Below are 44,841 nucleotides of genomic sequence, written 5' to 3' on the forward strand. Positions count from 1 at the left end.
AATCAGCTTTATCTTTTTTTGAAAGGGCTGACGCAATTGTAACTGCAATTGGTAATTCAACTTGCGATTCTACTGTCAGTTGATACTCAAAATTAACAAAACTGTCGGTAATTTGTGTTGCTTTTGCAACGACAACTTCCTCCGACTGTTTTACTAATTCAACCTTGTCACCAACTGCTAAACGCATGACCTTAGTGGCATGATGGAAATCCTCATCCGTCAAAACCAACTCATTAGATTTCAAAAAATATCTTTGCATCCTTAATCCCTAACCTTCCGAGTCCATTTTAACTGCAATGATTGAAAACCAATCACCCATATTTAATATTTGTTGTATTTCAAACCCACCATTTATCAGTGATGATTTAATTAAATTAACCTTATCCGTAATGATACCAGAAGTTACGAAATAACCCCCAGAATTTAAACTATTTTTAGCTTGTGGAATTAGAGGCACAATAATTTCGGACAGAATGTTAGCAACAATTAAATCAACTTTTTTCTCGATTCCGTTCAGCAAGTCATTTGCTGCAACGTGAACATCGCTCGCTACCGGATTTAAGTCAAAATTCAACACCGCAGCTTCAACTGCAATATCATCCAGATCATAAGCATCAATCTGTCCCACGCCAAGATGCTTAGCAGCGATACTTAAAACCCCTGAGCCGGTTCCAACATCTATCATCGTCTCACCGCCACGAATGACTTGTTCTAATGCAACTAAGGCCAGTCGAGTTGTTGGGTGTGTCCCTGTTCCAAACGCCTTTCCTGGATCTAACCGAATCACTTTTTCGTCCAACTGGCTGGGTTCGTATTTCTCCCAACTTGGTACAATGGTTAAGAAACGTGTCACTCTAACAGGATGGTAGTATTGTTGCCATTCTAATCCCCATCCCTGATCATCAACTTCGGTCGATTCAATTAATCCCTGTCCTATATTAAGACCAAAATCTACCAACTGATTAACCTTACTTTGGATAACGGGTAATATTTCGGGAATAAATACTATTTCCGGAAAAAAAGCGGACACTTTAGCACCTTCAATTTGATGCTCAACTAATCCAAAATCATACCCAGATAAATTATCCTGCATTAATTTTTCAAAGTCCTTTGAGTCATCAATTTGAACGCCCTCGGCACCACTTTCAATTAAAATATTTGAAACGGCTTCAACAGCTTCACTACTAGTTAAGACACTTAATTCGGTCCACTTCAAAATGACGTCCTCCTAAAATTTTGGGTATACCAAACGCATACTTTTTTGTGTACTTTGTGCTTTTTGAATCTTTTCAAAATCACTAGCCGACCAACCTAGTTCGAAAAATTCAGCGTCATCATCGTTCAAGAAATCTAGCAAATCACTTTGACCGTTATCTAACACCACTTGTAAATAGTTAATAAATGCGGCACCTTCTGAGTGTTCCCATCCAGCTTTGCCATCAAATGGTAACGTAACTAAATAATCTTTTTCAACTTCTTTTGGATCAAAACGCTCTACATCATATAATAATATGGCATCTCCAAATGATATGATTGGTAACTCAGAGTTAATACCCTCGATATCTAAAATTGCTTGTTGCGATTTATTTTCTGCATAAAATGTTAAATCTACAGTAAAAGTGTGATCCTTTTTTTGCCACTCTAACTCGATATCGCCATCAAAATCTATTTTTGGCAATTCTTTCTTTAAGTAATCTAATAATGTTTCTTGTGCCATGCCGTCACCTCATATTTAACTATATTTTAAATACACTAACTATTGTTTAGTTCTCAATTTTTATTATAAAGCATTGTTGCCATTCATGCATTAAATATAGGGGGAAACGATAACAATTTGTCGTTTTTTTTGGTAAACTGAAGTTATAAAATATTGAGGAGGTTTTATTATGGGAAGAAAAAAAATGATTTTAGATTTAGATACCGGAATTGACGACGCAATGGCAATTGCTTATGCGCTTGCTAGTGAGGAAATTGACTTAATTGGTATCGTGGGATCTTATGGTAACTTGCAGATGCTAGATGGTGTTCAAAACAGTTTGAACTTACTTTCACTATTAGGTCAACCCAATATTCCAGTTTATCTTGGCGAAAAGCACTCAATGACAACGCAAACCTTTAACACTATGCAAATTAGCCAAGAAATCCATGGTATGAACGGTATAGGCGATATTACTATTCCAAAATCTGACCAATCACCTCATCCAGGATCTGGTATTGATTTCATAATTGACTCTGCAAAAAAATTCCAGTCAGATTTAATTATCGTCCCAACTGGACCATTAACAAACTTAGCGTTAGCCATTAAGCAATCACCTGAAATTGAAACGTTAATTGGTAAAGTCGTTTTAATGGGAGGCGCCTTAACAATTCCCGGAAACGTCACACCCGTGGCTGAAGCAAATATTAATCAAGATCCTGAAGCTGCAAATGAGGTTTTTCAAAGCAAGTTAACAATTACAATGGTTGGTCTAGATGTGACACTTAAAACACTTTTGACAAAAAAAGAAACACAAGAATGGCGACAACTCAATAGTACTTCGAGTCGTGCCTTTGCTGATATCGTTGATTATTATATTGAAGCCTACGCAAATCTAAAAACTAATTTGGGTGGTTGCGCACTTCATGACCCACTTGCCGTCGCAGTTGCGATAGATCCCTCTTTAGTCACAACATTACCAATTAATATGAAAGTTGACACAAAATCACCTTTCAGTGGGCGAACAATTGGTGATGAAAGACGCTTGAATTCAAATGAAGCCACAACGGATGTAGCAGTAGCCGTTGAAACGGAACGTTTCTTATCCATATTCATGACAAAATTATCAACTTTATTTTCAAAAAATTAATTTAATGAGGTTCATTTATGCAATATCTAGGTCCGTTTCTTATCTTGGTTTGGTTTATCATGACAACCATGATTTATATGTCTACAAAAACAAAACGTCGCAAATTTTCGTATAAGTCTCTATTTTTTGGTTCGTTAGCCTGGGAAAAAAATAGTCGCAATTGGCTTTTAATATTAGGCTTATTTTTACTTGTTAGTTTGAACTCAATCACGGATACCTTTGTTTTTCTGATATTACTTGGTTGTTACATCATTGTTCTCGCAGGCTCAGGTTTATTGTTGCATCGCGGTAACCATCATCAACATATCCAAGCGCTCTTTTTTTCAATCTTTTTAATTGGCTTAGCTTGTTACCCACTCCTATCAAATCTTAGGTAAAGGTTAATTAGTTGCTTTATAATTCTCTAAAGAAGATAATGTAAGCGTTAACCAACTAATTCTTTAAAAAACATCGCCCACAATACTATTTAATTAAGGAGATTTCTACTATGCCATACATGATTGGTGTCGATATCGGAACAACTAGTACGAAAGCAGTTTTATATGATCTTAAAGGTAGCGTAATTGAATACGCAAACATCAGCTACCCCCTTTATCAAGAAGAAGATGGAATGGCTGAGCAAGATCCTGAAGAAATTTACGCTGCCGTAACTGAGGCAATTACTCAGGTCAACAAAAAAGCAAATCTAAGTTCTACCGATTTAAAAGGTGTCGCGTTCTCCGCTGCGATGCATAGCTTAATATTACTCGATAAAAATCACAAACCTCTTACACGATCAATCACTTGGGCTGACAATAGAGCTAGCAAATGGAGTGACGATTTAAATGAGTCAGGGATTGGTCATGAAATTTATCTCAAAACCGGAACACCTATCCATCCAATGTCGCCATTGTCGAAATTAATTTGGTTAAAAAATGAAAAACCAGATTTGTTTAATCAAGCTTCCTACTTTGTTGGTATTAAAGATTATATTTTATATCAATTATTTGATCGACTTGTTATTGATCATTCGCTAGCATCGGCAACAGGTTTGTTTAATATCTTTAATTTAGATTGGGATGAACAAGCACTATCAGTAGCCGGAGTTACGCCTGAGAAGTTACCAGAATTAGTCGAGACAACTTACCAATTAACGGGACTCGATAAAGAATTTTCTAAAAAAACGGGTATTAGTCGTAAAGTACCATTTATTATTGGCGCAAGTGATGGTGTCCTTTCAAACCTTGGTGTCGACGCTATTGATCCAGGCGTTGCAGCCGTTACAATTGGCACAAGTGGCGCAGTCAGAATGGTTATTGATCATCCCGTTACGGATCCTAAAGGACGTTTATTCTGTTACGCGCTCGCAAAAGATAAATGGGTTATTGGCGGGCCAGTTAATAATGGAGGGATTGTCTTCCGTTGGTTGAGAGATGAAATATTCACACCCGAAAAAATTACTGCTGAACAGATGCAGATTGATCCATATGAAATCATCACTCAGATTGCTGAAAAAGTCCCTGCTGGATCCGATGGACTACTCTTCCATCCTTATCTTGGTGGCGAACGTGCACCTCTTTGGGATGCAAATGCCAGAGGTTCATTCTTCGGATTAACACGACAGCACACACGTGCACATATGGCACGTGCCGTACTCGAAGGAATTGTCTTTAATTTGGATATGGTTATGTTAGCGTTAACCGAAGTTTCTGGAAGTCCAACTAGAATTCAAGCAACAGGCGGATTTGCCCAGTCTTCATTATGGCGTCAACTATTGGCCGATATTTTTGAGCAAGAAGTCACAATTCCTGAAAGTTTTGAAAGTTCTTGTCTTGGTGCGGCCGTTTTAGGTATGGAAAGTTTGCACTTAATTGCTGATTTGTCAGCCGTTGAAAATATGATTGGTTCGACGCATGTTCATCAACCACAAAAAGAAAATTTTGAAGTCTATCGTGAATTGTTACCTATTTTTGTTCGCTTAAGTCGATCATTAAGTTCTGAATATAAAAACATTTCTGATTTCCAACGTAAGCATTATCATCAAATCTAGTACTACTGGGGGAAAGTTATTATGCCACTTTTAATCGTTTTTATTGGGATTTTATTTTTACTTTTATTAATTATTAAGTTTAAGTTAAATACATTTGTTTCATTAATTATTACATCATTTGTTGTTGCCATTGGCTTGGGGATGCCGTTAGATAAAATTACAACTTCCATTGAAAATGGAATTGGTAGTCAGTTAGGCCATTTATCATTAGTCTTCGGATTTGGTGCTATGCTTGGTAAATTAGTAGCAGATTCGGGTGGTGCTTACCGAATTGCGACTACCTTAATTAATCGTTTCGGTCGAAAATGGATTCAACTCGCTGTTGTATTAGCGTCATTTATTATTGGTATCGCCTTATTCTTCGAGGTGGGTATTGTTTTATTAATTCCAATTATTTTCGCAATCGCAACAGAATTGGGTATTTCAATCTTATACCTTGGGATTCCCATGGCAGCTGCACTTTCAGTTACTCACGGATTCTTACCTCCTCATCCGGCGCCAACGGCCATTGCATCGGCTCTAAATGCTAATGTAGGGATGGTTCTTATTTATGGCTTAATATTAGCCATTCCTGTGACATTAATTGCGGGACCACTCTTTGCGGTCGTTGCCCAAAAATATATTCCTTCAGCATTTAAACAAAAAGGTAATTTGAGCGCATTGGGGACACAAAAGGAATTTAAACTTGAAGACACACCTAGTTTTGGAATGAGTACGTTAACATCATTATTCCCCGTTATCATTATGGCTATTTCAACAATCTACGATATGGTCGTTAATAAAGGAATACGGCCAAAAAATCCAAACTCAGTAGATTCATTCTTTATGTTTATCGGTGCTCCTGGCGTGGCTATGCTTCTCTCACTGTTGTTTGCTATTTACTCAATGGGATTCGCACGCAAAATACCCGTTAAAGATATTATGTCATCTCTTGAAGTAGCCGTTAAACAAATTGCAATGTTACTATTAATTATTGGTGGTGGTGGCGCATTTAAACAAGTACTTGTCGACGGTGGCGTTGCAAATGTTATCTCAAAAATGTTTGAATCATCTTCATTATCACCACTTTTCTTAGGCTGGTTAATTGCTGCGCTACTGAGAGTTTCTCTTGGCTCCGCGACGGTTGCTGCATTGACTGCAGCTGGTCTTGTTAGTGGATTAATGGCAGGTACAGGTGTTGATCCAGCATTAATGGTAATTGCAATTGGTTCTGGTAGTTTAATTGCCTCACACGTTAATGATGCCGGTTTCTGGATGATTAAAGAATACTTTGATTTAACTGTTAAAGAAACGCTTGCAACATGGACGGTTCTGGAAACAGTCGTTTCCGTCTCCGGACTTGGTGGTGTCATGATTATTAATTTGTTCGTATAATAAATGAAAGGACTAAGTTATTTTCAGATAACTTAGTCCTTTTTATATGTCGTTAAATCCCGACATGTGTTAATATAGAGTCCATTCTAAAAGAAGTTGTCGGAGGATTTAATTATGAGTTCCTTATCTATTATTTTATTACTACTTGGTGGCGTAGTTATCGCAAACGTATTTGCCATTAAATTTCCTAGAATCCCACAGGCCTTTTACCAAATCAGTATTGGTTTAGGATTGTCATTATTACCACTTTTTCAACATTTCGAACTAAAACCAGAATTATTTTTTATGATGATTGTTGCGCCCATTATTTTTAATGAAGCACAAAATACGTCTAGGCGTGCATTGGCTAAAAATATTTTAGCAACACTTTCACTGGCCATCGTGCTAGTTGGGCTGACCATTGTTGTCACGGGATTTCTAGCTCACACCTTCTTGCCAGAACTTTCTCTTGCTCTAGCATTTGCGTTAGCCGCAATTGTTACACCCACGGATACGGTTGCCGTTTCTTCAGTGACAAAAAATTTACCGATTCCTGAATCAATGATGAATATGCTAGAAAATGAATCATTGTTCAATGACGCATCCGGTATTGTTGGCCTTAATTTAGCCTTAACGGCTTTTGCCTCCGGTACATTTTCTATAAATGAAGGTCTAAACGCTTTTAACGCATCATTTTTCGGTGGTCTTTTAATTGGTGGTTTTCTGGGCCTCATATTCGTTAGAATACGATTGACTTTGTTAAGTTGGCATATTGAAGACACTGCCGTTATGATTCCCATTGAAATCATAACGCCTTTTCTCATTTATTTTATCTCTGAAGAATTTGGTTTTTCAGGTATTTTAGCTGTCGTAGCCGCAGGGTTAATTCACGGCGTTCAAAAAGACCGTTTAAGGTTATCTTCAACTAAGCTACAGTTTGTCTCAAGTAGTCTCTGGAAGGTGTTAACAGATGCCTTAAATGGCTTTGTCTTTGTTGTTCTAGGTTTAACATTACCAACAGTCACATTAGATCTATTCAAAGGTTCGGGGTTCAATTCATTAATTTTATTCGCCATCAGTTTAGGTATTTACGCCGTTATGACGTTAATGCGCTTCTTATGGGCCCGTTTCGCATTAAATATGTCATCAATAAAAGATAATTTAACATTCGCCTTGAGCGGTATTCATGGAACAATTACACTATCAATGGCCTACTCATTACCCTTAATAACAATTTCAGGTGCCCCATTTCCGATGAGAAACGAAATTATTTTTATGGCCGCACTCGTTATTTTAATTAGCATGATTGTTCCAACGCTTTTGTTACCACGTCTGATTCCTAAAAAGAATGAACTCGCTATTCCAGAAAATACGAGTCATGTTCGTTCTAAAATGGTTGTTTATACAGTCGAACAGCTTAATATGACGACGGTTCCCAGCCCAGAACGTCAAATAGTCATTGAAACATTATATAATCAACAGAATTTTTTAAAACGACCCAAAAAAAATGATTTTTATGAACTATTAGAAAAAACACAAGAAATTGAAGAAAATATTTTACGCGAACTACTATCGAGTGGTCAGGTTTCAGAAAAAATGGTTACATGGTACGAGAAATTTTTAGTTACCACCTATCAATCAACACGTGGATTTTCATTAAAAAATTTATTCATGCATTTAAAATTTTATTTACTACGCTTATTTAAAAAACTTGCAATCAAAAAAGGAAAGAGAGCTTTATCTCAAGTTACAGAAGATCAGAAATCTGCCTTTAAAAAATATTACAGTAGCACCAAAGACGAATTTATTTTAATGGAAGAATCTGGCTACCAGGCCGCAATCACCTACTTAACATCCATTACAACTGTTGAAAATTCTATGACTGTCACCATGGTCAGACAATTTTTATCAGTCCGTCACAGACGTTCATTTTCAAATGAAACTGAACTTATTTCACAAAATAATATCTTCATAAGTGCCTTCCAATTAGAATACAATTTTGTCCAACTTCAATTGGAACAAAATCTAATATCACGAGAAACAGCTAATTCACTTCGAGAACAAATTTCATACGACGAGATGGTTTACATGCAAAATACGGACTCATTCTCATCATAAAAAAATGGTAACTAGATTACAGTTTAATCTAGTTACCATTTTTTATTCATTTAATACGTTGTCCTGAACCATTCCGCCAGCTTTCATGAACATATACATAACAATCGGCCCAACATATGTAAAGCCGTGTTTCTTCATATCCACAGCAACCGCTTTTGATAATTCACTACTTGTCGGTACTTCGTCGCGTTCAGTATATTCATTTACCAAAGGCTTATCATTAACAAATTTCCATAAATAATTTGAAAAACTACCATATTCTTTTTGAATGGATAAAACCGCTTGAGCATCATTAATCGTTGCGTTAATTTTCCGTTCATTCTTAATCATGTCACTATCTTTCAACATAACTTCTATTTCGTCAGGTAATATCGCGGCCACTCGTTCTACGTCGTAATCATAAAAATATTTTGCAAAAACGTCTCGTTTTCCGGCAATCATCTTCCAATTCAAACCTACTTGAAAAATACCAATAGTCAATAATTGAAATAGCTTGGAATCATCATACGTCGGTTTCCCCCATTGTTCATGATACCAATTCCAACTTTTATCTGTCTCCATCATAGTCACTCCCCTTTAATGACTTTAGTGTACAAAAAAAAGATGAATACAACAAGCAAGTTGTACTCATCCTGGTATTTTAAGTATTATTCTCCGATAATTAAATAACCTTAACCATGTTAAACCACTCTGCTCCACCATGCTTAGATAAAGCCATTCCTTCATTTTTAAAGCCATGTCTTTCATAGAATCCAATAAGTTCGCGTAAACACGTCAGAGTAACCGCTTGTCGCTTATTAGATAACGCATTTCCTTCCATAGCTTTAAGTAGCTGACCCGATATTCCCTGATGCTGATACTTTGCAGAAACAGCTAAACTTAAAATACTCTGGAATCCTCCGTTCGCAGGGTTTACGGTCGTTTTTATAAATAAATCATCTGTTAAATATCGTTGATTAACGACTGGCCCATTAATAAAACCTATGACCTTATTATCTTCGTTGCGAGCAACAAAAAATGTATCCGTAATATGCTCGATTCTTTCGTTGCCGCCTGTCCTGGAACAAATCCAGCTTCTTCAATTTTGAATATATCTAATAAGTCATCCGGTTTTACATTAGTTATTTTAATAGTCAACTAAAAAAATCCTCCAGTACATTTATTCGTTAAAATACAAAAAGACTGAATTGAGGTGAACCCACAATAAAACCCAGTCTTTTATATACTAATATTTAATTTAAAAAATCTATTTTTTCTTAGTTTCTTCCTCTTCGTCAATCTTCAAGACAGCCATAAATGCTTCTTGAGGAATCTCAACGTTACCAACTTGCTTCATTCGTTTCTTACCAGCTTTTTGTTTTTCTAAAAGTTTCATACGGCGTGTACGATCACCACCATAAAGCTTAGCCGTAACATCTTTACGATAAGCTTTAATATTGGTTCTCGCAATAATTTTTTGCCCAGCCGCAGCTTGGACTGGAATTTCAAACATTTGACGGGGAATTAATGTCCGTAGTTTGTTGACAATTCCCTTACCGCGTTCAAACGAGAAATCCCGATGGACAATAAAGCTTAAAGCATCAACTGCTTCACCATTTAATAAGATATCAACCTTAATTAAATCACTTGGACGATAACCTTCTTCTTCGTAATCAAGAGAGGCATATCCACGCGTATTTGATTTTAACTTATCGAAGAAATCAAAAATAATTTCCGATAAAGGCATATGATAAATAATGTTGACACGGAATTCATCTAAATAGTCCATGGTATCAAAAACGCCACGTTTTTTCTGGCAAAGTTCCATAACCGCACCAACGTATTCATTAGGTACCATGATACTTGCCTTCACATATGGCTCATTAATTTGTTTAATTGATGATGGTTCCGGCATTTCAGAGGGATTAGAGACAATTAACTTCTCACCATCAGTTAAATCAACATGATAAATAACGGATGGTGCCGTCGTTATCAAATCTAGCCCAGATTCACGTTCTAAGCGTTCTTGAACAACATCCATGTGCAACAACCCTAAGAACCCACAACGGAACCCAAATCCCAAAGCTTGAGACGTTTCTGGTTCAAACTGCAGAGCAGCATCATTCAACTGTAATCTTTCAAGCGCTTCACGTAATTCATTATATTTTGAATTATCAACAGGATAGAGTCCACAGTAAACCATCGGATTAATTGCACGATAACCGTCTAATGGCTCAGTAGCAGGATTATCTGCCGATGTTACGGTATCACCGACTCGCGTGTCACGAATATCTTTAATTGCCGCTGTAATATAACCAACGTCACCAGCCATTAAAAACTCGCGGTCAACAGCCTTGGGTGACATAACGCCAACTTCCGTAACTTCATATTTCTTCTTACTGTTCATTAATTCAATCATATCACCAGGTTTTACGACGCCATCAACTACTCGGATACTTAAAACAACACCACGATAGCTATCATAAATTGAATCAAAAATTAATGCCTTAAGTGGTTTCTTTAAATCACCACTTGGTGCAGGAATTTTTGTAACAATTTGTTCAAGCATCTCTTCAATACCAATGCCATTTTTTGCACTCGCTAAAACGGCATCAGAAGCATCTAATCCAATAACATCTTCAATTTCTTTTTTCACCATTTCAATATTAGCAGATGGTAAATCAATTTTATTAATGACTGGTAAAATTTCAAGATCATCATCGATTGCTAAATAAACGTTTGCAAGAGTTTGTGCTTCAACCCCCTGAGCAGCATCAACAACAAGCACAGCTCCCTCACAAGCAGCTAAACTTCTTGAAACTTCATAAGTGAAATCGACATGTCCTGGTGTATCGATTAAATGGAAGATATATGTTTCACCATCTTTAGCAAGATAATGTAACTCAACCGCATTTAATTTTATTGTAATACCACGTTCTCGTTCAAGATCCATTGAATCCAATAATTGATTCTTCATCTCACGTTTCGTAACTGTATCAGTCATCTCAAGGATACGATCCGCAAGCGTTGATTTTCCGTGATCAATATGTGCCACAATCGAAAAATTACGAATATGTTTTTGTCTGTCTTGCATTTCTTCAAAATCCATTAATTGCGTCCTACTTTCTTGTCTCTATCTTTTTCAAGTATAACAATCAACACGGGTAAACACAATTACAGTTCTTGTACAAAAAAATAGAATCATCTCATTAAGACGATCCTATCTTCCGATTTATTTTTTACCTTTAAATTGATCTTTTAACTTATCAAACAAGTTACCTTCACCAACAACATTTTTGCCGCTAGCTGTAGCAAACTCTTTTAAAGCTTCTTTTTGTTCTTTTTTCAAGTTACGAGGCGTTTCGATATTAACCGTCACTTGTTGGTCACCGTTACCTTTACCATGTAACTTAGGTGCACCCTTATCACGTAATCTAAATGTTGTTCCTGTCTGAGTTCCAGCTGGAATTTTCATTTTAACGTCACCGTGTACCGTTTCAACCGTCACTTCGTCACCCAAAGCAGCTTGAACGAAACTTATCGGAACATCAATATAAATCTCAGATCCTTCGCGATCAAAAGTTCCACTAGCTTGGACTCTAAAGATAATGTACAAATCTCCATAAGGCCCGCTATTCTCGCCCGCTTCACCTTGTCCTTGTAGACGCATTTGTTGACCATCTTCAACGCCGGCAGGAACGGTTACTTTAACTTCATGTCTTTCGTCAGTATGACCTGAACCATGACAAGTTTCACATTTTTCTTCAATTTCTTTACCTGAACCATGACAAACGTCACATTCTTGTTCAGTCATCATATTGCCAAGTGGTGTCCGACGCTCAACTTGAATTGTGCCTCGTCCGCCACACTTGCGACATGTAATTGGAGATGTTCCAGGTTTTGCACCAGAACCGCCACAAGTGGCACAAAGACTTTTACGATTGTATTTGATTGTTGATTCCTTACCAAAAACACCTTCGTTAAATGTCAATGTCATCTCGTATTGTAAATCACGTCCTGCACGCGGAGCAGTTGGGTCTTGAGTAGCACCGCCACCGAAAAATGAACTGAAAATATCTTCAAATCCACCGCCGCCAAATCCACCTTGTTGGCCTTGACCACCAAAACCTCGGTAGCCACCACCTTGTGATCCAGCTGAACCATATTGGTCATATTCAGCCTTCTTTTGTGGGTCCCCAACAGTCTCATAAGCTTCAGTAATTTCTTTGAATTTATCTTCCGCACCAGCATCTTTATTAATATCTGGATGATATTGTTTAGATAACTTACGGTACGCTTTTTTTATTTCCTCAGGTGATGATTCCTTAGTCACACCAAGTACATCATATGGATCTCTGTTCTCTGCCATTCCGTACCTCCGAATAACCTTTTTGGTTTTTATTGCTCTAAATAGGATAACATGCCTAACATGAAATAAAAAGTCAAAGTCCCAAAGGCCTTTGACTTTCTATCATGCTTAGAATTTGGTAAAAATTATTTCTTGTCTTCAGGTTTAACTTCTTCGAAGTCACCATCGACCGTTTCATCTTTAGGGTCTTTAGCTGCGCCTTCGGCACCAGCTTCACCTTGAGCATCTTGTGCTTGTTGATATAATTTAACAGTTAGGTCTTGAACGATTTTATTCAATTCGTCTTTCTTAACTTTCATATCTTCAACATTGTTATCTTCTTGAGCTTTCTTCAAAGCATCACGAGCATCTTCTGCAGATTTAATTTCTTCTTCAGTTACTTTACCTTTTAATTCTTCTAAAGTTTTATCAACTGAGAATAATAATTGGTCAACTTCATTTTTCAAGTCAACTTCTTCTTTACGTGCTTTATCAGCTTCTTCATTTTCTTTAGCTTCGTTAACCATGCGTTCGATTTCGTCTTCTGCAAGACCACCTGAACTCTTGATTGTAATTTTTTGTTCTTTGTTTGTGCCTAAATCTTTAGCAGAAACATTAACAATCCCATTTTTATCAATATCAAATTTAACTTCGATTTGAGGGATGCCACGAGGTGCAGCAGGAATATCATTTAATTGGAAGCGACCCAATGTTTTGTTATCTGTAGCCATTGGACGTTCACCTTGTAAGACATGGATATCAACGGCTGGTTGATTATCTGCGGCTGTTGAGAATGTTTGTGACTTACTTGTTGGAATTGTTGTGTTACGGTCAATTAACTTAGTGAAGACACTACCCATTGTTTCAATACCCAATGAAAGTGGTGTTACATCAAGTAAAACGACATCCTTAACATCACCAGTAATCACACCACCTTGAATTGCAGCACCAAGTGCAACAGCTTCATCAGGGTTAACTGATTGGTTAGGTTTATGGTCTGTTTCTTTTTCAACTAATGCTTGAACTGCTGGAATACGTGTTGATCCACCAACCAAGATAACTTGATCAATATCAGCATTTATTAAACCAGCATCCTTCAAAGCATTTTGAACTGGAATACGTGTACGTTCAACTAATTCTTGTGTTAAGTTATCGAATTGTGCACGTGATAATGTTGCTTCTAAATGTAAAGGTCCAGCAGCACCGGCTGTGATAAATGGTAAGCTAATTTGTGCACTAGTAACACCAGAAACATCTTTTTTAGCTTTTTCAGCAGCATCTTTAAGACGTTGCATTGCCATTTTGTCTTTTGATAAATCAATACCATTTTCTTTTTTGAAAGTATCAACTAACCAGTCCATGATTTTTTGATCAAAATCATCGCCACCAAGTTTAGTATCACCATTTGTTGATAATACTTCAAAGACACCGTCGCCTAATTCAAGGATAGAAACATCAAATGTACCACCACCTAAATCAAAGACAAGGATTTTTTCATCTTTTTCAGTATTTTCAAGACCATATGCCAAAGCTGCTGCAGTTGGTTCGTTAACAATACGTTCAACTTCTAAACCAGCAATTTTACCAGCATCTTTTGTAGCTTGACGTTGTGAATCATTGAAGTAAGCAGGAACTGTAATAACAGCTTGTGTTACTGATTCGCCTAAGTATGCTTCAGAATATTCTTTAATGTATTGTAAAATCATTGCTGAAACTTCTTGTGGTGTATATGATTTACCTTGAATATCAACTTTATAGCCTTCTTCACCCATGTGACGTTTAATTGATGCCACAGTATCTGGATTTGTGATTGCTTGACGTTTTGCAACTTCACCGACTTGTGTTTCGCCATCTTTAAATGAAACAACTGATGGTGTTGTACGGTTTCCTTCTGGATTTGTAATAATTTTTGCTTCTTTACCTTCTAAAACAGCAACAGCTGAGTTAGTTGTTCCTAAATCAATTCCTATAATCTTTGCCATAATTTATCTACCTCTTCTTATATTATTATTGAGCGACAACGACCATTGCTGGACGTAACACTCTATCTTTTAATTTGTATCCTTTTTGAAGGACTTGAACAATTGTATCTGCCTTCTGATCATCAGAAGCAGGAACAGTTTGAACTGCTTGATGAATAGTTGGATCGAACATAACGCCATCAGTTGCAATTTCAATCACGTCATTATTAGTTAACGCTTTTTGTGCATCTTTGTAAACTAATTCGATACCTTTTTTTAGTTGCTCGCCATTTTCAGTATCGACCTCAATTGACAACGCTCTTTCTAAATTATCGATAACAGGTAAAACGTCTTTAGCTAATGACTGTCCACTATACTTCAAGAGTTGTTCTTGTTCTTTCTTAAAGCGAGTATTCATATTTGCCATCTCGGCTTCTGCCCGTAAATATTTATCTTCCATTGCATCTAGATTGACTTGTAATTCAGCCAACTTATCCGCATCAGAAGGTTTTTTACTAAATTTTTCTTTTACTTTATCAGTAACAGAACTTTTTTTCTCATTTTGATCAGTTGTTTCATTAGCTTGATGTTGCTCTTGTGCAACATCTTCCTCAACTAAATCTTCTTTGGCATCCTTAACCACACACAACACCCCTTTTCTTATTTATCAAATTGTTGATAATAATCTAATAATTTTTTTGCAAGCTCATCACTGAATGCATCGAGTAAACCAATCATCTTTGAATATGGCATATTTGTTGGACCCAATAACGCAATAACACCCTGACCATGGTCGCTAACATCATAACTAGCTGATATTAGACTATAGTTATCAAGTAATTGATTCGTTAATTCCTCACCAATCTTAATTTGAATGGGTTTACCTTGAATGCCAATCAAATCACCAATATTCTTATTATTCGATGTATCTACTAAATCGTACAGCGATTTTAGTTCATCCACGTTACTGTCAGTTGCAAAATCTAAAATATTAGATTTACCACCAACAAAAACCTGTTCACGTGCTGCCTGCTTTAAAATATTACCAAAAACATCTAAAATGCCATCCGGCCTACGCATATAATCAACCAACATAACCGGTATACTTGTCCTTAGCTTCATAGAAATTTCGGCTAACGACAACCCAATTAATTGGTCGTTCAACAACCTCGTTACAGCTTCCAAATCTGAACCATTAATTGATTTAGGAATACTAAACGTTTGATTTTCAACAACACCACTACTCATAACAAGAATAGCCATAATTCGGTGATTTCCTAGTGGAACTAATCGGAACCCTTCGAGTCGACTCTCCGTTGTTTCAGGTCGTAGTGAAATTGCCGTATAATTCGTCAAATCTGAAAGAATCTTAGTTGATTCCGCAAATATTTCATCAATCTTTTGAAAATGAACACCAAGAGAATTTTGAATATTCACCAGTTCTGCCGCCGGAACAACCCCGGGTTGAACAATATGGTCTACGTAATAACGATATCCTAAAAACGAAGGGATGCGTCCTGAAGAAGAATGCGTTTTTTTAATTAACCCTTTATTCTCCAAGGCAACCATTTCATTTCTTATCGTTGCCGAACTAACATGCATTGGCAAAAAGTCGACGACCGATTTAGAACCAACCGGTTGTCCAACTTCCGTATAAACTCTGACAATTGCTTCTAACACTAACATTTGTCTTTCCGTTAGCATGATCAATCACCTCTTTTTAGCACTTAGCACAATAGAGTGCTAAGACAACTATTAATATACTAAATGTTTAGATTGTTGTCAAGGAATGCACTCGTTTTTTTAAAGAAAATGACTGACTAAATATCTCTATTTAGTCAGTCATTTATGATTTATTTAGATTAATTAATTAAAATAAGCAATTGTCATTTTTTTATCTTGATTTAACTGTGAGATTAATCCATCAATCCCATCAAATTTAATTTCACTTCTCAAATATGACAGCCATTCGACCGTTACCTGTTGACCATAGATCATTTCATTAAAATCAAACAAATTAATTTCAACGGTTAATTCACGATCTTGCCCAAATGTGACATTATATCCGATAGATGCCATTCCACGATACCAGACACCAGATACCTGGACCCTTGTCACATAGATTCCAGGTCCCGGAATTCGAATATGCTCGTTAAACTCTAGATTCAACGTCGGAAACCCAAGTTCTCTACCCCTGGCTTCGCCATGAACAACCTCACCAATCGTTTGATACTCATACCCTAACAATCTATTCACATCGTTTATCTGCCCTTTATCGATAGCAGCCCTAATTCTAGTTGAACTTATCTTTTGATCTTCAGATATCAATTCAGGTACAGTTACAACCTCAAATTGTTGATGAGCATACTTGGCCAATGTATCCATATTAGCAATATCTTTTTTACCATAAGTATAATCAAACCCAGCAACAACAACTTGTGCATGCAGATCAATCATATACTTGGTAACAAAATCCTGTGGTGTTAAACTTGCCAAATCATTGTTTAACGTTAGGATATAAAAAATATCAACACCTAGTCCCTCCATTAATGAAATTTTCTTTTCCATTGAGGTTAAGTATTTAATACTTCGTTCAGGTTTCTTTTGAAATTGAACCGAAGGATGCTTATCAAACGTCATCACCGCAAGTTTAATTTTCTTTTCGTTGGCTTTTTGTTTAGCCTTTAGTATTACTTTTTGATGTCCTAAATGAACGCCATCAAAAAATCCCATAGCTAGCGAGATTGCCTCGTCATCAATTTCTTTAGGATCGTATGGCTCAGTTAAATAAATAACTTTCATATCACAATAACTTCCTTTACCCTAAATCAAACATTGTTTCAGATTGATAACGGTCTTTTTCACTGTTCAATCTATACAAACATCTAATTTTATTTTCATAAACTAATGCAACCATCTGTTCATCATTAAAAGAATCAATAGCCAAGAAACCACCATTTTTAACAATCGCCCATTGTTCATCAGTTAATTCATACTTTTTAAATGACGTTAATGCGGCGTCAATTGGATATAATAATGATTCCAATGTTCCATTAGCCTTGGCTTCATTAAGTTGATCAAGCGTGAAAGCTTTATCAATTCTAAAACCGCCACTTTCCAATCTGGTCAAGTCCGACATAACGGCAGGCACACCCAATTTTTTTCCAAGATCAACAGCCAACGTTCTGACATAAGTCCCTTTACCACAGGCAACTTCAAAATAAATTTTTTGTCTTTTATTTTCGGCGTCGTATTCTGCGGGCTTTGTTTGAACAAACGAAGTCACAGTAATTTCTCGTTCTGGTCGTTCAACCGTCTCACCTTTACGTGCATAATCGTACAACCGACGTCCATTAACTTTAACGGCAGAAAACATTGGTGGTATTTGAATCATTGTTCCCGTCATTTGTTTCATAACAGCATCAATTTCATTTGCTTCAAATGGTTTCAAAATATCTTTTTCTTCAATTGTCTCACCATCTAAATCTTCAGTTTCAGTAGAGAATCCAAGCGTAATTTCACCCTTATACACTTTACCAGAATTCATTAAATAGTTTACGGTCTTTGTTGCTTTACCAATACAAATTGGTAAAACACCGTCAACGTTTGGATCTAAAGTACCAGAGTGGCCAACCTTTTTAGTTTGAAAAATACCACGACATTTAAAAACACAATCGTGACTAGTCATACCACGTTCTTTGAGTAGTGGAATAATTCCGTCCATCTTCTTACCTCCGTTATTATACTTTTAATAGTATAGCATAGTCATCAAACTGAAGGATATCGTTTGTACTTTAGTATAAAAATTTAAAATAAAAAGTCTTAAAACACTATTAAATAATGTTTTAAGACTTTTAAATTAATATTCAGAATCTATTTTTTTAAGCAGTTGATCAATTTTGTCGCCATATTGAACCGACTCATCTCTCACAAAAGCTAATTCTGGTGTTTTATAAATCGAGAGTCTTGATCCAAGTTCACCACGAATTAATCCAGAAGCTTTTTCTAAACCACGTTGTGTTTTTTGTGCATCTGATGCCATATTTGACAAAATACTGTAGTAAATTGTCGCCTGTTGCAAGTCACCAGTCACATTTACACCCGTAATTGTAACACCTTCAACGCGAGGATCTCTCACGCGTTTTAAAAGAATGTCATTAACTTCTTTTTGGATTTCTTGTGATAAACGACCCACACGATAATGTTGTGTCATTGTATATCCTCCTAATAGTTGTTATGAATTATTTAACTGGAACTTCTTCCATAACGTAGGCTTCAATTTGGTCGCCTTCTCTAATGTCATTGTATTTTTCAATCATGACACCACATTCGAAACCTTGTTTAACGATCTTAACGTCATCTTTAAAGCGTTTCAAACTTGCTAATTTACCTTCGTAAATCACAATTCCGTCACGGATTAAACGAACGCCACTATCTCTTTCGATGTAACCTTCAGTGACATAAGCACCACCGATTGTTCCAACTTTTGTAACTTTGTATGTTTCACGAATTTCAACTTGGCCCGTAATTTTTTCTTCATAAACGGGTTCAAGCATCCCTTTCATGGCAGTTTCAATTTCTTCAATCGCGTTATAAATAACACGATGTAAGCGAATATCCACTTCATCAGATTGTGCTTGAAGTTTAGCTTGAGGCGTTGGACGCACATTGAAACCAATGATGATAGCGTTACTTGCTTCTGCTAAGGTAACATCACTTTCAGTGATTGCACCAGCAGCTTGATGAATAATGTTAACGCGAACGCCTTCAACATCAATCTTCTTCAAACTACCTGCAAGAGCTTCAACTGATCCCTGTACATCGGCTTTAATAATAACAGCAACTTCTTTTAATTCGCCTTCTTTAAGAGAATCAAACAAGTTATCAAGCGTTACATGAGTCACGTTTCCACGTTCCTTCGTTAAGGCACGTTTAGCACGTTCTTCACCAGCTGCGCGAGCCGTTTTTTCGTCATCGAAGACAACGAAACGATCGCCGGCACCCGGAACATCATTCAAACCAGTAATTTCAACTGGTGTTGCAGGTTTAGCTTTATTGACTTGACGACCTTTATCATTTGTCATAGTACGAACACGTCCGAAACTATTCCCAACAACAATTGGATCACCAACTTTTAAAGTTCCTTGTTGAACAAGTAATGAAGCAACCGTTCCACGGCCTTTATCAAGACGTGCTTCAATAACTGAACCAATACCTTTTTGTTTTGGATTTGCTTTTAATTCAAGAACTTCAGCTTCAAGTAAAATCATTTCTAATAACTCATCAAGGTTGTCACCAGTCTTCGCTGAAATTTCAACGAAAATTGTGTCGCCACCCCAACTTTCAGGAATTAATTCATATTCAGCTAATTGTTCTGTAACATGGGCGGGATTTGCACCAGGTTTATCAATCTTATTAACCGCAACAATAATTGGAACGTTTGCAGCTTTTGAATGATTAATTGCTTCGATTGTTTGAGGCATAACCCCATCATCAGCAGCAACAACTAATACTGTAATATCAGTAATATCTGCACCACGGGCACGCATATTTGTAAATGCAGCATGTCCAGGTGTATCCAAGAAAGTAATCGTTTTGTTATCATGTTTTACTTGGTAAGCACCAATATGTTGCGTAATACCGCCGGCTTCACCGTCAGTAACATGAGTATGGCGTAATTTATCAAGTAAGGTTGTCTTACCGTGATCAACATGTCCCATGATTGTAACAACTGGTGGTCTTGAAACAAGATTATCTTCATTTTTAACTTCAGCATCAAACAACTTGTCAATATCGGCAACATCAACATCAATTTTAGCTTCTGATTTGATTCCATATTCAGATGCTAAAATTTCAATTGTATCCGTATCAAGTGTTTGATTTTGGTTAACCATTACGCCCAGCATAAATAATTTTTTGATGATTTCTGCTGGTTCGCGATGAATCTTTTTAGCAATTTCTGCAACGTTTGTTGCTTCATTGTAAAATAAGATTTCTGGTAATGGTTTATCTTTTCTAGGTGATACTGGTGGTTTTGGCGTCGTTGAGCGACGGTTTTTCTTATTTCTGTTACGTTTGTTATAAGGATTATTCCCATAACGATTATTGTTATTAAATCTCGAACGTCCTTGCTGATTAGCGTTACCGTTATTAGCAGTTCTAGCACTTGATTGCGTACTATTTTGAGGACGACTTGCAGGTTTGTCACTTGTTGCTTTAGTTGTTGCACTCGCCGTAGTAGTAGCTGGTTTAGCTGCTACCGGATTTGTTTTTTGAGCGGCAGGTTTACTGCTCGTTGTTTTTGAAACAGGTTGTGCCGGTTTCTTAGCAGCTGGCTTATTCGTTGCAGCTTTGGGTGCAACCTTTGCAGCGGGTTTCTTTACGGCTGCAGGTTTAGCAGTCCCTTTTTTAAAGTTATCGCGGATTTGACGTTCTTCATTGTCACCAATAGTTGACATATGATTTTTAACATCAAATCCTTTTGTTGTTGCAAAATCGATAACATCTTTAGTATTCAAATCTAGCTCTTTAGCTAATTCATAAATTCTTTTTTTTCCCATATTTGCATGCTCCTTCTATATATCCATTAAGTCACACATCCTTCTGCTAAAACCCTTATCGGTAATAGCATAAACCGTGCGCTGTTGTCCAACGGCTTCGCTTAAAATGGCTTTTGAAAAGCCAACATATAATTTCACATTATAACTGTTACACTTATCTGTTACTTTTTTTAAAGTCGCTTGTCCACAATCTTCAGAGAGAATAACCAATTTCGCTTTATTCTTTCTGACAGCATTTAACACTAATCCTTCACCAGTCACTAACATTCCTGCGCGTCTGGTCAAACCTAGCATTTGTAAGAATTTTTGACTATTTTCCATCTTTAAACAATTCTCGTCTAGCTACCTGATGATCAACGTATTCAACAAGTTCTTCATAAAATGAATCGTCAATTTTGATACCAAACGCTTTATTAAACGTTCTTTCTTTTTGTGCCTTCTTAGCCACGTCTACATCAAGAAAAATATAAGCGCCACGGCCTGGCTTTTTACCAGTTGGATCCAAAGATACTTCATTTTCTTTATTTTTCACAACACGAACAAGCTCTTTTTTGGGTTTCATTTCACCCGTAACGATATCTTTCCGCATTGGAATTTTACGATTAATCATTTTAATTTGCCTCCAAATCAATTACCGATCAATTTTGGTCGGCTTATTCGTTTGTTTCAGAAACTGATTTTTCTTTACTACTATTAACCATATCAGATTCAGATTTAATATCAATTTTAAATGTTGTTAATTTTGCGGCTAATCGTGCATTTTGACCTTTTTTACCAATTGCCAATGATAATTGATGATCTGGTACCACAACTGTACATGCATGATCGTTTTCTGGATTGAAAATGACATCAACGACTTCTGCGGGGTTTAATGCATTCGCAATGTATTTTGCGGGATCTTCATTCCATTCCACAATATCCATATTTTCGCCTTTTAATTCGTTAACAATTGTTTGGACGCGTTGACCCTTAGGACCAACACAAGTACCAACAGCGTCAATATCTGGGTTGTTTGAACGAACAGCAACCTTAGCACGATCGCCAGCTTCACGTGCAATTGAAACAATTTCAACTGTTCCATCATAAATTTCAGGAACTTCTTGTTCAAATAATCGTTTTAATAAATCAGGATGTGAACGGCTAACAAAAACTTGAGGTCCCTTAGCAGCATTCTCAACTTTTGTAATATAAACTTTTATACGATCATGCGGATTAAAGCTTTCGCCAGGAATTTGGTCGATTTTAGCCAATACGGCTTCCACCTTACCTAAATTCACATAAATATAGCGATTATCATGGCGTTCTACCTCACCACTAACAATTTCATTTTCGTATTGAATATATTGGTCGTAAACAATACTGCGTTCCGCTTCACGTACACGTTGCATAATAACTTGTTTAGCCGTTTGTGCGGCAATTCGACCGAAATCTTTAGGCGTTACTTCAAAGCGGATTGAATCTCCAACTTCATAGGCTTTATTGATATCTAAAGCATCCGTCAAACTAACTTCAAGACGTGAATCAAAAACTTCTTCAACAACTTCTTTAACGGCATAAACTGAAATATTGCCTTTTTTTGAATCAAACTCGACTTCAACATTTTGTGCTTGATTATAATGACGTTTGTATGCTGAAACAAGTGCTGCCTCAATAGCGTCAATAATTACTTCTTTTTTGATACCCTTTTCTTCTTCTAGCACTGTTAGTGCGCTTAATAATTCTTTACTCATCTTTAGTTTACTCCTTTATAAAAAAATGTTTAAAATTTAATAGCTAGACGTGCTTTAGCTATCTTTTGACGAGGAATAACAATTGTTCGCTTACGCGTTTTATCCATGTAATCAATTGTTAATTCATCCGTTGTTAAATTAGTCAATGTTCCCTGAAAAATCTTGGCATTATTCATTGGCTCATATAACGATACGTTAACATATTGATTCACGGCTCTTTCAAAATCTTTTTCTTTTTTCAAAGGTCTTTCAGCACCAGGTGATGAAACCTCTAAAAAGTATGCTTGTGGGATTGGATCCGGATTAATCTCATCTAATTTTTCGCTTAAAACATCGCTGACAGCGACACATTCTTCAATTTTAATGCCTTCAGGCTTATCAATGTAAACTCTTAAAAACCAACTTGGGCCTTCTTTAACGAATTCAATGTCAACCAATTCAATATTTTGTTCATCGACAATTGGTTGAACTAGCTCTGTGACAGTCTCTATAACAGTACTCACACGGTACCCTCCTTACATTTTTCCAATAAAAAGAGTGAGCATCGCTGCTCACTCAAACAAGATATCAAAATACTTTCTTTAATATAGCATAATTTTCTGAAAACATCAACAAACTGCCTAGTTATCACTTTTTCAATTTTCAGAAAAACGCTTCATCAAAAATTGATAATTGATTTTCATCAGGCAATGCCTTTAAAACATTATTTTCAGTCATATACTCAATTAAAGACTTAGAAACCTTACCACGCTTAGCTAAATCTTCTTTAGATAAAAATGGACGTTCTTCACGAGCAGCAATAATTTGTTTGGCAACGTTATTACCAAGGCCCGGTACAGCTCTAAATGGCGCAATTAATTTATTACCATCGATTAACCAGTTCGAATCATCTGATTTATCTAAGTCAATCATCCCAAATTCAAATCCACGTTCGAGCATTTCATTACCTAATTCAAGGACGGTCAACAAGTTTTTTTCTTTTGTCGATGCGTCCATTCCCTTATCAGTAATTTCTTTCATAGATTTTTTCACAGCTTCTTTGCCATGCGACATAGCAACTAAGTCAAAATCATCTGCCCTAACACTAAAGTAAGCACAATAATATAACATTGGAAAATAAACCTTATAATAGGCAATCCGTAATGCCATCAAAATATAGGCAGCCGCATGCGCTTTAGGGAACATATACTTAATTTTCAAACAGGCGCCAATGTACCAATTAGGAATTTTTGCTTCTTTCATCTCGGCCTGATAATCATCAGAAATACCCTTGCCTTTTCGAACCCCTTCCATGATATTGAACGCACTACCGGCTTCCATTCCCATGTGAATAAGGCCCATCATAATATCATCACGACAACCAATAACTTCTGACATCGTAATTGTTCCATCTGATATCAGTTCTTCGGCATTACCTAACCAAACATCCGTTCCATGTGATAAACCAGATATTTTTAATAGCTCGGCAAAGGTTTTTGGTTTCGTTTCTTCAAGCATTCCACGCACAAATCGCGTTCCAAATTCTGGAATACCTAATGTTCCCGTTTTAGAGAATATCTCGTCACTAGTTACCCCAAGTACTTCAGGCCCTTGGAATATCTGCATAACACCTTTATCGTCGGTAGGAATCGTTTTAGGGTCAACCCCCGATAAATCTTGCAGCATTCTAATCATGGTTGGATCATCATGACCAAGAATATCTAATTTCAAGATATTATCATGAATCGAATGAAAATCAAAATGAGTTGTTTTCCATTCCGAAGTTGCATCATCCGCCGGGTATTGAATGGGGGAAAAATCATAGACATCCATATAGTTCGGTACAACTAAGATACCACCAGGATGTTGACCGGTCGTCCGTTTAACGCCGGTTGATCCCTTAGCTAGCCGATCTATTTCTGCATTTCTAAATGTGGCCCCAGTATCACGTTCATACCCTTTGACATACCCGTAAGCTGTCTTATCAGCAACAGTTCCAATTGTTCCAGCTCGGAAAACGTAATCCTCGCCAAATAGTACTTTTGTATAATTATGCGCAATAGCTTGATAATCACCTGAGAAGTTCAAATCAATATCGGGAACTTTATCTCCATAAAATCCAAGGAAAGTTTCAAATGGAATATCATGCCCATCTTTATCTAAAGGCGTGTCACACTTAGGACAATTTTGATCCGGTAAATCAAACCCAGATCCGAATTCACCTTTTTCATAAAAGTGTGAATATTTACACTTTGGACAGCGGTAATGTGGAGGTAATGGATTTATTTCAGTTATCCCTGTCATTGTTGCAACAAAACTTGACCCAACTGACCCACGAGAACCTACCAAATAACCATCTTTATTGGATTTATGAACTAATTTTTGTGAAATTAGATAAATAACTGAAAATTCATTATCGATAATACTAGTTAATTCCTTATCAATTCGTTTAACAACTGTCTCAGGCAGTTCTTCACCATAAAGTTCATGGGCACGATTGTAAGTTAGTTGTTTGATTTCTTCTTCAGAACCGTCAATCTTTGGTGCATATAATCGGTCTTTTACTGGTGAAATATCATCGTCAATCAAATCGGCGATTAAATTTGTATTAGTAACCACAATTTCTTTTGCAACATCTGCACCCAGGAAGTTAAGTCCTTCTAACATTTCGCCCGTTGTTCTGAAATGTGCATCCGGTAGAATAGAACGGTTTAACGGATTGGCACCACCCATTGAATTAACAAGAATTTTACGATAAATGCTATCTTCGGGATTAAGATAATGGACATCTCCTGTTGCAACAACGGGTTTATCCATTTCATGTCCTAAATCAACAATATTTTGTAAAATTTCTTCCAGATTCTGATTATCTTTAATGAGCTCTTGATGTATCAATGGTTCGTATAAAGGTTTAGGCTGAATTTCTAAATAATCGTAAAATTTCGCCTTCTCTTTAGCTTCTTCCATTCCTTTTTGCATCATTGCCGTGAATACTTCACCGGAATCACAAGCGGATCCGACGATAATCCCCTCACGATATTTATTCAACTCACTTCGAGGAATACGTGGCATCCGGTAGAAATAATCAATCATAGAGGTTGAAACCAATTTAAACATATTTTTGAGACCTTCTTGAGTCGTTGCAAGTAGCGTAACGTGAAAAGGTCGTGCTTGTTTATAAGCATCGTGCTCACCCATATGGTCATTCAATTGAATATGTGATTGGATATCAAATCGTTCTCTGGCATCTTTGAGGAATAGGTGACACAAAAGACCAGTTGTCTCAGCATCATATATGGCCCGATGATGATGTTCCAAATTAACGTTGAATTTTTTAGCAAGCGTATTCAATCTAAATCCTTTAAGTTCAGGATGTAAAAATCTTGCTAACGTTAACGTATCGATAATAGGGTTTTGCATTGGTTCCATACCATGGCGCTCGTAACCAGTATTCATAAAGCCAATATCAAAGCTTGCATTATGAGCAACTAAAATACTGTCTTCTGAGAATTCTCTAAATAATTTAAAAACTTCCTCTTCAGACTTAGATCCATGAACCATTTCATCTGTAATTGATGTTAAGTTAGTCGTCGTTTCCGATAAATGATGACCTGGATCAATAAATTCATCAAATTCTTCAATCACATTACCTTTACTCATTTTAACCGCGGCCAATTCGATAACTTTATCAAATCGCGCAGATAAACCAGTTGTTTCCGTATCAAAGGTTACATATGTTGCCTCTTCTAAATTGATGTCTTTATCATTAAATGCGATAGGAATTCCGTCATCAACGACATTTGCCTCAACACCATATAAAATTTTAACATTATTTTTCTTTCCTGCCGCATGTGCCTCGGGAAATCCTTGTAATCCAGAATGATCGGTAATTGCAATGGCTTTTTGTCCCCATTTACTGGCCTGTTTGACGTAGTCCGTAATTGAATTTGTTGCATCCATTTGACTCATGTTTGAGTGTAAATGTAATTCAACACGACGTTCATCATCCGGCGCAGTTTCTTGACGACTTTGATGGTCAACTTGGTTAATATCGTAGGCGTTCACAACCAAATCTCGCATAAAGTTATCTTCTTGAACAGCACCCCGAACTCTGACCCATTCTTTTTCTTGGATAGCCGCGAACATTGCTTCGTCCTGTTCATCGCGAGAGAATTTTTTTACGGTCATAGACGAACTATAATCTGTCATTTTGATAATCATTAATTGTCGTTCAGATTTAAGTGTTCGAATTTCTTTAGAGAAAATATACCCTTCAATAATAACCGAACGTTCTTCTTCAACAATTTCTACCATGCGTTTTGCGGGCTCTTTTGTACTAATTTTTTTACCCATTTGAACTGGTCCATTAATGATTGTTTGAGAATCAACTTTTTTCTTTTCATTTTGTTTTTGAATTGTTTCAGTTGCCTTCTGCATCATAATGACATCTTGTGCTTCTTTTCGTTGTTTAATCTCTTCAATTTTTTCTTGGGATTTTGATTCATCCAATAACGTATTAATACTCATCTGTGGAAATCCAATCATTTGGTAGGCCAATTCAATTGGTCCTAATGCTTGACTAGTTAAGAACGTTTTAACAATCTCATTCTCTGCCATTAGCATAACGCGATTATCATCGAGGTAAGGCACATTGCCTTGGAAAAGTTCTTGAACCAAAGAAGAATTAGCATCACTATTTTGAACGGCCCATGCCCAATAATCGCCAAGAAGCTGGTTAGTCACTTGAGGCCGGTCAACTTTCATGGTTACTTTTGTTTTTGCAATATCTTTAAACGTAACCGCGATTTTATTTACCAAATCGTTAAATAACGCGAATGGTAATATATCAGGTGTCATTAATTGAAATTCCCACTGCTTTGATTTCTCATGAACGGTTACCGTTGCAATTTCAATTGAACTGAGGATTTCATCATCATATTGGTTAGTCGTCTTAAAATTAATTTGTTCTAACAACTTATTAAATAGTTCTTTATGATTAAGCGCCAAATTATTTGCTCCTTTTCTAAAAATGAAAAAGAGACTGAGTCAAAATTATATTTTGAACTCAATCCTCTTCAACTAGTTTTGATTTTCTTCTTTAAGCAAAATTGAAATAGAACTTTCTAACTCGTCTTTTGTTACTTCAATGGTTTCACCATTTCGACGTAATTTAACTTCAACAATACCATCAGCTGCTTTTTTACCGACGGTAATTCGAACGGGTAAACCGATTAAATCTGAATCAGCAAACTTCACGCCTGCACGTTCTTTACGGTCATCAAGTAAGACCTTGTATCCATTTTCAGTCATTTTTTTATCAATCTCATTTGCTAAGGCCATTTGTTCGTCGTTCTTAGCATTAATTGGAATGACATGTACGTCGTATGGCGCGATGCTTCTAGGCCATACTAATCCATTTTCATCAGCTTGTTGCTCAGCGATAGCCGCAAGTAATCGACTCACACCGATTCCATAACAGCCTAAAATAACTGGTTTTTCACGACCATTGTCATCCAGAATATTTGCGCCAAGTGATTCCGAATAGCGCGTGCCAATTTTGAAGATATGACCTATTTCAATTCCCTTTGTGAATTTCAATTCGCCTTCTCCTTCGGGAGAAACTTCACCCTCTTGAGCTAAGCGTAAATCTGTAAATTCATCTACACGATAGTCGCGTTCAATATTTGCATTCAAAAAATGGAATCCAGTTAAGTTAGCGCCAACTGCGACGTTAACCATACCTTTAATACCTTCATCAGCAATAATTTTAACATCTTCTGAAACGCCAACAGGGCCAAGTGACCCGAATTCAGCACCTAATACTTCCGCAACGTCTGAATCAGTTGCCATTCGTAAAAAATTAGCATTCAGGGCATTTTTTAATTTAATTTCATTTAAAATATCATTTCCACGCATTAAAACCATGACCGGTTTTTCATCCGAGATAAATAATAACGATTTTATTAAATTATCAGTTGCCGTTTCAATAAATGTCGCTAATTCATCAATTGTTTTAACATTTGGTGTTTCTATTTTTTCAATATCTTTAATTGCTTCATGCGTATTCTTATACGTTTTTAAGCTTTTTGCCATTTCCAAGTTGGCGGCATAATCACTTTTATCGGAATAAACAATTGTATCTTCACCAATATCCGAAATTGCCATAAATTCTTTTGAATCATTACCACCCATTGCACCGGCATCCCCGATAATACCTCTAAAATCAAGACCACAACGTTCAAAAATATTTTGGTAAGCTCGGTTCATTTTTTGGTATGTATCATTTAAACTTTCTTCATCCGCATGGAATGAATAGCCGTCTTTCATTAAAAATTCACGACCTCTTAAAATACCAAATCGTGGTCTATTTTCATCACGATATTTTTGTTGGATTTGGAACATTGTAAGTGGTAATTTTTTATAAGATTTAATTTCATCGCGAACTAGAGAAGTAAATGTTTCTTCGTGCGTTGGTCCCAGAATAAAGTTTCGCTCATGACGATCATTTAATTTAAATAAAGTATCACCATAAGTTTCATAACGACCCGTTTTTTCCCATAATTCAGCTGGAATAATGGCCGGTACAAGCATCTCTACTGCCCCAATTGCTTCCATTTCTTCACGGATTATAGCTTCAATTTTTCTGATAACTGAAAAAGCTAATGGCAAGTAACTGTACATTCCGGCGGATACTTGTCGGATATAGCCAGCTCGTAGCATCATTTGATGACTAATAACCTCAGCATCACTTGGAACTTCCTTCATTGTTGGTATTAATAGTTGCGATTGTTTCATACTGTTTTATTCTCCTTTTTCTTTTAAAAGAAATAACGTTGAATATCGTTCCACGTTACTAGTATCATTAAAATCATTAAAAATGCGAACCCAATTAACGTGATCATACCTTCTTTTTCAGGTGAAATAGGTTTACCACGGATACCTTCAATAATATTTAAGACTAACTTACCACCATCCAACGCAGGAATTGGTAATAAATTCACAATTCCTAAGTTAATTGATAAGAACGCAAGCAATGAAATAACACTCGTTAATCCATAACTTGCCGCATTTGATGTTACAGCATAAATGGCAACTGGTCCACCAAAATCATTCAGGCTCACGCCCTTCGTAAACATGCCTATCAATACGGCGATAATACTTGAAACAACAGCCCATGATTGCGTAAAACCATAAGTAATTTTATTGACAAATGAGCGATTCAACTTAACCGTAATACCAATTTTACCAGTCTTAGTCGAATCATTCTTACTTGCTTCAGGCGTAATCATGATTTTTTGAGTTGTATCATTTCTGACAACCTCTAAAGCTATTTTCTTATTCGGTTGTGCACTGATTGCCGTGGTTAATTCTGTCCAATTTGACGTTTTCTTACCAGCGACTGACACAATTTTGTCATCAGCTTTTAGACCCGCTTTTTGCGCAACAGAGTTTTCTTGAACTGTTCCAATTTGGTTTAAATCAGTTGCAACGCCACCTTGCATGAAGGCTAATAAGATAAAGGCAACAATAGCCAATAAGAAATTATTCATTGGGCCGGCAAAATTAGTTAAAATTCGATTCCAAAGCGTAGCAGATTGAAATTGAACATCTTCAGGGGCAATCTGAATCTCTGTCCCATCTTTTTCTATAATCAATGCGTCATGATCAACATTGTATTTTTTTATTTCATCTTCATTACCATTTTCATACCCCGAAATCCAGAGATTTTTTTGTAAATCGCTATCAAGATACTCAATTGGGATACCATTATATAATGTTGTTTTTTTACTTGTGTTAATTTTTATAACCTTATTATGTTCGTCCAGTATCAAACTCATCGGCATACCGGGTTTTAAATCTTCATCTTCATCATCGGCAATGCCTGCCATTCGGACATAACCACCAAGAGGTAAAATTCTTAACGTATATGTCGTGCTACCTCGATGAAATGAAAGTAGTTTTGGTCCCATACCAATCGAAAATTCACGAACTAAAATTCCAGCACGTTTTGCAAAATAGTAATGACCAAATTCATGAATCACAACTAAAATTCCAAAAACGATAATAAATGTAATAATCGTTTTAATCATGTGAATCCTCCCCCTTTTAGTTTGTTACATTAAACCAAATAAGTGCATAATTGGCCAAACAAAAATTAAACTATCAAATCTGTCTAAAATACCACCATGACCAGGTAAAATACGGCCAGAGTCTTTAACACCATAAAAACGCTTGAATGCAGATTCAACTAAATCTCCACATTGACCAAACACCGAAAGAATCAATGTAATTAAGATCATAATTGGAAATGAATGATTCTGTGGGAAGAAGTAGACAAAAACACTTCCTAACAACGTTGCCATCAGCGTTCCGCCAATTGATCCTTCCCATGTCTTATTTGGGCTAATATGCGGTGCCAATTTATTTTTACCAAACTTACGACCAAATAGGTAGGCACCTGTATCCGTTGTCCAAATGACAATTAAAATGTATGCCAATGTCATTAATCCATCAAAGTTATCACCTCTGGCTGCAATGAAATAATGAAATCCCATTCCAACATATAATGAGCTTAAAACAAATACGCCAGCATCATCAAATGAAAAACGGTTCTTTGATGCAACCATGTACATTAATAACAGCGCAGCGAGAAAGTAAAATACATTTACGGATGAAATATTACCTGGTAAAAACGCAAACCACTTATTTGGTGCAATGACAGTTAATGTCATCAAAAGTCCTAATGTTGCTTCAGGTGAGACTAATAATTTTTTCTTCATTACAAATACTTCTGAAATACCAATACACCCTAAAATTAACGCAAAAATTTGTAAAGGTAATCCACCGATAATAACTAGTGGTATAAAAACACAGAGTGCCACGATTGCTGTAATTACGCGCTGTCTCATAAAAATTCTCCTATTCTTTTATGCCACCGAAGCGACGATCTCTTTTTTGATAATTAAATATTGCGTCTTTCAAGGCATCCTCGGAAAAGTCTGGCCATAGTGTGTCAGTAAAGACCAACTCACTATAAGCTATTTGCCACAATAAGAAATTAGAAATTCTTTCTTCACCACTGGTCCTGATTAATAGCTCCGGATCATTATAAGGCGCTAAATTAGCAGTCATTAAATACCGATCAATTGTTTTATCAGTAATATCAGCTACATCTATTTTTCCTTTAGTTGCATCAGCTGCTATCTCTTGCATCGCCGTTACAATTTCTGCTCGTCCACCGTAGTTTAATGCGAAATTAAGAATCATCCCCGTATTGTTTTTAGTATCTTCAATCGCCTTACGAACGGCAATTTTCGTTTCATTGGGTAATTGGTCAATATATCCCATAACATTAACTTTGACGTTTTTCTCAATTAATTCAGGCACAAATTTATCAAAGAAAGTCCCGGGCAAGCTCATTAAGTAATTAACTTCAGTTTCAGGTCGTTTCCAATTTTCGGTGGAAAACGCATAAAGCGTTAATACTTTAATGCCTAAATCACTTGCAGCCATTGTAACAGTTTTTACGGTATCCATACCCGTTTTATGTCCAGCAATTCTGGGCAAGTGTCGTTTTTTCGCCCAACGTCCATTACCATCCATTATAACAGCAACATGATTAGGCATTTTATTTGGATCTAATTGAATCTCTTCACTCGTTTTATTTTTCTTCAAATTAAAAACCATATTGTACCTCCAAGAATAGTTACATGTTCTATTGTAGCAAAAAAACAGGCACAAAACGACGCCTGTCTTAAAATAAAGCTATTTATTTAAACTGCTAAAATTTCTTTTTCTTTATCTGCTTGGATACCGTCAACATTTTTAATTGAAGCATTTGTGACATCTTGCGCTTGTTTTTCTAAATCGCGCAAATCATCTTCAGTTAAATCTCCGTTTTTTTCAGATTTCTTCAAGGCATCAACAGAGTCGCGCCTAATATTACGAATAACAACCTTAGCATTTTCTGCTTCAGCTTTAACGTCTTTAGCTAATTCTTTACGACGTTCTTCTGTTAGTTGAGGAATAACCAAACGAATGGCCGAGCCATCATTTGAAGGACTAATTCCTAAATCAGCAACTAATATACCATGTTCAATATCTTTCAATGCACTTTTATCAAATGGTGTAATCAAAAGCACGCGAGCTTCTGGCACTGAAATTTGTGCAACTTGGTTAAGTGGTGTTGGTGCACCATAATAATCAACCGTTACGTTATTTAATAGACTCGCATTTGCTCGTCCTGCACGGATATTACCAAGATTTTTTTGAAGTGAAACTTCAGCCTTTGCCATTTTATCTTGAGCATCAACTAGAATAGGTTCTGTAATTTTCATTTATTTTCCCCTGACGGTTGTCCCGATAGCTTCACCGAGAACTACTTTTTTTATGTTTCCTGGTTCATTTAAATTAAACACAACTAACGGAATATCGTTATCCATTGATAACGTACTTGCCGTTGTATCCATAACTTGTAAGTTTTTATTAATAATATCTAAATGCGTTAATTCTTCAAATTTAGTTGCAGAATCATCTTTTTGAGGATCAGCTGAATAGACACCATCAACACCATTTTTTGCCATTAAGATAACATCCGCATTAATTTCTGCGGCTCTTAGTGCAGAAGTTGTGTCCGTTGAAAAGTATGGTGACCCCGTACCAGCAGCAAAGATAACAACGCGACCTTTTTCAAGATGACGAACGGCTTTGCGTCGGATATATGGTTCAGCAATTTGACGCATTTCAATAGCAGTTTGAACTCGCGTTGGCACACCTACAGATTCAAGGTTATCCTGTAGTGCCAATGCATTCATAACTGTTCCCAACATGCCTATGTAATCTGCTTGTGCGCGTTCCATACCCATTGCTGCTCCGGCTTCACCGCGCCACATATTACCACCACCGACAACAATAGCAACTTCAACGCCCATTTCTTGAATTTCTTTTAATTCTTCGGCAACTTTTCGAATTACAGGCGGATTAATCCCAAATCCTTGTTCTCCGGCCAATGCTTCGCCACTTAACTTCAACATAACACGTCGATACTTAACGTCTGACATTCACTGTTCCTCCTACGATCTATTTACAACTATTTTACCATATCTTAAACGCAATTAATAATTCAATTTATCCCAAAAACGATTTATAAAAAAAGTTTGTGCAATTAAGCACAAACTTTTAGTAACGAAAGAATTATTTAATTTGGCCCATAACTTCGTCAACGAAGTTATTTTCTTTCTTTTCAAGACCTTCTCCAACTTCATATCGGACGAATAATTTAACTTTTCCGCCTTTTGAAGCAACATATTTAGCAACTGTCATATCAGGATCTTTAACAAAATCTTGATCATCAAGACTAATATCAGCTAAGTATTTATTTAAACGGCCTTCAACCATTTTTTCAATGATATTAGCAGGTTTACCTTCATTAGCAGCTTCTTTAGAAAGGACTTCTTTTTCATGTGCTAGTTCTTCAGCAGGTACTTGTTCGCGAGACACATACTTAGGATTGATTGCTGCAACATGCATAGCAACATCTTTAGCAGTTGCTTCGTCAGCATCAGTAACGACAACAAGTGTTGAGATTGAACCACCCATATGTGAGTAAGAACCAAAACTTTCGTTGTCAGTTTTTTCAACTAATTCAAAACGACGTAATGAAATTTTTTCACCAATAACTTGTGTTGCTTCGATTAAATCATCATTGATTGTTCCACGGTCTGTTTTAATTGTAAGTGCTTCTGCAACATCTTTAGGATGTGCTTCTGCAATTTTAGTTGCAATTAATTTAACAAGTGTTTTAAATTGTTCGTTTTGGGCAACAAAGTCTGTTTCTGCATTAACTTCAACGATAGCCGCAAAGTTACCAGAAAATTGAACATCAGATAAACCTTCAGCTGCAACACGATCACTCTTTTTAGCAGCTTTAGCCATCCCTTTTTCACGAAGGAAATCGATTGCTTTTTGCATGTCACCGTCAACTTCAACGAGTGCTTTTTTTGCGTCCATCATACCAACACCAGTTGTATCACGTAATTCTTTAACTTGAGAAGCAGAAATATTTGCCATTTGTATGGCCTCCTTATTTAAATAATCATTTTATTTAATATCTAAAAAAACTGCCTCAAAAGAAAGGGCCATTACAGTACCTAATTTTGAGACAGCCTAATTTATTTACTATTCAGCATCTTTTTTATTGTTTCCGCCTTCAACAGCTTCAACAATATCTTCGATTGAATCTACTTTTTCGTCAGCTTTTTTGAAAGAAGCTTCGTTCACTTCTTCTTTACCTTGATTAGTTTCAATAATAGCATCAGCCATTTTTGCAGTAATCAAACGTACGGCACGAATTGCGTCATCATTTGAAGGGATTTTAACATCGATTTCATCTGGATCACTATTTGTATCAACCATAGCGATGATAGGAATGTTCAATTTTTGAGCTTCCTTAACAGCGATACGTTCTTTACGAGGATCAACAATGAATAATACATCGGGGATACGAGGCATATCTTCAATACCACCCAAGAATTTTTCAAGACGATCTCTACGTTTGATTAATAAAGAAACTTCTTTTTTAGGAAGAACATCAAATGTACCATCTTCGGACATTTTTTTGATTTCCTTAAGACGTTTGATACGTTTTTGGATTGTGTTCCAGTTAGTTAAAGTTCCACCTAACCAACGATGGTTAACAAAGTATTGACCAGCACGTGTTGCTTCTTCTTCAATAGCATCTTGTGCTTGTTTCTTTGTACCAACGAAAAGGACAACACCATCATCTTCAGCAGCTTTTTTCATTGATGCATAAGCAGCATCAACTAATTTAACTGTCTTTTGTAAATCAATGATATAAATACCATTTCTTTCAGTAAAGATGTATGGTTTCATCTTTGGATTCCAGCGACGTGTTTGATGTCCAAAATGAACACCGGCTTCGAGCAATTGTTTCATACTAATAACAGCCATGATGTAGTGCCTCCGAGTAAAAGTTTTATTTTCCTCCCAAGTGTTCAACTGTGCTGAGACTCTCCCGAGCACCCTCAGTCACATCCCACGAGGTGTGAATTGATGTTTAACATCGCCTTTAAGTATACAAAATCTGAAATCAGAACGCAAGTCCTAATTTTAATTACTTAACTTCTGTCTCTACGGCTCCAGTTGTTAAAAATTGCTGTGCACTGTTAAAGGCAATTTCAACCATATTTTTAACTGCCGTTTCGGTATAAAATGCGATATGTGGTGTTAATATAACATTTGTCATACCTAATAGTTCGTTAAACAATGGATCCTCAATATCCACATGACTTAAATCATGATTAAATATCGGATTTTCAAATTCGTAAGTATCTAAAGCAGCCCCACCGACTTGTCCCGATTTTAATGCGTCAATTAGGTCTTCTGTATTAATTAACGTCCCTCTAGCTGTGTTTACAATCAGAACATTTTGTTTCATTTTTGCAAATGTATCGCGATTAAGCATATGTTCATTTTCTTTTGTAGCAGGCGCATGAAGCGTAATAACATCTGCTTGTTCAAATAAATCATCTAATGAGTCAGCATAGAGACCTGCTTCTTTCAATTCGGGTTTTGGATGTAGGTCATATGCAATTACCTTCGCACCAAACCCCTTATAAATATCCATTGCAACACGGCCAATACGGCCTGTTCCAATGACACCAACCGTTAGGCTTCTTAATTCTCTTGAGATGTTAGGTGCCCAACGATAGTCGTTAGCTTTGAGCTTTAAATTAAATTCAGGCGTTTTTCTTAAAAGTTGCATTAATTGCGTGACAGAAAACTCGGCAATTGCGTTAGGCGAGTAAGCCGGAACATTTGTTACCATAATATTATGTTTTTTAGCGGCAACTAAGTCAATATTATCGACCCCTACATTTCGAACAGAGAGAATTCGAATACCCATTTTTTGCATTTCAGAAAATAATACTTCATCGTAAGGAATCGTTTGTAAAGCAATAATACCGTCAAACCCTTTTGCCTGGCTGATAGTATCAATAGTTAATAAGTCTTCAGTAATTTCGACATCAATCTGATTTTTCTGTGCCCATTTTTCGGCAAATCCAACTTCATCTTTTCTCATACCAAATGCGATTAATTTCATAATCCTTTTCCTCCATCTTCAAAGAACAATTTTATTTAAATTTGACTTCTTTATCGGAATGTCCTGTTTCAATTAAATCTTTACTTGCATTCAACGCATCTATCACCATATTTCTAACCGCTGGCTCTGTGTAAAAAGCAGTATGGGGCGTTATCAAAACGTTCTCACGTTGTAATAAATTTTTAAAAGTCCCATTCACTTGCGATTCCTTTAATTTTCTATTAAAGTAATCTGTTTCATTTTCAAGCGTATCTAAAGCGGCTCCCGCAACTTTACCTGAATCTAATGCTCTGATTAGTGCATTGGTATCAATCAATGTTCCCCTAGCCATATTTAAGATATGCACACCATCTTGCATCTTGTTAAATGCCTCATCGTCCAATAAATGATAATTATCTTCAGTTGCTGGACTATGAATAGTGATAACCGTTGATTTCGCATATAACTCTTCAAGGGTATCAACGTAAATACCTTCTTCTTTTAAAGTAGGATTTTGGTAAATATCATATCCAATTACTTTTGCGCCAAATGCTTTAAAAATTTTAATTGCAGTTTGTCCGATTCTCCCCGTACCAATTACACCAATTGTTTGTGTGCGAATTTCTTTTGAAATATCGGGTTCCCAGGTAAAATCATTGTTTTTCATTTTACGATTAAATTGCGGTGTTTTCCTGAAAAGTTCCAACAATTTAGCTATAGAAAGTTCTGCAACAGCACTTGGAGAGTAAGATGGAACGTTCGTCACAATCAACCCATATTGATTGACCGCATCCCCATCAACATTATCAACTCCGGTATTTCTGATTGATAGATACTTAATATTCAAATCACGAATTTTTTTAATTAATTCCGGCGTGTAATCTTTTTGCTGATAGGCAACAATTGCATCATGGTTAGCCGCAAGTTGAACGGTTTTTTCATCTAACAAATCTGGTACAGTTTCTATTTTGATTTGATTATCATTTTCCCATTCCTTAACATATGGTAATTCGTCTTCTCGAATTCCGTAAGCAATAATTTTCATAATGTTAATGACCTCTTTATTTCTTAATTTTTTTAGATTTCAACTGAATGTGCCCTTAAATAAGTAATTTTTTTACTTCTTGATTGATGTTTAAAGGCATATTCTTTTTTTAATGCTTCAGATTTCGTATCAAAAGATTCTTGATAAATCATTTCTAACGGCCGTCTACTTGGCAGCCTTGTATATTTTGCACCCTTACCTGCATTATGTGTTTCGAGTCTTTTTTTAGGATCTGTAGTAAATCCTCCATATAGTGTATCGTCGGCACACAGCAAAACATAAAAATAATATTTTTTATCAGTTTCCATAAACAATCTCATGGACGCTTTGCGTATATTCGTCATTAGCACCGTAAACAACGATCGGTGGCATAATTCTGATACCCGCTGCGTTACCATCTTTAATCGCTTCAATTAAAACCATATTTGCTTCTTTTCCCTCTTTTGGATAAACAAATTGAATTTTTTTAGGCGCTAGTCGATGGTTAACCATTTTACTTAATATTTCAGGCAATCTGTCAGGTCGATGAACAAAAAAAGTTTTACCTTTCATCTTTAACAAACCACTCGTAATTTCCAAAATGTCATCTAAATCAGTCGTGATTTCATGTCTTGCAATTGCCAAATATGGATTAGGATTTCTTGAAGAATCCGGTGTATTAGGAAAGTAAGGTGGGTTGCAAAGTACCGTGTCAATCGAATCCTTTTCAAGATAATCGAACGTCTTTATTAAATCTAACTGTTTAACTTCTATCTGCTGCCCTAAGTGATTTAATTCGATGCTCCGTTCAGCCATATCAGCCAACCGTTCTTGTAATTCAATCTGATAGATATGACCCCTTGTCTTTTGGCTGACAAACATCCCCACTGCACCGTTGCCCGCACATAGGTCAACAATTTTAGTTGAGTCTTTTCTTGAAACCTCTGCAAAATGAGCTAATAGAACAGCATCTAACGAGAAAGAAAAAACGTCTGAACTTTGGATAATTTGAATCTGATTTGAATATAATTGATCAATTCGTTCGTTTTCATTGAGTAAGACCACTTAATCGTCACCCACCTTCTTTATATTTAACTTAAACTTGCAACTTTTAATTCAATTAGTCATACTTACCATACAGAGTTTAAAAATGAAGGGATTGTAGCCACATGTTTTATTCATTCGCGCGAGGCATTGTCAGAATTATTATATTCTTAATCAACGGAAACGCCCACTACATTAATAAAGAAAAATTACCTGAAGGATCTTATATTTTAGTGGGTCCGCATCGAACTTGGTTTGACCCTATTTATTTTGCCCTGGCAGGTAGCCCGAAAAAATTTTCATTTATGGCTAAAAAGGAGCTCTTTGTAAATCCAATTTTACGCTATATCTTAATCCATGCCAATGCTTTTCCTGTTGATCGTGAAAATCCTGGCCCATCAACAATCAAAACACCAGTTAAATTTTTGAAAAAAGGTGACTTATCATTAATTATGTTTCCATCCGGTACGCGTCACTCGGAAGAGTTAAAAGGTGGTTCCCTTCTGATTGCTCGAATGGCACAGGTTCCTTTAGTTCCAGCAGTATACCAGGGTCCATTAACATTTAAACAACTTTTCAGTAGAAAGAGAATAACCGTATCATTTGGCGATCCAATCTACCTTGACAGAAAAACAAAGTTAACCGACGAAGTTCAAGCACAAATGGACACCAAGTTAACCGACGCTTTTAAACAATTAGATATGGAAATAAATCCAGATTTTAAATATGTTGATCCTCATAAAAAATAACGCTTGAAAATCTAAACGATTTTCAAGCGTTATTTTTTTATTTAATCATCTGAAATATTTTGTAGATGATACATATCGAAATATTTACCTTCTAATTTTAGTAATTCTTCATGCGTTCCACGTTCGACAATTTTGCCTTTATCTAACACCAATATTTGATTAGCATCTACGATAGTTGACAACCTGTGTGCAATAACAAGCGTCGTTCTATTTTGTCTCATTTGCTTCAATCCATCTTGGATAAGTTGTTCCGTTTCAGTATCAATATTAGCCGTAGCTTCGTCTAATATTAAAATTTTGGGATTAGTTACGATTGTTCTAGCAAATGAAATTAATTGTTTCTCACCTGAAGAATACGTGGCCCCCCGCTCAACAACTTTCGTTTGGTATCTCTTCGGGAGTTTCTCAATAAACTGGTCTGCATGAACAAATTTAGCAGCCTCTTCAATCTGCCCATTAGTTACATTTTGATTGAGCATTCTAATATTAGATGCAACGGTCCCATAAAATAAGAAAGAATCCTGCAGTACTAATCCCATTTTTTTACGTAACTCATCAGATGAATATTTTTTGATATCTAAATCATCAATTAATATTTGTCCCTCTTGAAAATCGTAAAATCGCATTAATACGTTAATAGTTGAACTCTTCCCACTACCCGTGTGACCAACAAAAGCTAGCGTTTCACCGGGCCGCACCACGAAAGATATATTTTTTAAAACGGCGTTTTCATTATCATACGAAAATGTAACATTCTTAAATTCGATTTTACCGTTAACGATAGTAGCTCCTTTGTCAGGCGTTTGCTGTGGTTCAAGCGTTTGATCATCAAGAACACCAATAATACGACTACCTGCGACAATGCCATCTTGGAATGTCGTTAAGTAATCCATTAAGTTAGTCATTGGATTAAAAAAATTCTGTAAATAAGTTAAAAAAGCATAGACCATTCCAGCCTCGACAAAATGATCTAAACTGTTAATACCGAATAATCCAAGTGTGATAACCACTGCCAACGCATAAAAAAGGCTGATAATTGGTGAAAGTAACAATGAATTAGTTTTAATCATTTCAAATCTTTTTTTCAAATAAAGCTCATTTGTATCTTCGAATTCGCCCTCAATTCGTTCTTCCTGACGGAACTGCTGAATAACATTAATCCCAACAATAGATTCATTCAATTTCGTATTCAACCGACTCAAGTACTCTCTCATTTGTCGATACACCCTTGAACTGAATCGCTGATAATACCATGTTGTTATCATTAGAATTGGCACAAATATCAACGTTATTAACGCTATTTGTGGTTTGGCAATGTACATTGCCACAAACGCCGAGACAAGGGAAAAAATTCCAATAATTAGCGTCATAAATAACGTCCAGAAATCAGCCAACGTCATCGTATCATTGGTAACTCTAGAAACGACAGCTCCAGCAGGAGTCTGATCAAAATACCGCATTCCCAATGTATGAATTTTTTTAAAAAGGACAATCCGAATTTTTTCTAATGTTTTTTCTGCACCCATTGAATACAAATACATCTGAATAAATTGTGTAATTGCTTTTAAAATGACACCTATAAAGTACAGTCCCGCAAATAAAAACATAACATTTAGTGGTGTCGATTTAGACTGAAGATAGTGATCCATATAATATTGTAAAAGTAATGGTAAAAGTATGTTAATCCCGCTTAAAAGTGCCGCAAACAAAATTGCGATTAAAAAGTCCGCCTTAAAGTCTTTTGTATAAGGCAACAATCGCTTTATAACATCCCTTTGTTCCTTCCCACTCATCTCTTTTTGCCAACTAGATTTAGATTTTTCACTCATTGCGATCCACCCCCATCTAACTTATTTTCAAGCTGTTGTTTAGTCGTCATTTGATAGTACCAACCTCTTAACGCCATTAAAGTTTCATGTTGTCCTCGTTCAACTATTGTGCCTTCGTCAATTACAATAATTTCATCGGCGTCCATCACGCTACTCATACGACTTGCAGAGATAATTGTTGTTTTGTTTTGACGTTTTTCTTTGAGTCTGCTTAAAATAATTGATTCCGTTCTAGCATCAACCGCAGATAACGCATCATCTAAAATTAATAATTCTGGATTGATCACTAAGGCACGAGCAATAGCTAATCGTTGCTTTTGTCCACCAGAGAGTGAGATTCCTTGTTCTCCAACTGCAGTTTCATACTGCTGTGGCAAATCTATAATATCAGTATCCAGATCAGCATCAAATGCGGCCATTTCAACATCTTCTTTTGTTAAATCCATGTTGGCAAACCGTATATTATCAAATATAGTCGTTGAAAATAAAAAACTCTCCTGAGGTACGTAACCTATCGATTTAAGATATGCGTCTAAAGCATACTTTTTTATATCTGAATTATTAACTGAGATGGTGCCTTTATAGACATCGAATTCACGAAGAATTAATTTCATGATTGTTGATTTACCAGCACCCGTTTTACCAACTATTCCTAGCGTTTGTCCAGCACCAATATGAAATTTAACATCCCGCAAACTCACACGATTATCATCCGGATAGTTGAAATGATGTATGTCAAAATCAAAAGGTCCCGTTGGCGATTTAGCCAATCCTTGTTTAGTATCAATAATTCCACTGGTCTGATTAAGTAATATTTGTACGCGATCGTAACTTGCATTTCCACGTTCAATTACGTTAAATAATCGACCAATTGCGAACATCGGCCAGACAAGTAATGCAATGTAACTAATAAATGAAATCAGTTGTCCAATCGAAATTACATCATTGGTCACATAATACCCACCAAGAATAATTGTAAAAACATATGATAATCCAATAATTAAACTAGTTATTGGATCAAATAATGCATCTAGAAGATTAACTCTTCTATTAATTTTGATTGTCTCTTGAACTTTTTCTTCAAAATCATTAATATCTTCCTGTTCTTGTCCAAGCGTTTTAATTACTTTAATACCACTAACACTTTCTTGCGTCTTATTATTCAACGTTGAAAATGCGGCCTGCGAGGTGGCAAACGCGGTATGTATTTTAGTTCCCAAAAATCTGGCCATAACCGCTAATAAAGGCAACGGTATTATTGCTAAAATAGTTAACCGCCAATCAATTAAAACAACCATTGCAATGATTGTCGTTCCACCCGTTATAATTGAATCGGCAAAAGTCAAGATACCGGCACCAGCAACCTGTTGAATAGCCGTTAAATCATTGGTAGCATGAGCCATCAGGTCACCTGTCCTATTTTGTTGAAAAAAAGACTGATCCATTTGCATAAAATGTTTAAATAATCTGGTACGTAATATTTTTTCAAGTCGAGCTGCACTCCCCCAAATATTAGTTCGCCAAATATACCGGAAGAGGTATTGTCCTACTGCAACGAAAATAAGAATTCCAACCCAAATAGCTAATTTACGCACTGTTAGTTCATTTCTACTCATGCTATCAACAATGTTTCCAATAATCTTTGGTGGTACAATTTGAAAAATTGCTACTAGAATCAAGAAAAATACGCCAATACCATACGATTTCTTTTCTTGTTTAAAAAACCATCCTAGTTTTCTAAATATGTTCATTTCAAATTCCCCCTTTTTGTGAAAAAAAAACAAGCAAAGAAAACCCTTGCCTGTTTATAAAATATTAAATTATTTTTTTTGTGTGCTATTTTTTGCTTGCGCATTCATTGATGACATCATTTGATGCAATTTCTTTTCAGAAGGTTTTTGGCCCATTTGGACCATCATCATTCTTAACATATCTTCATTGATTGGCGGGTTCTTTTGTAAATACGTTTCCATATATTTACGAGCACCGAAAAATCCTCCGACAAGTCCAACTGCTAACGCAATAACGGCGATTAATATCGTCATTCCCATTGACATAATTCAAGACCCCTTTCCATACACTTCAATCACTAATTCTACACAATTATCACATAAAAGAAAAGGTAAATATGCGTAAAGCGCTAACTATTTTCCTAGTCGTCTCGTAAGCCCTTATCACGTTGAACCTTTTTAACTTTATCGGGTGTTACTTCCTTACCCGTTTTATCATATACTTGCATCATTTCAACACGGCTTCTGAAACTTTCCCTAAATAAAGCAAGATAAGTTTCACGAAGTTCTTTTCTCTCAGCTTCTTCGGCCTTTGTTAAGCCTTCATCTGTTTTACTTTTTGCAGTTAATTCATTAATTCTTGGTGCTAAATCTTCTGGGATCATCAGCTATCACTCCTTAAAATTTCATTAATAATCATAACTGATAATATCATAAAAAACAATTAATTAAATTAACCGAACGTTTGTTTGCAACAAGTAGCCTCATATGCTACTATTAAAGTAATAAATAAGGATGATGAGGTGTACGAAATGACAAAAGCATCTGACAGCAAACAACTTGCGGTCTTGCGCTTTATTCATGAACGAGTAGATACAAAGGGCTACCCGCCAACGGTTAGAGAAATTGGCGAAGCTGTTTCTTTATCTTCAACTTCTACGGTTCATGGACACATTGCTCGACTTGAGAAAAAAGGATTATTAACTAAAGACCCAACAAAACCTAGAGCCATCGAACTTACGCCACTTGGTTTAGACGCCATTGGAATTAATAGTCACGAAAATTTAATTCCAATGGTAGGAACAGTTACGGCTGGTGTCCCTATCTTGGCAGTCGAACAGGTAACGGATTACTTCCCGCTACCACCTGATTTCAACTCTTCGGATGATCTGTTCATGTTAACCATTCGCGGAGAAAGTATGATTAATATCGGTATATTAAATGAAGATCAAGTCATTGTCAGAAAACAATCAAACGCCGAGAACGGTGAAATTGTTATTGCAATGAATGAATTCGACGAGGCAACGTGTAAAAGATTTTTTAAAGAAGAAAATCACTTTCGTCTCCAGCCAGAGAATGATTCAATGGCACCAATCATCTTAGATCAGGTTTCTATTCTGGGTAAGGTTATTGGTCTCTATCGTCATTTTTAATTAAAAAGAGGCTGTGACATAAGTGGTC

Annotated in this window: 42 protein-coding genes (1 of these 42 cut by a window edge); 6 read left to right on the plus strand and 36 right to left on the minus strand. The window is 36.2% G+C overall.

Going from position 1 to position 44,841, the window contains the following annotated elements:
- The 3 genes in view from FC66_RS01490 to FC66_RS07940 are tightly spaced (at most 12 nt apart) and all read right to left on the minus strand, a layout consistent with a single transcriptional unit that may run on beyond the window.
- Nucleotides 1-259, minus strand: the 5' portion of a protein-coding gene (locus FC66_RS01490) for a 16S rRNA (uracil(1498)-N(3))-methyltransferase (protein ID WP_057973601.1). It extends 470 nt beyond the left edge of the window; only the first 259 of its 729 coding nucleotides appear in the window; the start codon lies at nt 257-259; its stop codon lies off the left edge, out of view.
- Nucleotides 260-268: 9 nt separating this feature from the next.
- Nucleotides 269-1,216 carry a 50S ribosomal protein L11 methyltransferase gene (gene prmA / locus FC66_RS01495; RefSeq protein ID WP_057973602.1) on the minus strand — a complete coding sequence of 316 codons (948 nt, stop codon included), beginning with the start codon at nt 1,214-1,216 and terminating at the stop codon, nt 269-271.
- Nucleotides 1,217-1,228: 12 nt separating this feature from the next.
- Nucleotides 1,229-1,717 carry a DUF3013 family protein gene (locus FC66_RS07940; protein ID WP_057973603.1) on the minus strand — a complete coding sequence of 163 codons (489 nt, stop codon included), beginning with the start codon at nt 1,715-1,717 and terminating at the stop codon, nt 1,229-1,231.
- A 169-nt stretch (nt 1,718-1,886) separates the two neighbouring features.
- On the opposite strand from FC66_RS07940, the gene FC66_RS01505 reads away from it, so the two are divergent.
- From FC66_RS01505 to FC66_RS01525, 4 genes are all read left to right on the plus strand, one after another.
- On the plus strand, nt 1,887-2,846 hold the full coding sequence (locus FC66_RS01505) for a nucleoside hydrolase (RefSeq protein WP_057973604.1): 960 nt from the start codon (nt 1,887-1,889) through the stop codon (nt 2,844-2,846).
- A 487-nt stretch (nt 2,847-3,333) separates the two neighbouring features.
- Complete coding sequence (gene gntK / locus FC66_RS01515) at nt 3,334-4,875, plus strand: gluconokinase (protein WP_057973606.1); 1,542 nt, start codon at nt 3,334-3,336, stop codon at nt 4,873-4,875.
- A 21-nt stretch (nt 4,876-4,896) separates the two neighbouring features.
- Nucleotides 4,897-6,249, plus strand: a complete 1,353-nt coding sequence (locus tag FC66_RS01520) for a gluconate:H+ symporter (protein ID WP_057973607.1) — start codon at nt 4,897-4,899, stop codon at nt 6,247-6,249.
- A 114-nt stretch (nt 6,250-6,363) separates the two neighbouring features.
- Complete coding sequence (locus FC66_RS01525; protein WP_057973608.1) at nt 6,364-8,346, plus strand: cation:proton antiporter; 1,983 nt, start codon at nt 6,364-6,366, stop codon at nt 8,344-8,346.
- Between the two features lie 42 nt (nt 8,347-8,388).
- On the opposite strand, the gene FC66_RS01530 is transcribed toward FC66_RS01525, so the two are convergent.
- The 29 genes from FC66_RS01530 to FC66_RS01665 all read right to left on the minus strand — a co-directional run bounded on the left by FC66_RS01530 (nt 8,389) and on the right by FC66_RS01665 (nt 39,093).
- On the minus strand, nt 8,389-8,910 hold the full coding sequence (locus FC66_RS01530; RefSeq protein ID WP_420911468.1) for a DNA-3-methyladenine glycosylase I: 522 nt from the start codon (nt 8,908-8,910) through the stop codon (nt 8,389-8,391).
- Nucleotides 8,911-9,007: 97 nt separating this feature from the next.
- Entirely contained in the window at nt 9,008-9,385 is a 378-nt protein-coding gene (locus tag FC66_RS01535) for a GNAT family N-acetyltransferase (protein ID WP_338131897.1), read from the minus strand.
- Nucleotides 9,328-9,483, minus strand: coding sequence for a hypothetical protein (locus FC66_RS08105; RefSeq protein ID WP_235804031.1), 156 nt, complete (start codon nt 9,481-9,483; stop codon nt 9,328-9,330). Before FC66_RS08105 ends, FC66_RS01535 begins: the two co-directional genes overlap by 58 nt.
- A 109-nt stretch (nt 9,484-9,592) precedes the next feature.
- The gene (gene lepA / locus FC66_RS01540) at nt 9,593-11,434 is read right to left on the minus strand and encodes a translation elongation factor 4 (protein ID WP_057973610.1); all 1,842 of its coding nucleotides are present in this window, start codon (nt 11,432-11,434) and stop codon (nt 9,593-9,595) included.
- A 123-nt stretch (nt 11,435-11,557) separates the two neighbouring features.
- Complete coding sequence (gene dnaJ, locus FC66_RS01545; protein WP_057973611.1) at nt 11,558-12,694, minus strand: molecular chaperone DnaJ; 1,137 nt, start codon at nt 12,692-12,694, stop codon at nt 11,558-11,560.
- A 125-nt stretch (nt 12,695-12,819) separates the two neighbouring features.
- Complete coding sequence (gene dnaK / locus FC66_RS01550; RefSeq protein ID WP_057973612.1) at nt 12,820-14,655, minus strand: molecular chaperone DnaK; 1,836 nt, start codon at nt 14,653-14,655, stop codon at nt 12,820-12,822.
- 25 nt (nt 14,656-14,680) lie between these two features.
- Nucleotides 14,681-15,277 (minus strand): nucleotide exchange factor GrpE, encoded by a 597-nt coding sequence (gene grpE, locus FC66_RS01555; RefSeq protein ID WP_057973613.1) that lies wholly within the window; start codon nt 15,275-15,277, stop codon nt 14,681-14,683.
- 17 nt (nt 15,278-15,294) lie between these two features.
- Complete coding sequence (hrcA, locus tag FC66_RS01560) at nt 15,295-16,338, minus strand: heat-inducible transcriptional repressor HrcA (protein WP_057973614.1); 1,044 nt, start codon at nt 16,336-16,338, stop codon at nt 15,295-15,297.
- Between the two features lie 162 nt (nt 16,339-16,500).
- The gene (gene ribF / locus FC66_RS01565; RefSeq protein WP_057973615.1) at nt 16,501-17,436 is read right to left on the minus strand and encodes a riboflavin biosynthesis protein RibF; all 936 of its coding nucleotides are present in this window, start codon (nt 17,434-17,436) and stop codon (nt 16,501-16,503) included.
- Nucleotides 17,437-17,452: 16 nt separating this feature from the next.
- Nucleotides 17,453-18,358 carry a tRNA pseudouridine(55) synthase TruB gene (gene truB, locus FC66_RS01570; RefSeq protein ID WP_057973616.1) on the minus strand — a complete coding sequence of 302 codons (906 nt, stop codon included), beginning with the start codon at nt 18,356-18,358 and terminating at the stop codon, nt 17,453-17,455.
- A gap of 135 nt (nt 18,359-18,493) precedes the next feature.
- The gene (rbfA, locus tag FC66_RS01575; RefSeq protein WP_057973617.1) at nt 18,494-18,847 is read right to left on the minus strand and encodes a 30S ribosome-binding factor RbfA; all 354 of its coding nucleotides are present in this window, start codon (nt 18,845-18,847) and stop codon (nt 18,494-18,496) included.
- A gap of 28 nt (nt 18,848-18,875) precedes the next feature.
- Entirely contained in the window at nt 18,876-21,194 is a 2,319-nt protein-coding gene (gene infB, locus FC66_RS01580) for a translation initiation factor IF-2 (protein WP_057973618.1), read from the minus strand.
- Between the two features lie 15 nt (nt 21,195-21,209).
- Nucleotides 21,210-21,515, minus strand: coding sequence for a L7Ae/L30e/S12e/Gadd45 family ribosomal protein (locus tag FC66_RS01585; protein ID WP_057973619.1), 306 nt, complete (start codon nt 21,513-21,515; stop codon nt 21,210-21,212).
- Nucleotides 21,505-21,804: an RNase P modulator RnpM gene (gene rnpM / locus FC66_RS01590; RefSeq protein ID WP_057973620.1), complete on the minus strand. Its 300-nt coding sequence runs from the start codon at nt 21,802-21,804 to the stop codon at nt 21,505-21,507. The genes FC66_RS01585 and rnpM overlap by 11 nt, the downstream gene beginning before the upstream one ends.
- Nucleotides 21,805-21,847: 43 nt before the next feature.
- On the minus strand, nt 21,848-22,924 hold the full coding sequence (gene nusA, locus FC66_RS01595) for a transcription termination factor NusA (protein ID WP_057973621.1): 1,077 nt from the start codon (nt 22,922-22,924) through the stop codon (nt 21,848-21,850).
- Nucleotides 22,925-22,953: 29 nt separating this feature from the next.
- A complete protein-coding gene (gene rimP / locus FC66_RS01600) occupies nt 22,954-23,427 on the minus strand; it encodes a ribosome maturation factor RimP (protein WP_057973622.1) in 474 nt (157 codons plus the stop codon).
- A 139-nt stretch (nt 23,428-23,566) separates the two neighbouring features.
- Nucleotides 23,567-27,910, minus strand: coding sequence for a PolC-type DNA polymerase III (locus FC66_RS01605; protein ID WP_057973623.1), 4,344 nt, complete (start codon nt 27,908-27,910; stop codon nt 23,567-23,569).
- Nucleotides 27,911-27,982: 72 nt separating this feature from the next.
- Nucleotides 27,983-29,698 (minus strand): proline--tRNA ligase, encoded by a 1,716-nt coding sequence (locus FC66_RS01610; protein ID WP_057973624.1) that lies wholly within the window; start codon nt 29,696-29,698, stop codon nt 27,983-27,985.
- A gap of 23 nt (nt 29,699-29,721) precedes the next feature.
- Nucleotides 29,722-30,993: an RIP metalloprotease RseP gene (rseP, locus tag FC66_RS01615; RefSeq protein WP_057973625.1), complete on the minus strand. Its 1,272-nt coding sequence runs from the start codon at nt 30,991-30,993 to the stop codon at nt 29,722-29,724.
- A gap of 24 nt (nt 30,994-31,017) precedes the next feature.
- A complete protein-coding gene (locus FC66_RS01620; protein WP_057973626.1) occupies nt 31,018-31,812 on the minus strand; it encodes a phosphatidate cytidylyltransferase in 795 nt (264 codons plus the stop codon).
- Nucleotides 31,813-31,822: 10 nt separating this feature from the next.
- Nucleotides 31,823-32,590: an isoprenyl transferase gene (locus FC66_RS01625; protein WP_057973627.1), complete on the minus strand. Its 768-nt coding sequence runs from the start codon at nt 32,588-32,590 to the stop codon at nt 31,823-31,825.
- 86 nt (nt 32,591-32,676) lie between these two features.
- Nucleotides 32,677-33,240, minus strand: a complete 564-nt coding sequence (frr, locus tag FC66_RS01630) for a ribosome recycling factor (protein WP_057973628.1) — start codon at nt 33,238-33,240, stop codon at nt 32,677-32,679.
- On the minus strand, nt 33,241-33,963 hold the full coding sequence (pyrH, locus tag FC66_RS01635; RefSeq protein ID WP_057973629.1) for a UMP kinase: 723 nt from the start codon (nt 33,961-33,963) through the stop codon (nt 33,241-33,243).
- Between the two features lie 133 nt (nt 33,964-34,096).
- Nucleotides 34,097-34,972, minus strand: a complete 876-nt coding sequence (gene tsf / locus FC66_RS01640) for a translation elongation factor Ts (RefSeq protein ID WP_057973630.1) — start codon at nt 34,970-34,972, stop codon at nt 34,097-34,099.
- Nucleotides 34,973-35,080: 108 nt separating this feature from the next.
- On the minus strand, nt 35,081-35,872 hold the full coding sequence (gene rpsB, locus FC66_RS01645; protein ID WP_057973631.1) for a 30S ribosomal protein S2: 792 nt from the start codon (nt 35,870-35,872) through the stop codon (nt 35,081-35,083).
- Between the two features lie 163 nt (nt 35,873-36,035).
- The gene (locus FC66_RS01650; RefSeq protein ID WP_057973632.1) at nt 36,036-37,025 is read right to left on the minus strand and encodes a D-2-hydroxyacid dehydrogenase; all 990 of its coding nucleotides are present in this window, start codon (nt 37,023-37,025) and stop codon (nt 36,036-36,038) included.
- A 31-nt stretch (nt 37,026-37,056) separates the two neighbouring features.
- Nucleotides 37,057-38,049: a D-2-hydroxyacid dehydrogenase gene (locus tag FC66_RS01655; RefSeq protein WP_057973633.1), complete on the minus strand. Its 993-nt coding sequence runs from the start codon at nt 38,047-38,049 to the stop codon at nt 37,057-37,059.
- Nucleotides 38,050-38,081: 32 nt separating this feature from the next.
- Nucleotides 38,082-38,357: a GIY-YIG nuclease family protein gene (locus FC66_RS01660; RefSeq protein WP_057973634.1), complete on the minus strand. Its 276-nt coding sequence runs from the start codon at nt 38,355-38,357 to the stop codon at nt 38,082-38,084.
- Nucleotides 38,347-39,093 (minus strand): tRNA1(Val) (adenine(37)-N6)-methyltransferase, encoded by a 747-nt coding sequence (locus tag FC66_RS01665; RefSeq protein WP_057973635.1) that lies wholly within the window; start codon nt 39,091-39,093, stop codon nt 38,347-38,349. The genes FC66_RS01660 and FC66_RS01665 overlap by 11 nt, the downstream gene beginning before the upstream one ends.
- 104 nt (nt 39,094-39,197) lie before the next feature.
- Between FC66_RS01665 and FC66_RS01670 the strand changes: the two genes are divergently transcribed.
- The gene (locus FC66_RS01670; protein ID WP_057973636.1) at nt 39,198-39,821 is read left to right on the plus strand and encodes a lysophospholipid acyltransferase family protein; all 624 of its coding nucleotides are present in this window, start codon (nt 39,198-39,200) and stop codon (nt 39,819-39,821) included.
- Nucleotides 39,822-39,862: 41 nt separating this feature from the next.
- On the opposite strand, the gene FC66_RS01675 is transcribed toward FC66_RS01670, so the two are convergent.
- From FC66_RS01675 to FC66_RS01690, 4 genes are all read right to left on the minus strand, one after another.
- On the minus strand, nt 39,863-41,650 hold the full coding sequence (locus FC66_RS01675) for an ABC transporter ATP-binding protein (protein WP_057973637.1): 1,788 nt from the start codon (nt 41,648-41,650) through the stop codon (nt 39,863-39,865).
- Nucleotides 41,647-43,401: an ABC transporter ATP-binding protein gene (locus tag FC66_RS01680; protein WP_057973638.1), complete on the minus strand. Its 1,755-nt coding sequence runs from the start codon at nt 43,399-43,401 to the stop codon at nt 41,647-41,649. The genes FC66_RS01675 and FC66_RS01680 overlap by 4 nt, the downstream gene beginning before the upstream one ends.
- 69 nt (nt 43,402-43,470) lie before the next feature.
- Complete coding sequence (locus FC66_RS01685; protein WP_057973639.1) at nt 43,471-43,707, minus strand: YneF family protein; 237 nt, start codon at nt 43,705-43,707, stop codon at nt 43,471-43,473.
- Nucleotides 43,708-43,802: 95 nt separating this feature from the next.
- On the minus strand, nt 43,803-44,045 hold the full coding sequence (locus FC66_RS01690) for a DUF896 domain-containing protein (protein ID WP_057973640.1): 243 nt from the start codon (nt 44,043-44,045) through the stop codon (nt 43,803-43,805).
- A 147-nt stretch (nt 44,046-44,192) separates the two neighbouring features.
- Here FC66_RS01690 and lexA point away from each other — a divergent pair, with 147 nt between their 5' ends.
- The gene (gene lexA / locus FC66_RS01695; RefSeq protein ID WP_057973641.1) at nt 44,193-44,813 is read left to right on the plus strand and encodes a transcriptional repressor LexA; all 621 of its coding nucleotides are present in this window, start codon (nt 44,193-44,195) and stop codon (nt 44,811-44,813) included.
- Nucleotides 44,814-44,841: the final 28 nt, after the last annotated feature.

It is taken from the genome of Dellaglioa algida DSM 15638, from assembly GCF_001434695.1.
Lineage (GTDB): Bacteria > Bacillota > Bacilli > Lactobacillales > Lactobacillaceae > Dellaglioa > Dellaglioa algida.

Excerpts from the sequence above, each read along its gene's own strand:
- FC66_RS07940 (WP_057973603.1), bottom strand. The coding sequence starts at position 1,717 with ATGGCACAAGAAACATTATTAGATTACTTAAAGAAAGAATTGCCAAAA.
- FC66_RS01505 (WP_057973604.1), top strand. The coding sequence starts at position 1,887 with ATGGGAAGAAAAAAAATGATTTTAGATTTAGATACCGGAATTGACGAC.
- gntK (WP_057973606.1), top strand. The coding sequence starts at position 3,334 with ATGCCATACATGATTGGTGTCGATATCGGAACAACTAGTACGAAAGCA.
- FC66_RS01520 (WP_057973607.1), top strand. The coding sequence starts at position 4,897 with ATGCCACTTTTAATCGTTTTTATTGGGATTTTATTTTTACTTTTATTA.
- FC66_RS01525 (WP_057973608.1), top strand. The coding sequence starts at position 6,364 with ATGAGTTCCTTATCTATTATTTTATTACTACTTGGTGGCGTAGTTATC.
- FC66_RS01530 (WP_420911468.1), bottom strand. The coding sequence starts at position 8,910 with ATGATGGAGACAGATAAAAGTTGGAATTGGTATCATGAACAATGGGGG.
- lepA (WP_057973610.1), bottom strand. The coding sequence starts at position 11,434 with ATGGATTTTGAAGAAATGCAAGACAGACAAAAACATATTCGTAATTTT.
- dnaJ (WP_057973611.1), bottom strand. The coding sequence starts at position 12,694 with ATGGCAGAGAACAGAGATCCATATGATGTACTTGGTGTGACTAAGGAA.
- dnaK (WP_057973612.1), bottom strand. The coding sequence starts at position 14,655 with ATGGCAAAGATTATAGGAATTGATTTAGGAACAACTAACTCAGCTGTT.
- hrcA (WP_057973614.1), bottom strand. The coding sequence starts at position 16,338 with ATGCTAACGGAAAGACAAATGTTAGTGTTAGAAGCAATTGTCAGAGTT.
- ribF (WP_057973615.1), bottom strand. The coding sequence starts at position 17,436 with ATGAAAGTTATTTATTTAACTGAGCCATACGATCCTAAAGAAATTGAT.
- truB (WP_057973616.1), bottom strand. The coding sequence starts at position 18,358 with ATGGACGGAATTATTCCACTACTCAAAGAACGTGGTATGACTAGTCAC.
- rbfA (WP_057973617.1), bottom strand. The coding sequence starts at position 18,847 with ATGACACAACATTATCGTGTGGGTCGTTTATCACAAGAAATCCAAAAA.
- infB (WP_057973618.1), bottom strand. The coding sequence starts at position 21,194 with ATGGGAAAAAAAAGAATTTATGAATTAGCTAAAGAGCTAGATTTGAAT.
- FC66_RS01585 (WP_057973619.1), bottom strand. The coding sequence starts at position 21,515 with ATGGAAAATAGTCAAAAATTCTTACAAATGCTAGGTTTGACCAGACGC.
- rnpM (WP_057973620.1), bottom strand. The coding sequence starts at position 21,804 with ATGATTAATCGTAAAATTCCAATGCGGAAAGATATCGTTACGGGTGAA.
- nusA (WP_057973621.1), bottom strand. The coding sequence starts at position 22,924 with ATGAGTAAAGAATTATTAAGCGCACTAACAGTGCTAGAAGAAGAAAAG.
- FC66_RS01610 (WP_057973624.1), bottom strand. The coding sequence starts at position 29,698 with ATGAAACAATCGCAACTATTAATACCAACAATGAAGGAAGTTCCAAGT.
- rseP (WP_057973625.1), bottom strand. The coding sequence starts at position 30,993 with ATGATTAAAACGATTATTACATTTATTATCGTTTTTGGAATTTTAGTT.
- FC66_RS01620 (WP_057973626.1), bottom strand. The coding sequence starts at position 31,812 with ATGAGACAGCGCGTAATTACAGCAATCGTGGCACTCTGTGTTTTTATA.
- FC66_RS01625 (WP_057973627.1), bottom strand. The coding sequence starts at position 32,590 with ATGGTTTTTAATTTGAAGAAAAATAAAACGAGTGAAGAGATTCAATTA.
- frr (WP_057973628.1), bottom strand. The coding sequence starts at position 33,240 with ATGAAAATTACAGAACCTATTCTAGTTGATGCTCAAGATAAAATGGCA.
- pyrH (WP_057973629.1), bottom strand. The coding sequence starts at position 33,963 with ATGTCAGACGTTAAGTATCGACGTGTTATGTTGAAGTTAAGTGGCGAA.
- tsf (WP_057973630.1), bottom strand. The coding sequence starts at position 34,972 with ATGGCAAATATTTCTGCTTCTCAAGTTAAAGAATTACGTGATACAACT.
- rpsB (WP_057973631.1), bottom strand. The coding sequence starts at position 35,872 with ATGGCTGTTATTAGTATGAAACAATTGCTCGAAGCCGGTGTTCATTTT.
- FC66_RS01650 (WP_057973632.1), bottom strand. The coding sequence starts at position 37,025 with ATGAAATTAATCGCATTTGGTATGAGAAAAGATGAAGTTGGATTTGCC.
- FC66_RS01655 (WP_057973633.1), bottom strand. The coding sequence starts at position 38,049 with ATGAAAATTATTGCTTACGGAATTCGAGAAGACGAATTACCATATGTT.
- FC66_RS01660 (WP_057973634.1), bottom strand. The coding sequence starts at position 38,357 with ATGGAAACTGATAAAAAATATTATTTTTATGTTTTGCTGTGTGCCGAC.
- FC66_RS01670 (WP_057973636.1), top strand. The coding sequence starts at position 39,198 with ATGTTTTATTCATTCGCGCGAGGCATTGTCAGAATTATTATATTCTTA.
- FC66_RS01675 (WP_057973637.1), bottom strand. The coding sequence starts at position 41,650 with ATGAGTGAAAAATCTAAATCTAGTTGGCAAAAAGAGATGAGTGGGAAG.
- FC66_RS01680 (WP_057973638.1), bottom strand. The coding sequence starts at position 43,401 with ATGAACATATTTAGAAAACTAGGATGGTTTTTTAAACAAGAAAAGAAA.
- FC66_RS01685 (WP_057973639.1), bottom strand. The coding sequence starts at position 43,707 with ATGTCAATGGGAATGACGATATTAATCGCCGTTATTGCGTTAGCAGTT.
- FC66_RS01690 (WP_057973640.1), bottom strand. The coding sequence starts at position 44,045 with ATGATCCCAGAAGATTTAGCACCAAGAATTAATGAATTAACTGCAAAA.
- lexA (WP_057973641.1), top strand. The coding sequence starts at position 44,193 with ATGACAAAAGCATCTGACAGCAAACAACTTGCGGTCTTGCGCTTTATT.